This window comes from Siphonobacter sp. BAB-5385 (assembly GCF_002261125.1).
Lineage (GTDB): Bacteria > Bacteroidota > Bacteroidia > Cytophagales > Spirosomataceae > Siphonobacter.
This window is the reverse complement of the sequence record NZ_NMPS01000213.1, coordinates 1-57671: the sequence shown is the minus strand read 5'-3', so window position 1 is coordinate 57671 and position 57671 is coordinate 1. Positions and strand designations below refer to the sequence as shown.

Genomic DNA, 57671 nt, shown 5'->3' with positions numbered 1-57671 from the left:
CGGTTTAGTAAGGTCTGCCCATCGCTTGGATATTTGATAATTAACTTCTTCGTTAAAAAAAAGTAATAGCGATTGTACCGGCTCAGGTGCTGTTGTAAGTGCGGTTGTTCGAAAGAATAGTAACTCAGAAAATTCATTTCCGGGTGTTCAAACCAGAATTTCCTCAGCACGTCATTGCTAACTAATGGGTAGTCCTGAGCACTTAACAAGACAATTCGATGCGTTTCAGGATTTGTCTCAAGCCATTGCTTAATACCAGCCAAATTTGACTTTATAAAGGCATAAGAGCCCCATTGACTGACATAACGCTCCTGAACAAAATTAACATTGGGAAAACTGGATACGGCTTTTTCAAAAGCAGTACGATCAACACTTTTATCAATCGAAATTAAAAAATTACAGTAATCAGCTTGTAATCGTTCAACGAGGCGTTTGAGTTGTTCAGGGTTTTTATGGGCAAATATCAAGTACGTACAGCTAGACGTAGCCATTGCGGAATAAATAGGAAGTGTGGATTCGGGAGCTAAGTTAGGGATAAGTTTAAAAACACCAAGCTCATACATTACATTGACGCTTGGTGTTTAAAATTTGTAAGATTAAAACAGAAATTAAACTAATGTATGATTTATTAATTTATTGTTATTTCTAAAATAGTATTTAAAACTTATATGCTAAATCCAGAAAAAAGCAGTTGCTTTTGATGGACAAATCACGATCCCGATAAAGATTAACCAGTCCTCTTTGATAGCTCAATCCAAATACCAGAGCATCACTGCCACTTAACGCATATTCACCGCCACCAGCCAGCAGTAAATTCACGTCTCCAAAACCAAAAGACCGGCTCCGATCTTTCGAGTCATTATAAAGAAACAACGCATTTAAGGGACGATTGATGGGCTTTTCTGACAGTTTTAGATCCGCTACGCCCCCAAACTGTACAAACAGACGGAGGCGGTCGGCTACTTCATTGGTCAGCAACTTGAACGTAACCGGAAGCTGTAAATACTGGAGGTTAAACTGAGAGGTCGTCGCCGAGCCTGGTGGGGTCAGATTACTTAAGAACGTCGCCGAATTACGTACATTCACCCGTTTCACCGTATACCACAAGCCCGTACTAAAGGCGTATTTATCGGTAAAAAAGAAATCAGCGATGGGTCCTAGACTGAGCCGAACGCCTGCTCCGTTATTATCAAAGGAGCTGTATTCACCGGCACTTTCAATGCGGTGACCACTGATGAATGGGGAAACTTTAAAACCCATTTGTACCCCTGTGGGACGATACCGAACCAGGCCCCGATCTTCGCGATACTTTTCCCGAACCGGGCGGTACTGAGCGGTGGCTGTAAAGGAAAGAGTGAAGAAAAGCCCCAACAGGAGATTTTTTTGCGTAATTTTGCTCGATTTTTTGAAGGTCTTTTTCATGAGAAAAATTTTGATTATCAGCTTCTTGGCTGGAATCTTGGGTACTTTTGCCGCGTGCGAGTCGTCTACAGAGTCAGGTCAGCATACGCTAAAAACGCTGCCCGGAGCCGATACCATCCAGATTCATTTAGCGATCGAACGGCTGGATTCTTCACTTTTTGCCTGCTCTTCCAGGGAAGAGGTCAAGCACTGGCTGGATACGCATCCCGGTTTTGTAAACAACTATTTCCCGAAAAATGAGTTCCAGGATCGTAATCAGCTCGTTACCGAACTGCACCGGAGAGTAAACGAACCAAGCCTACGGGAATTTTATAAACAGGCTCAGGAAAGTTTTCAAAACTTCCAGCCCCTACAGGCCGATCTGCGTACCGCTTTCCGGAACATGAAGGCTTACGATCCCAGGTTCCGAACGCCACGCGTGCAACTGGTTTTTACCGGTTTTATGGGCCCCGATCTGATGGTCAGTGACAGCGTACTGGTCATTGGCATTGATTACTTCATGGGTTCTAAAGCCAAGTATCGGCCTGACGTATACGCTTACCAGCTCTGGCGATACACGCCCCAGGCTCTGGTCCCACAAATGTTGTTTATTGCTTCAGAACCTTACGTAAAGAGTGATCCAAAGGACCGTACGCTGCTCGCAGAAATGATTAACTACGGAAAAGGATACTTGTTTGCTCAAACAATGCTTCCCCAGACGCCCGATAGTTTGCTGATTGGGTATACTGGGAAGCAACTCGCAGAAACTGAAATAGCTCAGGATTTGGTATGGGGACATTTTATCGACGAAAAACTTTTGTACGAGACCAACCCAAATAAGAAAATCCGCTACCTGGGTGATCGCCCGCAAACGCCGGAGATTGGGCCGCGTTGCCCGGGCAGTATCGGGCGTTGGCTGGGCTGGAAAATCGTTCGCTATTATCAGGATAATAACCCGGACGTTTCTCTGAAGGAACTCATGACGAATACAAACGCCCGGCAAATCCTGGAAGCTTCGAAATACCGGGGCCAGACGGAACAATAAATTTTTTTTTACCTTATCCAATAAAGCTATTTATTCCATCAGAAAGGATGAGTAGCCACATGTATGGTTATACTGTTTGTTTTTGCTTTTGTTGTATTATTAGGACTGGGCGGTATTGTCTTCTTTATCGTTACGCTTTCGCAGGGAGAGTCCATGCGGGAAGGTCGCCTGAAAAAGTTAACGGCCGAACGCCCGTCACTAGATGAGGCTTCTTTTATACAGGACCTGGTGAATCGGGGTTACGATGAATCGCTGGTTCGAAAACTGTACTCAGAATTAGGTTGGTATTTATCCGAACACCCTGGCTTTGGACTGAACCCTTCCGACAATGCCGAAAAAGATTACTGGATCCCGAGTGAAAACGTCAAAGATTTGATTGAACGGCTTTTTGCTCAGGTACAGGGCCGGCGTCCGCTCATGGCCGACTGGGCCGCCTGGGAACAGCGTACGGGGAAAGCTCCCGTAGCAGTGCTGGAAAACATGCTCCGCTTTGCGACTAACCGTTAAGAACGATTACCACCGTCTCATTTACACATACTCTATAGATTGCTGAGAGGCTTCGGCTGTTCCTGGCATTTTGCATCACTACTCCTTATGGCTAAACGGCAAAGTTCCTTTGGCGAAGAGCCCGCTGCTGAAGACAAGAAAAAAGTAAACCGGGCGGGTTTAAATAAAACATTACACGTATTCCGTTTTGTCAAGCCCTACAAGGGCCTGTTCATCATTGGATTGATTTTCCTGGCCCTGTCGCAGCTGACAATGATGGCTTTCCCGCTGATGATTCGGGAAATTGTGGCAGTACTGGAGAAGAAATCACAGTTTACGCTCAATCAGGTATTGCTGGCTTTGTTTGCGGTGCTGGTAGGACAGGCGATTTTTTCGTTTGCCCGTATTTACTTCTTTACCCGCGTCAGTGAGCGATCAATGGCTGATGTACGCAAGAATCTGTACTCGAAGGTGGTTACCTTACCCATTCGTTTCTTCGAACAGCGTCGGGTAGGGGAGTTGATGAGTCGCATGACTTCCGATGTTTCGCAGTTGCAGGATGTACTAACCATTACACTGGCTGAATTACTGCGGGGTGTAGCCACGCTGGTGATCGGTATCTTTATTATTGTTACGATTTCCTGGAAGCTTACCTTATTCATGCTGGCGACGTTCCCCATTCTGATTGTAGCGGCGATGGTCTTTGGCAAGTTCATTCGTAAGATGTCCAAGCAGGCTCAGGATCAATTGGCGGCGGCGAATGTAGTGGTTGAGGAAACGTTACAATCCATTAATATCGTAAAAGCCTTTACAAACGAGCCCCTGGAAGTAAAACGGTATACAACGGCTCTGGACCGGGGCGTTGCCATTGCTCTGAAAGCATCCATGTACCGCGGTGGGTTTGTATCCTTTCTGATTTTTACGCTGTTTGGTGGAATCATCGGGGTAGTATGGTACGGAGCAACGCTGGTACTCAACGGTGAGATGATTATGGCCGATCTTTTCGGCTTTGTATTGTATACCGCTTTTATTGGTGGATCGGTGGGTGGACTAGGCGATATGTACGCCCAGGTACAGAAAACGATTGGTGCCTCGGAACGGATTCTGGAAATTCTCGAAGAGAAGTCGGAAGTAGAAACGGAACAGACGGGAGCCCTGACGAAAGTAGATCTGGAAGGTACCATTGAATTCCGGAACGTGGAGTTCAACTATCCGTCCCGCCCCGATATTCAGGTATTGAAGAAGATCAACTTACAGGTACACCGTGGGGAGAAAATTGCTTTGGTAGGCTATTCCGGAGCTGGTAAATCAACGATTGTACAGTTATTGATGCGTTACTACACCCCGCAGAACGGTCAGATCCTGGTGGATGGCCAGCCCATTCAGCAGTATTCCATTCCAGGTTACCGGAGCCACATGGCGGTTGTACCACAGGAAGTGATGCTGTTTGGCGGAACCATTCGGGAAAACATCGAGTACGGTCGTCCCGGAGCTACGGACCAGGAAATTGTGGATGCAGCCCGGAAGGCCAATGCCTATGATTTCATCACCTCATTCCCCGAAGGTTTTAACACCCTCGTTGGGGAGCGGGGCGTGAAGCTTTCGGGTGGACAGCGGCAACGGATCGCCATTGCCCGGGCCATTTTGAAAGATCCGGCCATTCTGATTCTGGATGAAGCGACTTCCTCGCTCGATGCTGAATCAGAAAAACTCGTACAGGATGCGTTGGATCGATTGATGGAAAATCGCACGACCATCATCATTGCTCACCGGTTGGCTACGATTCGCAACGTCGATCAGATTTATGTACTCCAGCAGGGCGAAATCATTGAACAGGGAACGCACGAGGAATTATCGCTGATGGAAGAGGGTTTATACAGCGGACTCGTGAAGTTGCAGTTTGAAAATGCCGTAAATTCGAATTAACGTTTCGGGCTGGAAATCCGGTCTTTGAAACTCTACTAATACATTCGTATGAATAGACTCGTGCCGATTACGCTCAAGCAGCATGGCCTTCGCCATACAGAAGCTCGGGAAGAAGTACTGGATTTGTTTTATACTAAGAATTTTGCCCTTTCGCACGGAGGTCTGGAAAGCGAATTACAGGAACGATTTGATCGGGTAACCATTTACCGAACATTAAAGACATTTCTGGATAAGGGAATCATTCATAAAGTGCTCGATGATGAAGGTACCGTGAAGTACGCCATGTGTCGATCTGACTGTCAGGCGGAAGATCATGAACACCATCATGACCACGTACACTTCAAGTGCCTGGACTGTGGACAAACGACTTGTCTGGATGAAGTCCGAATTCCGAGTTTGGATTTACCCGAAGGATATAAACGTCAGGAAATCAATCTTCTGGTACAGGGTACCTGCCCAGCTTGCAAGTCTTAATTTCTTAAACGGTATGCTCAATACTCCCGGCCAAAAGCCGGGAGTATTTGTTTTATTCGGAGAATAAGTTGGCCATAAGCTAGAAATTGCTTGATTAAAACCTTGCAAGTAATTGATAATCAAATAAGAAGCTAGAATAGTTTTTTGAAGCTGAAGATTGACTGTCAATGGGAAGTGCGGAAAGTATGAAAAGCCACTCACAGGTTTTTCGGGTTATTTAGAAAGAATTTAAATAAATATTTTTCTCCTTGTTTTGACGTTCGGGAAAATTCTTGAGTTTGAAGAACAACGATCCGATTGTAGTTTTGTGAGCCCGGAATGGGTCTATACGGGCATACCGTACTGAAAATAAAAGTTGAAAAGTATTATGATCAAACGAGCACTTAGCTACTTCTTCGGGACCGCAACAGCTATCGTCCTGACGCTGTGGGGTAGCACGTCCGGCTTTGCACAGGATCCCGCAAAAGGCGAACAGCTCTTCACCAACAACTGTGCATCCTGTCACAGTGTGGGAGCGGATAAGCTAATCGGCCCCGGTTTAAAAGGTGTCAACGAACGGCATGACGAAGCCTGGTTGATTAAATGGATTAAGAACCCGGCCGGTATGGTGGCCAGTGGTGATGAACAAGCCACTAAACTTTACGATCAGTACAAGCCTATCATGATGACGGCTTTCGGAAGTCTTTCCGACGACGACATCAAGAGCATTCTGGCCTATGTAGATCAAAAGAACAAAGGTGGTGAAGCAAAAACTGGCGGAACTGGCGATGGTGCTCCGCAACAAGTAGCCCAAAGTGGTGGTGGCGAGCAGTCATCCGGTTTCTTTGGTGTGGTACTGGTTGCTCTGCTGGTAGTCATGATTCTGATGCTGATTGCTCTGTTCGGTATTCTGACCGTACTGAGTCGTCTGGCTACGGTAGATCCTTCTTCACCCGAAGCTCAGAAGATTCCTTTCTTCGCTCGTCTGAAAGAAAGCACGGGTAAACTGGGTAACAGCCCGGCCTTCCGTACAGGAGCTCTGCTTTTATTCGTCCTTTTAGCGGGTAAGGTTAGCATCGATGGTATGTATGGTATTGGTATTCACCAGGGGTATGCTCCTAAGCAGCCGATCGCATTCTCGCACAAGCTACACGCAGGCGAGTATAAGATTGACTGTAACTATTGCCATACCGGCGTTAATAAAGGTAAGCAGGCAAATATTCCTTCCCCGAATATTTGTATGAACTGCCACAACGCTATCAAAACTTCTTCCCCTGAAATTCAAAAAATTTACCGGGCTATCGAGAAAGATCAACCTATCGAGTGGATTCGCGTGCATAACCTGCCTGATCTGGCCTACTTCAATCACTCTCAACACGTAAACGTAGGCGGTCTGCAATGTCAGCAGTGCCACGGTGAAGTGGAAAAAATGGAAGTGATTGAGCAACGCTCTACGCTGACGATGGGCTGGTGTATCGATTGTCACCGGAAAACCAGTGTGAATGCGAAAGACAACCAGTACTACGACAAACTGGTTGAGATTCACAAAAAAGAAGGTGTGAAAGACATGAAAGTGGCTGACATCGGAGGGCTGGAATGCTCGAAGTGCCACTATTAATATAACAGGGCGGCTTTCTTTGGAAGCCGCCTTTCCCAACACGAGTTTTTCTAAGAGAATGGAAAATACTACGAAGCGATACTGGCGAGGAATTGAGGAGTTACGAAACGATCCCGAGTTCGTAAAAAACGCTCATCGCGAATTTGCTGATTCATCAGACATTACCGACGGAGGTGGAACCTACCGTCGTGACTTCCTGAAAATGTTGGGCTTTGGTGTAGCAGCGGTTTCGCTGGCTGCCTGCGAGGCTCCGGTACGGAAAGTCATTCCTTACTTAAATAAACCTTCAGACGTTGAGCCAGGTATTGCAAACTGGTACGCTTCAACGTATGTAGATGGAGGTGATTATAGTGCCATCCTGGTGAAAACCCGCGAAGGACGACCCATCAAGATTGAAGGAAACCCGAATTCAAGTGTATCTCAAGGCGGAACCGGTACGCGTGTGCAGGCTTCCGTATTGAGTTTGTACGACAATGAGAAGCTGAAAGAAGCTCAAAAGGGTGGCAAGAAAATCGAATGGGAAGCTCTGGATAAAGAAGTAGTAGCGGCTCTGGCCTCTGCTCGCAATGTTCGGATTGTATCCAATACGATTTTAAGTCCGACTACGAAAGCCGTTATCGAAACGTTCAAGGCGAAATACCCTTCGACGGTACACGTGTCGTATGATCCGAATTCGGCATATGGACTCACGCAGGTACACGGTGGCCAGTTGCCCGCTTTTGATTTCAGCAAAGCGAAAGTAATCGTAAGTTTAGACGCGGACTTCCTGGGTAGCTGGATTTCTCCGGATGAATTCTCGAAGCAGTGGGCCGTAGGTCGTCGTCTTTCTTCGGCGAAAAATGGCAATAAGCAAATGTCACGTCACTACGATTTCAGTACGTTGATGACGTTGACGGCTTCCAATGCTGATTACCGTGGACGGGTGAAACCTTCTCAATCTGGATTAGTAGCTTCTACGCTGCTGCGTCTGGTGGGCGGTTCTGCCAGCACGGCTGATGTAAAAATCGAATTCCTTGAAAAAGCAGCGAAAGATCTGAAAGCTGCTGCTCCGGGTACGACTCTAGTGGTATCAGGTTCAAATGATCCGAACGTACAAACAGTAGTAGCTGAAATCAACAAGGTTTTAGGTAACTACGGTACGACGATTGCCGGCACGAGCAACTACAAGCAAGGTGACGATGCCGCTTTCAATACGTTCGTTAATGAATTGAAAGGTGGACAGGTTGACGCGGTAATCTTCTACGGTGCTAACCCCGTATACGATAGCCCCCGCGGTAAAGAAATCGCCGATGCTCTTTCACGGGCGAAGGTAAGCGTATCGTTTGCGGATCGGGCTGATGAAACGGCTGCTCTGTGTCAGTACGTGGCTCCTGATTCTCATTTTCTGGAATCATGGGGTGATGCGGAACCCAAACCCGGTTTCTACTCGATCATCCAACCGACGATTTCAACGATCTTCAGTACACGTCAGGCTCAGTCTTCTTTATTAACCTGGGCTGGACAAAACGCTGATTATTACGAGTTTCTGACGAAAAACTGGGCTACTAACATCCTGAAAACGGGAAGTAAAGAAGCCTGGAACAAAGCCTTGTACGAAGGGGTATTCGAACCTGGTAAAGGAACTACCCCTGCGGCTCCGGTTGCAACGACGGATCTGCTGACGGCCCTGGGTAAGATTAGTGGTACGTATAAAGCTTCTTCTACGGTTATTGAATTCATGCCGTACGAAAAAGTTTCCATGGGTACAGGCTCACAAGCGAACAACCCCTGGTTACAGGAATGCCCCGATCCGATTTCGAAAGCCACGTGGGATAACTACGCTGCGATTTCTCAGAAAACGGCGGATAAACTGGGTGTAGCTCAGAATGATATGGTAACGCTGGAAATCGCTGGTAAAGAAGCCATCGAACTTCCAGTATTGATCCAACCCGGTCAGACGGTTGATACGGTCGGTATCGCGATTGGATACGGTCGTCAGAAAGCGGGTAAAGCAGCGGATGGTGTTGGGAAAAACATCTATCCCTGGATCAACTCAGCGGGTGCTGAAATCAAAGTAACGCCAACGGGTAAAACCTATAAGTGGGGTATTGCTCAGACGCAGACGCACAACACCGTCATGGCTCGTGAGTCTGTCGTACAGGAAACAGTACTGGCTCAATACCAGGAGAATGTCAAAGCAGGACGGTTCCAACCGAAAATTGCTACCTCTGAAGGAAGCAAAAGTCCTGGCGACATTTCCCTCTGGAATGGTCACGAAAAACAAAATCACAGTTGGGGAATGGTCATTGACCTGAACCTGTGTACAGGTTGTGGTTCCTGCGTAGTAAGTTGCCAGGCGGAAAACAACGTGCCCGTAGTCGGTCGTAAAGAAGTAGTAATGCGTCGTGAAATGCACTGGATTCGCATTGACCGTTACTATTCATCCGTACAACCCACGGAAGACGAAGGCGTATTCCAGGAATTGAAGACGCTGGAATCAGCGGCTGAGAATCCGGAAGTCGTATTCCAGCCCATGTTGTGCCAGCACTGTTCGAATGCTCCCTGCGAAACGGTATGTCCGGTATTGGCTACCACGCACAGCAACGAGGGTCTGAACCAAATGACTTACAACCGTTGTATCGGTACGCGTTACTGTGCCAACAACTGTCCGTATAAAGTACGCCGGTTTAACTGGTTCAAATATTTTGATGAAGATCGTTTCCCTTACCACTTCAACAATGACCTGGGTAAAATGGTCATCAACCCTGAAGTTACGGTTCGTAGCCGTGGGGTAATGGAAAAATGTTCGTTCTGCGTACAACGTATCCAAGCTACCAAACTGGCAGCAAAGAAAGAGCGTCGCAGACCTTACGCGAATGAAGTACAGGTGGCTTGTTCGCAATCTTGCCCCACAGGAGCGATTGTTTTTGGTGACATGAACAATCCGGAAAGTAACATTTCTCAACTGCTGGCGGTAGAAAAAGAAGGACGTGCCTTTACCATGCTGGAAGAAATCAACGTACTGCCCCAGATCAGCTATCTGACGAAAGTACGTAACAAAGATTTCGCCGATTCCGTAGCTCCCAACAAAAAAGAGCTGGGTCACGGAGAAGGTCACGAGCATAAGCAAGTAAAAGAACACGCGTAACCGATTTCTCATCCCTTCTGACGAGTTTCGGCCCGTCAGAAGGGATCATATTATTCAATAGAAACTCTGAAAATTTAGAAATATGTCACACGTCAGTGCTGTTGTAAGGCCTCCTTTGGTGACAGGTGGAAAATCCTACCACGACATTACCGAGGACGTATGCCGGCAGGTAGAAGGAAAACCGACTACCTCGTGGAAGATCGTTTTCGCTATTTCCTCGCTGGTTCTAGCCGTGGGTACGGTTTCGGTATTCTGGACTTGGTGGGATGGTTTGGGTAACTGGGGTTTGAATAAAACCGTTGGTTGGGCCTGGGACATTACCAACTTCGTATGGTGGGTAGGTATTGGTCACGCAGGTACGCTGATTTCGGCGATTCTTCTGCTGTTCCGTCAAAAGTGGCGGACGTCCGTTAACCGGGCAGCAGAGGCCATGACGATCTTCGCCGTTATTTGTGCCGCTAGCTTCATTTTAATGCACGCCGGTCGGGCTTGGTTAGCTTACTGGTGTATCCCTATCCCTAATACGTACGGTTCGTTGTGGGTAAACTTTAACTCACCCCTGGTTTGGGACGTATTTGCTATTTCAACGTACTTCTCCGTATCCTGCCTGTTCTGGTATGCAGGTTTGATTCCGGACTTAGCAACCATTCGTGACCGTGCCAAAAGCAAAGTTTCCAAATACATTTACGGCTTGCTTTCTATGGGCTGGAATGGAAATACGAAAACTTGGGCTCGTTACGAATATGTATCGCTGATCCTGGCAGGTATCTCTACACCGCTGGTACTTTCGGTACACACGATCGTATCTTTTGACTTTGCTACGTCTGTTATTCCAGGCTGGCACACGACGATTTTCCCTCCGTACTTCGTAGCAGGTGCTATTTTCTCAGGTTTTGCCATGGTAAACAACCTGTTGCTGATTGTACGCTGGACGTTTAAACTGCAGGATTACATTACGATTGAGCACATCGAGACGATGAATAAAATCATCACCGTTACGGGTTCTATCGTAGGTATCGCTTACATCACGGAGTTCTTTATTGCAGCGTATTCAGGGGTTAGTTACGAACAGTATGCGTTCATTAACCGGGCTACCGGACCTTACTGGTGGGCTTACTGGGCGATGATGACCTGTAACGTAGTTACGCCTCAGCTGTTCTGGATTCGTAGCATTCGCCGGAGTATCACCTGGACATTTGCTTTAGCTGTAGTGGTAAACATCGGTATGTGGTTTGAGCGTTTCGTAATTATCGTAACGTCTCTGCACCGTGATTATATCCCTTCCAGCTGGGCTATGTTCTCACCGACGCTGATTGACATCGGGGATTACGTTTTCACCTTCGGTCTGTTCTTCGTCCTGTTCCTGTTGTTTGCCAAATACTTGCCCGTAATCAATATGGCGGAAGTAAAAGCAGTCATGAAGAGTTCTTCCGAGCGTTTCCCTTACAAAGTGAAACCCAGCTCGAAAAAACCTGGTCAACACGTAACCGAATAAGCTTAATTCAAGGAAAAAGCATTCAATCCTCATGGATACCAACAAGAGATTTTTAGTAGGAGTGTACGATGATGATGACGAGGTGATGGCCGCCGTGAAAACGGTACGGGCCAGCGGCATCAAGATTCATGACGTCTATACTCCGTTCCCTGTACACGGTCTGGACAAGGCGATTGGTCACCCACGGACCCGGATTCCGATGGTTGCATTCATGTTCGGTACGCTGGGTTTGATAACGATGTTTGTCTTTACGCTGTATACCATGCGTTTAGATTGGCCTATGAACATTGGGGGTAAAGATTATTATGCTTTGCCGGATTTTATTCCACCCATGTTTGAGTTTACGGTATTGTTTACGGCCTTTGGTATGGTATTTACCTTCTTCATTACCAATGGATTGTGGTGGGGTAACAAGGCGGTAATTTTCGATTTGCGTAGTACTGACGATAAGTTCGTAATGGCGATTGATACGGCTTCCAACCAGAAATCAGAAGCTGAGATTGAGAAGGCTCTTCGGGAAACCGGTGCCATTGAAATCAACGTAAAAGAAATCGTTGAGGAAGAAGACTAAGTGAAAGGATAGGGCACCTGTTTGCAGGTGCCATTCTATCGAGCGTTAATATCAACTTGATTGGACAATGAAAAAATACCTACCGTTTGTGTGGATTGCAGCTTCCCTTGTGGTGGTTCTGCTGGCGTCCCTGAAACGTGATCCTCAACACCAGGCCTGGGAATTTGCTCCTAACATGTACTATCCCGTAGGCTACGAACCCCTGTCACAGATTGATGCGAACCCCATCAATAGTGCAACGGGAAAAGGTAACCTGAACATGCGGGTACCCGTAAAAGGCACTATTCCTCAGCAAAGTTATACGACGACGCTCGGCGATACGACGGTGTCGGCTTTGGAACGGATGGATCTGATCGCACGGAACGTTCCGGCTGATAGTATTGCCATGTCAGAAGCAGTTCTTTCGAACCCGATTCCTACTACTGACAAATCATTGAAGCAGGGCGAGTTGCTCTACGGTCGTTATTGTCTGCACTGCCACGGTGGTACGGGTAAAGGCGATGGTATTGTAGGAAAAAAATACGGCGGGGTACCCGTGTATTCAAGCGACGCCCTGAAAGATCTGAACGACGGACATATCTATCACGTCATTACCTACGGAAAAGGCCGGATGTGGCCTCATGGTTCGCAGGTATCACCTGAAGATCGCTGGAAAATCGTTCAGTACGTGCACAAACTTCAGCAACAACCCTAATCTATTAAAGAGTTAACTGGGAATCGTTAATGGTTTATTGACGATTAGCGAACAACTGATAACGAATAACGAAAGTATAATGGCAGAGCACAATCACCATTTTGATCCAGCGGAGATGGAAGAATGGTATGACTTTACCTCCTCTTCAAAGCGTAAGCTGATTATCGGTATGCTGGCAGGTCTGGCTACTCTTTTGATTGGTGCGTTTTTAGTAGCAAAAGGTTGGGGAATTGGACTTAATCACGTACATGAGCACGCAGAACACGCCGCTCATGGACACGAAGCTCATCACGGCTTGCCCGCCTGGGGTAAACGTGTAGTAGGCAACCTCTGGATGAATGCAGAATTCTTTACTGGTATTTCAGTTATCGGTATGTTTTTTGTGGCTATCCAGTACCTGTCGTGGGCTGGATGGTCTTCGATCATCAAACGTATTCCTGAAGCTTTCCCGGCTTTCATTCCCTTTTCGGGAGCGATCATGCTGGTTCTTTATGTTGCCTTTGGACATGAGATTTTCCACTGGCGTCACGAAGGAATCATGGATCCTGAAAGCGAACATTATGATGCAATCATTGCCGGTAAAAGCTGGTATTTGAATAATGCTTTCTTCTTAATCCGTACCGTTCTTTATTTAGGTTCATGGTATGGATTGTGGGTATACCTGCGTAATCTTTCAAAACAGGAAGATGCTATTGGAGGTACGGAATGGTGGTATAAAATGAAGTATCTATCCCGGATCTTCATCCTTGTTTTTGCCGTAACGTCTTCTACTTGTGCCTGGGATTGGGCGATGTCCATTGATACGCACTGGTTCTCAACTATGTTTGGTTGGTATCACTTTGCTTCCTGGCACGTAACTGGTCTGGCTGTTACGACGTTAAGCGTAATCTTCCTGAAAGAAAAAGGTTACCTGCCCGCTGTAAACGAAAACCATTTACACGATTTAGGTAAATTCATGTTTGCCTTCTCAATTTTCTGGACCTACGTGTGGTTTGCTCAATTCCTGTTGATCTACTATGCTAACCTTCCAGAAGAGACGATCTACTACAAAGAGCGTTTCGGCGGATACGGTGGTATCTACAAAGCTCCTTTCTTCATCAACCTGTTCATGGGCTTCCTGGTACCCTTCCTGTGGTTCATGACGCGTGATGCAAAACGGAACTTCACATTCCTGAAAGTAGGATCCTTTGCCATTATCATTGCTCACTATTTTGATTTCTATCAAATGATGATGCCGGGTCTGGTAGGAGCAAACGGAGGATTTGGACTGATTGAATGGGGTACGACGTTATTCTTTGCCTGTGCCTTTATCTACGTGATCTCGGCTCAGTTGACAAAAGCTTCGTTAGTGGCGAAAAACCACCCCATGCTGGAAGAAGCCGTTCATCACGATATTTAGTAATCGGATCGAACGTTGCATTTGCGATAGGTGTTCTGAAATAGAAAAGTATCAAAAACAAAGATTGTCATGGTTTATATCGTTGGTTTGCTGGCGGCCGTTCTGTTGGTGCTTACGGTGGTAGTACTCAACCGAATGTCCGTATTCACCAAAGGTTTCGCTTCGACTTCGTCAAGCAATGAACCGGGATTAGCAAACAAAATCAATGCGGCTTTACTGCCGATTGTGTTCGTAGTGGGTAGCATTGCAGGGGTATGGTCTTTTATTGAAGCAACTCCTAACTTCCTGCCTGATCCGTCGTCGACTCATGGTAAAGAGATCGATACAATGTTCTGGTGGTTCATGGGAATCGTTACGGTTGCTTTCTTCCTTACGAGCGTTCTCTTGTTTGCGTTCGCTTTTAAGTATCAGTATGATCCGAAACGTCGGGCAACGTTCTATCCGGTTAACCACCGGTTGGAGTTAGCCTGGACGGTAATCCCGGCTATTATCATGGCTATCATGGTATTCATGGGCTGGCGTGTATGGCGTGACATCACTACGGAAGCACCTGCGGATGCTTACGTGATTGAAGTAACGGGAAAGCAATTCAACTGGATTGCCCGCTATCCTGGCGTAGATGATAACAAGTTGGGTAGCTACAACTACAAACTGATTGATGCTACAAACGAAGTAGGTATCGATCTGTCGGATGAAGCTGCATTTGATGATGTAATCAGTAATACCTTGTATCTCCCTAAAGGAGTACCTGTATTATTGAAAATTCGTGCTCGTGACGTATTGCATAGCGTATTCCTTCCTCACTTACGGGTGAAAATGGATGCTGTGCCGGGTATGCCTACTAAATTCTGGTTTACGGCAACGAAAACTACAGATGAGATGAAAGCCGAGACGAACGATCCTAAGTTTGAGTATCGTCTCAATTGTACGGAGATTTGTGGCCAGGGTCACTTCTCTATGAAAATGAACGTAGTAGTATTGGAAGAAGATGATTTCAAAGCTTGGTTGAAAACCCAAAAATCATTCCTGGCTACCAACACTAGTTATCTGGATCGCGTACCGGCTCGGTTGAAAGCGAAAGCTATGAAGTATACGGAGTCAGCTGAAGAAGCTCCTGCGGGTGAGTCTGCCCCTGAAGGTGAAGCTCCGGCTGATAGTACGGCTGCGGCTTCGGGTGCTACCGCTTCCCTACGTTAATTCTGCATCTTAAAAACTAAAAAAGAAGATATGGCACTGACTCACGACGATCATCACGACGTTCATGGCGTTCATGAGCACGAGCATGAGCATCACGAGCAAAATTTCATCCAGAAGTACGTCTTCTCGGAAGACCATAAAATGATTGCTAAGCAGTACCTGGTAACGGGTATTATCTGGGCTTTCATTGGTGGATTGCTTTCTATTTTGTTCCGTCTTCAATTAGGTTTTCCTGATTTGAAACTGGATGGACTGCGTTGGCTTTTAGGCAACTGGATCAATGCAGAAGGTAAGCTGGAAACGGAATTCTATCTGGCTCTGGTTACGATGCACGGTACCATCATGGTATTCTTCGTACTGACGGCAGGTTTGAGCGGTACGTTCTCAAACTTCCTGATTCCCTTACAAATTGGAGCACGTGACATGGCTTCCGGATTCCTGAATATGCTTTCGTTCTGGTTCTTCCTGGTAGCCGGTTTGATTATGTTTGCTTCCCTGTTCATTTCAACGGGACCTGCCGCAGGTGGTTGGGTAATTTATCCGCCTTTATCAGCTATTCCAACGGCTTCTAATGGTTCAGGTATGGGGATGACGCTTTGGTTGATTTCAATGGCGTTGTTCATTGTTTCTCAGTTGATGGGAGGTTTGAATTACATTACGACCATTATCAACCTGCGGACTCGGGGAATGTCTTTTAGTAAGCTTCCTTTGACAATTTGGTCATTCTTCCTGACAGCGGTATTGGGTTTGCTTTCATTCCCAGTATTATTAGCGGCAGCTCTGTTATTGATTTTTGACCGTAGCTTCGGTACGAGCTTCTATATTTCCGAAATCTATATTGGTGGTGAAGCTTTACCACAACAAGGTGGATCGGCGGTTTTATTCCAGCACTTATTCTGGTTCTTAGGTCACCCTGAGGTATACATCGTATTGTTACCAGCTCTTGGTATTACTTCTGAAGTTATTGCTACGAATTCTCGTAAACCTATCTTCGGTTACCGTGCCATGATTGGTTCCATGTTAGGTATTACGTTGCTGGCCTTTATCGTATGGGCTCACCATATGTTCGTATCAGGTATGAACCCGTTCCTTGGTTCGGTCTTTATGTTCCTGACGCTGATCATTGCGGTACCTTCTGCTGTAAAAGCCTTTAATTACATCACTACGCTGTGGAAAGGTAATATCGTCTTTACGCCAGCTATGTTGTTCTCGATCGGTCTGGTATCGCTTTTCGTCGCAGGTGGGGTAACGGGTATTATCCTGGGTAACGCTGCTCTGGATATCCAATTACACGATACGTATTTTGTAGTAGCTCACTTCCACTTAGTAATGGGTTCTGCCTCATTCTTTGGATTGATGGCTGGGGTTTACCACTGGTTCCCTAAAATGTATGGTCGTATGATGAATGATACGCTGGGTTATATTCACTTCTGGCTTTCATTTATTGGGGTATTCTGCGTGTTCTTCCCCATGCACTATATCGGTATTGCTGGATTCCCCCGTCGTTACTACTCGTTCTCAACGTACGATCTAACGAACTCTTTTGCTGATTTGAACATGTTCATCAGTATTGCAGCTATCGTCACGTTCGCTTCGCAAGGTCTGTTTGCCTGGAACTTCTTCTACTCAATGTTCAAGGGTAAGAAATCCGTTCAAAACCCCTGGCGTTCAAATACGATCGAATGGACGGCTCCGGTAGTACCAGGTCACGGAAACTGGGAAGGACCTATTCCTGCGGTCTACCGTTGGCCCTACGATTATTCGAAACCAGGTGCAGTAGAAGATTACATTCCTCAAACGGTACCTTTCTCTTCGACTCCTGAGTCTAACTTACCGGAAGAAACGGAGCAAATTGCTTTAGAGAAAGCTATTGAAGAGTTGCACGTTTTCCAGAAAGAAGTGTCTGCCAAGTCAGGCGGTCATTAATTTTGAGGCTGACCAAATACATTGGAAAGAAAGGGCTCCCCAAAGAGCCCTTTCTTTGTTTTGATAGTTTCTGAAATTCAAGTGAAAGAATGGATTGAAATCTTTTTATCGGGGGAATAATTTCGGTCGTATCTTTGTTACCCAGTAGAAGGAACAGTGCCGCTATGAACTTTAGAAAATTAGGCATTGCTACGATTGTCGTTGTTTACTTAGTCGTCGTAGCAGGTGGCGTGGTGCGAAGTACGGGAGCGGGTATGGGTTGCCCCGACTGGCCCCGATGTTTTGGAACGTGGGTACCACCTACCGATATCTCACAATTACCTGCCAATTATCAGGAAATTTTTGGAGCCAAACTGAAAGGAGAGGTACTATTTAATCCAGTGAAAACCTGGACGGAATACGTGAACCGACTGGTTGGTGTACTAGCCGGCCTGTTCGTGTTTGCCACTTTACTGGCGTCATTCAAGTACTGGAAACAGGATCGTTCCCTAGTCTGGCTTTCGCTTGTAGGGTTCATACTGATGGGTTTCCAGGGCTGGTTAGGCTCCAAAGTTGTTTCCACGGAATTGAAACCTCTGATGGTTACGCTACACATGCTGGTGGCAATTGTTATTATCTTTGTACTGATTTACGCCGTAGCCAAAGCTTATTCGAGAGTAACGGAAGTGGAGAAGGTACGGAATAAACCTTTATTAAACCGATTACTGGGCTGGGCTATTGCTCTTTCGGTAGTTCAGGTGTTAATGGGGACGCAGGTACGCGAAGCAATTGATGAAGTCATCTTCAGGATTGGTTATGAGAATCGTAGCCAATGGATTGAACAGGCTAGTCAATCCGGACTCTGGTTTTATGTACACCGGTCCTTTTCTTTGGTTGTGCTTTTCGTTCATGGCTGGTTTATTAAAGCCCTGTGGCAACACACTCGTCAGGATGGATTGCTAAAATCATACGCTAAAGCGATGCTGGCTTTGGTAGTTATTGAAATTCTGACGGGTATCGGCATGGCGTATTTCTCCATTCCGGCTTACTTACAACCCGTACACCTTACGCTGGCATTGATCATGCTGGGCGTCCAATTTGTAGCTTATTTACTGTTGAATGCCGAACGTGTGTTCGGTACCATTAAAGCGGCATCGACTGATCCCTATTCAGCGGCCTTAGGAACGAGCAATGTCTGAAGTAAAAACGAGTGTATTAGAACTTACCTGGCAGGAAAAAGCGAAAGCATATGTTGAATTACTCAAGCATCGCCTGAGTAGCTTTGTTGCTTTATCCGGAGCCTTTGGTTATTATCTGGCTGTTAAAGAAGTAGACTGGGCGAAACTGATTCTGATTACAATTGCCGGATTTTTCATTACAGCAGCTTCGAACATCATTAATCAGATTTATGAAAAGGATAGCGATGCGTTGATGAAACGTACGCGGAATCGGCCTTTACCTTCAGGACGACTGACGGTACGCGAAGCCACTATCTACTGTTTGTTGCTGACCGTATTCAGCCTTTTTCTGTTTGTCCATTTCTTCAATTTTCGTTCGGCTATCGTAGCCATTCTTTCGGTCATCTTATACGGGTTTGTTTACACGCCGTTAAAACGTTCAGGACCGATTGCCGTATTTGTAGGAGCCATTCCCGGAGCCTTGCCTCCCATGATTGGATGGGTAGCTGCTACGAATCAGTTTGGTTGGGAGCCTGGCGTATTATTTGCCATTCAGTTTTTCTGGCAGTTCCCACATTTCTGGGCATTGGCCTGGATGATCGATGAAGATTACAAACAGGCGGGAATCCAGTTATTACCCTACAAAGGAGACAAAGGAGCAAAAACCGCCCGGGCTATCATTGGTTATACCTTATTCCTGGTACCGTTAGGCTGGATTCCCTATGAGTTAGGCATTACAGGTATGACTTCAGCGATTATCGCTACCATTGGTGGACTTCTTTTCCTGGGTCATGCGTTCTATTTAAAGCGGGAAATCAGTGATGCCGCCGCCCGTCGTTTGTTTTTCGTTTCCATTACCTATCTGCCGATTCTCCAAATCGTATTTTTACTGGATAAAGCTTAACGTAGCTTTTTTAACGTAATCGCAGCATTTACATCGTCATGAATACTGAAATAACATCTGCCCCAAGTTTGATGGAAGAAGCCAAACCCACCTTTTCTTTTCATCCTAAGAAATTCATGCTCTGGCTAACGATTGCCGCCATCACCATGTCCTTTGCGGGCTGGACCAGTGCGTATTTAGTACGCCGGGCTGAAGGGAACTGGCTTGAGTTTGAAATACCAATGATTTTCTGGTATAGTACTGGTGTTCTGTTGATCAGTAGTCTTTTTATGCATTTATCGGTACGAGCTGCAAAAAAAGACCAATTGGCCAACTCAAAACAGCGATTTCGATTACTTTTGCACTCGGCTTGGTATTTCTGTACCTGCAAGTAGAAGGTTTCTACGAGTTAGTTCATCAGAAATTATTCCTGGTTGGTAATCCAGCTGTTTCTTTTTTTGACGTATTGATTTTTATTCACGGCCTGCACATCATTAGTGGTCTGATTGTTTTAATCTTTGCTTTTGTGGCAGCCTGGCGAATGCAAATCCACGCGAAAAAAAGAGACCGTATTGAAATGGCAGCGATGTACTGGCACTTTTTAGATGCTTTGTGGCTCTACCTTTTCATCTTCTTGCTGAATTTCCGCTAGTAAAAAGCCACGATATTACGCCTCTCAACGGAGCGAAAAACGAAATTATTAACTGTAAACTGAATTAGCGTACATGGCAACACATGCTGCTGCTGAACCGAAACAACTATGGCTGGGCGGTGCCGAACCGATGAAAGCCAGCTATGGTAAACTGATGATGTGGTTGTTCCTCTTATCAGATGCCTTTTCTTTCTCCGGCCTGTTAATTGCATATGGCTGGTGCGTTATGCCCACCCAGCATACGACGGAGAAATTGACAAATTCGTTTTTTCGAATCAGTACTGGCCAATTCCAGAACGCGTATTTGAAGCGGTTCCTTTCTTCCACGGGTATCAGTTACCTCTGGTTTTCGTAGGATTGATGACCTTCATTTTGATTTTTAGTTCAGTAACGATGGTATTAGCGGTTGAAGCTGGTCACCGGAAAGACAAAGCTGATGTTGAAAAATGGATGCTGTGGACGATCTTGGGTGGTATCACCTTTTTGGGCTCACAAGCCTGGGAGTGGGGTCACTTCATTACGGGTACTGATACGCCTACTACTTTAACGGACGTAATCAATGGTGTACAGGTAACGAAAGATGTATTCGGAGCTAACCTGCATGTGAACCAGTATGGTCCGCAACCTTTTGCTGATTTCTTCTTCTTTATTACGGGTTTCCACGGTACGCACGTAACCTCTGGCGTTGTTTTGAACATCATCGTATTCTTTAATGTTTGTATGGGGCTTTACGAGCGTCGCGGACATTACGAAATGGTCGAAAAAGTTGGTCTGTACTGGCACTTTGTGGATCTCGTCTGGGTCTTTGTATTTACATTTTTTTACCTGGTATAATCGAAAAGAAATATGGCATCGGAATACAATGAATATGTAGAGAAGGATGGCAAGATGGTAGCCAAGCCGCAAACGAAAAAGATTTGGCGTACTTTTTGGATTCTATTACTCATTACGGTTCTCGAATTCGTCGTAGCGTTTACCTTGCCCCACAACATGCACTTGTTGAAGGTATCCATCTTCGTGATTATGACCATTGTAAAGGCTGCATACATCATGGGTGAATTCATGCACTTGTCGGGTGAAACCAAGAGTTTATTCTGGACCATTATTGTCCCGCTCGTTTTCATTGCGTGGTTAGTACTGGCTTTGTTGCTGGAAGGTGGTTTCATCTCTTCTTACTAAGCGTTTAGTCTGGAACGATTCAGAAGCGTATGTACGCTTCATGAGGAGCAATAGCTATGTGGAATATTAAAAAAGCCGGAATCCTAATCTTGATGTTAGTGATTCCGGTTTTATTCTTTTTGTGGATTCGCTTTGGGGGTGTCAATCACTATTCACTGCCCCGGTATTTTCCGTTACGAGATACACTGACCAACCAGGTGATCATTAAGAAAAATGGCCCAAATAAAGCCTGGTGGGAGCCCGAGCAGGATACACTTTATCATACGATTCCGGCGTTTCATTTGCTTAATCAGGATAGTACTTGGGTAAATCAGGACCTGCTGAAAGGGAAAATCGTAGTAGCTGATTTTTTCTTTAGTCGTTGTCCAACGATTTGTCCGAAGATGGCAACGCAATTAAACCGCATTCAGGATGTGTTTATCAATAATCCAAATGTGTTGATCGTTTCCCATTCGATTGATCCTACGCATGATACTCCATCAGTTCTACGTTCGTACGGCAAACGTTATGATGCTGAACCTGGCAAGTGGGTATTTCTAACGGGTAACAAACCCCAGATCTATCAACTGGCTATCAAAGGGTACAAGCTGGCTGTACAGGATGACAACGCCCAAACTGCAGATGCTTTTACGCATGACAGCAAACTGGTACTAGTAGATAAAGAGGGCGTTATTCGGGGCTACTATGATGGTGAGGATAAAGAAGAAATTGATCGGTTAATCCTTGAGATTAGGGTATTACTGGATATTTATAAAAAACGAGAATCCAAATGAGTCCGTTGACGATACCGCAGGAAAAGCAAAAGAGCTACCTGCGACTCATTCGCATTTTATCTGTTGCTATCCCCCTGGCGGTAGCGGTGCTTCTCAATCCACGGGTACCGAAGTTACAACTCGGTGAATGGACGAAACTTTTGCCCCATCTGAATGCCCTTATCAATACGGCTACTTCTGTTCTGCTGGTTATAGGATATTTGATGATCAAGCGGGGGAACATTACGGCTCACCGACGGGCCATGCAAACGGCTTTTGTACTCGGTTCGTTTTTTCTGGTTTCTTATGTCTTATACCACCTGACCAACGAATCGACTGCTTTTGGTGGAGCGGGCGTAAGCGTACGAACTTTTTATTACGTTATCTTAGTTAGCCATATTGTACTGTCCATCATCGTTGTTCCCTTTGTATTACTGGCGGTATATTATGCCTGGAGTAACCAGATCCCACGGCATAAGCGAATTGTGAAAGTGACGTATCCTTTATGGCTATATGTATCTGTAACAGGTGTGATTGCTTATTTGATGATTAGTCCGTATTACCAATAAAGTTTTCCATAACCAATGAAACGTTTGCTGGCTTCCGGTGTATTGGTACTGCTTTCCTGTACCCTTACGTTCGCCCAATGTGCTATGTGTCGGGCTTCCGTAGAAAGTACGTATAGTGATGGTCATTATCTGAGTGGTTCTGGCCTGAATACGGGAATTTTATATCTGCTAGTCATGCCTTATTTAATTGTGGCTTTGATTGCTTACTTCTGGTACCGTAGCAGCCGTAAGGAATACGCTCAGAAAATAGCTCTTTGGCAACGCATGAAAGGCATTACCCAACAGTAGTTGAATTATAGTGATTGATTTATTGCCGATAGATAGCCTTCCGGTCCCTGACTGGAAGGTTTTTATTTTTCTATTACTTTACAATAAATTTTAAGAAGCCCTGCAACCTTTGTAGATGGCTCAGCATCTACGAGTCAGTAGAACCACCCTTATCCCGTCTTGTGAAACTTTTATCTTTATTTCAAACGGAAGAGCAATTGGTGAAAGCCTGTCAGAAGGCCGACCCTAAAGCCCAGCGACGGGTGTACGAAAAGTACTCGGCCCGGATGCTAGCCGTTTGCCGAAGATATTTCAAAGATGAGTACGAAGCTGAAGAATGCATGGTGGAAGGGTTTGTGAAAGTGTTTGAACGCATCAGTCAGTTTAAGCTGGAGGGAAGTTTTGAGGGTTGGATTCGTCGAATTGTAGTCAATGAATGTCTGATGGCGTTGCGTTCGAAAAAACAGCTGGGCTGGCAAACGAGTTATGATGAAATCCTGTATGAACCCGATCCGCAGCTACCTGAGACATCGCTTGAAGTAGCTGATTTACTCAAGCTGGTAGATCAGCTGCCTACGGGTTACCGAACAGTATTTAACTTATACGCTATTGATGGGTACAGCCATGAAGAAATTGCTCGTACCTTGCAAATAACCGAGAGTACATCCAAATCGCAATTACACCGGGCTAGAGCGTTGTTACAACGGCTCATTACCGAAACCGATGCCCGGTTGTCAATAAATTATTAATCGTATGAAAGAACCGAAAGAAAATCATCCGATTGACCACTTGTTTGCCGGAAAATTAAAGAATCACGAGCAAGTACCCCGATCTGAAGCCTGGAATAAGCTGGAGTCACGGCTGAACAATAGCCATACGCAGCGGAAAGGATTGCCTTTATGGGCTAGGTACTCGGCAGCGGCTTCCGTAGGCGTATTGCTGCTAGCGGGTTGGTGGATGATTCAACCATCTACTACATCCAGGGGTCCGGAGTTAGCAGTAGAAAAACCTCAAGTGGTACAGCCCATCGCTACTCCTCAGCAAGAAGCAAAACCTGAGGTTACGCCCAATGCAGTCGAGACAACTATTGAACGGACACCGCAGGCAGAACTGGCTATCACAAAAAGAAAAGCACAGCCAGCAAAAGTTGTGGAGCCGAAGACACGACCAGTACCGGTTGAAGAACAGCTCGCCGTCGCTACCCCTACAGTGAGTCCTACGCCACAAATGGCAGAGACTAAGCCGTCTGTAAACGTCGCCACAAATGCACCTGAAGAAATGGTTGCTCGGGCAGTTACAAAAACTCAGGAAGCGGTAGAACCCAAAGTTTTTATAGTCAAAGTAACGGAAACCAGTGAAGCTGCTCCAGGTGAAGCCAGAGACGAAGCGATGGGGAAACGTTCGAAGGGTAAATTCTTCTCTCGTCTGGCCAAAGGTATCAAACACATTCAGGAAGGAGAGTGGAAAGAAGTGGGTCTGGACGGAAAAATGATTATGGCCCGGACTGAGGACAATCTTTTTAAAAAGAATTAAGCAACCTTTTGTACGTATTGGACATCTGGAAGTTAAATCGTTAGAAATATCTTATGAAACGCATCTTTACCGCTTTGCTGGCCTTTCTAGGGACGCTGGGCATGGCTTCTGCCAGTGATATTGTTCGGGATTCGATTATTGTAGTGATGGGAGATAAGTCCCGCATTATCATTTACGGAGAGAATAAGGAGGAATTAAAAAAGCTACTCAACTACGACGTAAATCGTTTGCTGAAGGATGTCGGCGGTAAGATTGATTCCACTTCACAGCGGAGTACTACTCGGATCACGTTGGGTGAGATAGACGGAGAGAAGTATCTGGAGAAAGTAGGAATTGAGCTGAATGGTTACCGGATTACTTCGAGCGGAGATACCGTTTACTACAAAGGCAGTAAACGAGTAAAGCGTACGCGTCCGTGGTGGCAAAACGATCAGGATAACTTCGTAATTTCTTTTGGCTTAAACGCTTACGGTAAAAAAGAAGATCTGAATTATAATCCGGAAGACTACGATTTACGTCCGCTGGGATCACGCTTTTTCTCGCTCGGGTTTTACCGGAATCCAACGCTCATCAAAGGTGAAGACGTAGCATTGCGAATGCGACTGGGCTTTGAGTTCACTTGGTATAACTTTATGTTCGAAGGGAATAATGTAGCCAGAAAAGGGCCTGAACGCATTGAATTTACTGAGTTTACGGAACCGCTGAAAAAGAGTAAACTTACCGTGTGTTACGTGACCGTACCCGTAATGCCAACCATTGCCATCCGCAAAGGAGCCGTTTCACATATTGGGGCGGGGGGCTACGTCGGCTATCGGTTGGATAGCTATACGAAAACTAAAACGCAGAATAACAAGAAAGACCATAATCACGCTGGCTACTGGTTGAACGATTTTCGGTACGGACTGATGGCAGAAATTGGATTCCGTAACTCTGTCGATCTGTTTTTCCAATATGACCTTAATGAGTTGTATCAGGAAGCACGTGGTCCCCGCGTACAGGCCGTTAGCTTTGGTGTTCGTCTAAACTAAGGCTCATCAGAATCCAGGAAAAGAGCAGTCGACGAGTCGGCTGCTCTTTTTTCAAAAAGAATAAATTTTTTTTTGAGTGGAATCAAAAGTGTGAAGCGTTTGACAATGAAAGGCTTAGCTTGTAGTAAAGCTGAACACAGAGAGGGGGAGACGAACTTTTTTTAAGCAGGGGCTTGACATGGGCTAAAGAACACTATACTTTTGCAACTCCAAACCGGAAGGTAAAGGGAAAAAGTTCTCTGATACAAGATTAAAAGAATTACCATTTGGGGCGATACCAGAGTGGCCAAATGGGGCAGACTGTAAATCTGCTAGCGTATGCTTACGGTGGTTCGAATCCATCTCGCCCCACAATTGATAAGAACCCGTTGGGTCGGGTTCTTATTTTAGTTTAGTCGTATGCGGGCGTAGCTCAGTTGGTAGAGCGGCAGCCTTCCAAGCTGCAGGTCGCGGGTTCGAGCCTCGTCGCCCGCTCAAACATTTGAGCGTTTAGTTTTTAAAATTCTTTCCATTCGGGAAGAATTTTTGTGTAAAGTTTCAGTTACGCTCGTAAGATTTACCCATTACAACGGAGATTTGCCGCTTACTTGTAAATCTCAAACGTAAGTAAAGATTATTGCCTTTGTAGCTCAGGGGTAGAGCACTTCCTTGGTAAGGAAGAGGTCAGGGGTTCAAATCCCCTCAAAGGCTCTGAAACTTTCTTTCCGTAGTTTAGGTTGAAAGATCAGGCATTGCGAAATCCCTCTCCGCATAGAGAGGGACTTTTTTCGTAAGGAAAGGTGCAAGTGACTCATTTCGCAAGTACACTTTCATCAATATTAAACCCAATCGCGAAACCGATAATTCTCTTAAAAAATGGCAAAGGAGACTTTTGACCGCTCGAAACCGCACGTCAACATTGGTACAATTGGTCACGTTGACCACGGTAAGACGACTTTGACTGCTGCGATCACTAAAGTTCTTTCTGAGAAAGGTCTGGCCGAGAAGAGAGACTTCTCCCAAATTGACAACGCTCCTGAAGAACGTGAACGTGGTATCACGATCAATACGGCACACGTAGAATACCAAACTGAAAATCGTCACTACGCTCACGTTGACTGCCCTGGTCACGCGGATTATGTGAAGAACATGGTAACGGGTGCTGCCCAAATGGATGGTGCAATCATCGTAGTAGCTGCTACGGATGGTCCAATGCCCCAGACTCGTGAGCACATCCTGCTTGCTCGTCAGGTTGGTGTACCCCAGCTGGTTGTATTCATGAACAAGGTTGACATGGTAGACGATCCAGAATTATTGGAACTCGTTGAAATGGAAATCCGTGACCTGCTGAGCTTCTACCAGTTCGACGGTGATAACATTCCTGTAATCCAAGGTTCTGCTCTGGGTGGCTTGAATGGCGAACCCAAATGGGTTGAAACCATCGACCAACTGATGGACGCAGTTGATAGCTGGATCCCAACGCCTGCTCGTGAAACCGACAAACCCTTCTTGATGCCTGTTGAGGACGTATTCTCAATCACGGGTCGTGGAACGGTAGCTACCGGTCGTATCGAAACGGGTGTAATCAACTCTGGTGATCCGGTTGAGATTCTGGGTATGGGTGCTGAAAACCTGAAATCTACGGTAACGGGTGTGGAAATGTTCCGCAAAATCCTTGACCGTGGAGAAGCTGGTGACAACGTAGGTCTGCTCCTCCGTGGTGTTGAGAAAACCGATATCCGTCGTGGTATGGTTATCTGTAAGCCTGGTTCAGTGAAGCCTCACAACCACTTCAAAGCTGAGGTGTATATCCTCTCTAAAGAAGAAGGTGGTCGTCACACGCCGTTCTTTAACAAATACCGTCCTCAGTTCTACTTCCGTACCACGGACGTAACGGGCGAGATCATGTTACCTGAGAACGTAGAAATGGTTATGCCTGGTGATAACATCACGATTGATGTAACCCTGATTAACCCCATCGCTATGGATAAAGGTCTGCGTTTCGCTATCCGCGAAGGTGGCCGTACCGTAGGTGCTGGTCAGGTTACTGAAATTCTGTAATTTTAGTATATTCGTAAAGAAAGCGTCTCGTTTCGGGACGCTTTCTTTATTTATAGAGAAAAAGTTTTCAGTTTACTGGAAAATAATTGTCCAGATAGTTGACGAACTCAAAACAAAACTCTATTTTTGCAGTCCCAAAATAAGAGTACATGCATACACGGGCATAGTATAAGGGTAGTACAGAGGTCTCCAAAACCTTCGGTCTGGGTTCGAATCCTGGTGCCCGTGCAACTAAGTTTCAGGTTTAAAGTTTAAAGTACCCCTTGATGAAAGCTCTTCATCAGACTTTAAACTTTAAACCTGAAAACTTTAAACTAAACACATGGAAAAGGTAACGTCTTTGTTTAAAGCTTCCTGGGACGAAGTGACGCAGCATATCACCTGGCCTCCGTTCAAAGATCTCCAATCAAGCTCCTGGTTAGTACTGATTGCTTCATTGATCTTCGCGATCGTGGTAGGACTGATGGATGCCGGTTTCCAGAATTTGCTGGATCTTTTCTATAGCCTCTCCAAGTAAGTAACGCGTTTACGGTTGGCAGTTTACAGTTTACAGTTGGTACATCCAAGCAGCGTTTACTGAAAACTGAAAATTGGAAACTGAAAACTGAGAAGAATATGAGTAACGTGAATTGGTATGTTTTGCGGGCCGTTTCCGGTCAGGAGAAGAAAGTAAAATCTTATCTGGAGAATGAAGTAGCCAGACAGGAATTACAGGACTCTGTACCGCAAATTCTGATTCCGTCGGAGAAAATTGTGGAAATGCGGAATGGTAAAAAACGCATCCGTGAAAAAGCATTTTTCCCCGGTTATATCATGATTTCAGCGGACTTGTCCAACGGAGAAGTAATGCACTTGATTACCAGTATGCCCGGCGTAATTGGGTTTCTGGGTAGTAATGATAAAGACAAGAATTCCAAAATTCCTGTTCCCCTGCGAGCTTCTGAAGTAAAACGAATGCTGGGTCAGGTGGATGAGGTCGTCGAAGAGACTTCTGCTTCATCGGTCTCCTTCCTGAAAGGCGAATCGGTTAAAGTAATGGATGGTCCTTTCAGCGGCTTTACAGGAACCATTGAAGAGATCTTCGACGATAAGAAGAAACTTCACGTAACGGTTAAAATCTTCGGCCGTAATACCCCCGTCGAGTTAAGTTACGCTCAAGTAGAAAAAGAAAGCTAAGACGAACACGTAGCTTATCCCAGGGTGTTGTGAGCCACCGGGGTAGATGGCAGTTCAAGCTTCCAAAGAGTTGCCCAAGTTTCGTTTCTGCTTCTTTCGATAGATGCAACGTGGGCTGGATACAGCCCAAAATTTTATCCAAACAATGGCTAAGCAAATCACCGGATACGTCAAATTGCAAGTGAAAGGTGGACAGGCTAACCCATCGCCCCCAATCGGGCCGGCACTGGGTTCCAAAGGTCTGAACATCATGGAATTCTGCAAGCAGTTCAATGCTCGTACCCAAGATAAAATGGGTCAGGTATTGCCTGTACTGATTACCTACTATTCAGATAAGTCGTTTGATTTCGTAATCAAAACGCCTCCTGCTGCTAACCTGCTGCTCGAAGCTTCTAAAGTGAAACTGGGTTCTGCTCAGCCTAACTTGAAGAAAGTGGGCTCAGTAAGCTGGGATCAGGTGAAAACGATTGCTGAAACGAAAATGCCCGATTTGAACTGCTTTACGATCGAAGCGGCTATGAAAATGGTTGCTGGAACGGCTCGCAGTATGGGGATCACGGTTTCAGGTACTGCTCCCTGGCAAGAATAATTTTCCCAACGGGGGAGAGCAGACCTACGCGTAGGAAAGCTCGTCATCACCCCAAAATAGTCCATAAACATGGCAAAGTTAACTAAAAAGCAAAAAGAAGCTCGTTCAAAATTCGACCAGGCTCAGGCATATGAACTGGAGAAAGCTGCGGCGATTTTGAAAGAGATTTCTTACACCAAATTCGACGCTTCAATTGACATTGACGTTCGCTTAGGTGTAGATCCCCGTAAAGCGGATCAAATGGTACGTGGCGTGGTTGCCCTTCCCCACGGAACGGGTAAAGACGTTCGGGTACTGGTTCTTTGTACTCCCGACAAAGTGGAAGAAGCGAAGGCTGCCGGTGCTGACTACGTAGGTTTGGACGAGTATATCGAAAAGATCATGGGTGGTTGGACGGACATCGATGTAATCATCACGATGCCTACGGTAATGGCTAAAATCGGTCGTTTAGGTAAAATCCTCGGTCCCCGTGGCTTGATGCCTAACCCTAAATCTGGTACCGTTACGCTGGAAGTAGGTAACGCCGTTCGCGAGGTGAAAGCCGGTAAAATCGACTTCAAAGTAGATAAAACAGGTATCATCCATACTTCGATTGGTAAAGTATCTTTTGATGCGAATAAGTTGGCTGAGAATGCCCAGGAAGTAATCAATACCCTGGTTAAACTGAAGCCTTCTTCGGCCAAAGGTACCTATGTGAAGAGCATCTTCCTGTCTAGTACCATGAGCCCGAGTGTAGAAATCGATAAAAACACTGTAAACGGTCTGTAAGTCATGACGAGAGAAGAAAAAGGTGCGATCATTGAGGAGCTGGCTGAAAAGTTCAAGTCTACTCCTTACTTCTATATCACCGACGCGGCTGGCATGTCTGTAGCTCAGACAAACGACCTTCGTCGGAAATGTTTCCAGGCTGGCGTTGAGTACCGGGTAGTAAAAAATACGCTGATTGCAAAAGCTCTTGAGCAATTAGATACGGACTATTCGGCCTTTAACGAAGGCGTACTGAAAGGTTTCAGTGGAATCATGTTCCACACGGAATCAGGTAAAGTACCTGCGAAACTGATCAAGGATTTCATTAAGGAATCTGGTAAAGCCAACAAACTTAAGTTCAAAGGTGCTTCGGTTGATTACAGCGTATTCGCTGGTGAAGACCAACTCGAAACCCTGATTTCTCTGAAATCGAAACAAGAACTCGTTGGCGAAATCATCGGTCTGTTACAATCACCTGCCAAGAACGTTATCAGCGGTCTGCAGAGTGGCGGCAACAAACTGGCTGGTATCCTCAAAACGCTTTCTGAGCGTCCTGAGTAATTCAGTAAGTCGGCTGAAGAAACCATTTCCGAAGCTGGCCCTGAACATTGATTTGGCTTCCAAGCCTGAATATATATCACTCTGTTTTTAATCATTTCGAAAAAATTTAAAGCATAATAAAATGGCAGATTTAAAAGCATTCGCTGAGCAGCTTGTAAACCTGACGGTTAAAGAAGTTAACGAACTGGCACAAATCCTGAAGGATGAGTATGGCATTGAGCCTGCTGCTGCTGCTCCCGTAATGGTAGCTGGTGGTGCTGCTGGTGGAGACGCTGCTCCAGCAGCTGAAGAAAAAACTTCTTTCGACGTAATCCTGAAGTCAGCTGGTGCTGGTAAACTTCAAGTGGTGAAAGTGGTGAAAGACCTGACCGGTCTGGGCCTGAAAGAAGCGAAAGAACTCGTTGACGGTGCTCCTAAAGCCGTTAAAGAAGGCGTAAGCAAAGACGAAGCTGAAGCTCTGAAGAAATCTTTGGAAGAAGCTGGTGCTGAAGTAGAAGTGAAGTAATTCACGCTACGATAGAAGATTCATTCTATCACAAGATAGACCCGGTCATTTGGCTGGGTCTTTCCTGCGTTAAAAGGTTAAAGTTTTCAGTAACCCGTTCTTTTGTAGCTAATGGACTGATACCCAGTACTAAGCTCATCACCTACAAAAGTCTTTGGCTGGAAACTAACTGCGTACGTATTGCGTTCTATCTTATACAGGCAACACGCCTGATATGATCTAAGGGTCTATCCCAAGCGTTCTTACCCCCGAGAATTACTGCTGAAACACGATTCCATTCGTAGGGGAATCGCAAAGGGAAGTAATTCTGTCAACTACGAGGTACTTATTTGAGAATAAAGCAGCGATCGCTCTTTATTCAGTAACAAATAGTCAGATTCGGACTTTAAAACCGTAGTGCCTTGGCAACAAACAAAACTTCCAGACACAACTTTGCCCGCATCCAGGCCGTCATCGATTATCCTGACTTTCTGGACCTGCAGGTCAAGTCTTTCAAGGAGTTTTTCCAATTGGAAACTCCGGCGGATCGCCGCAAAAACGAAGGACTTTTCAAAGTTTTTGCTGAAAACTTCCCGATTACTGATTCACGGGAAAATTACATTCTCGAATTCGTTGACTTCTCGATTGATCCTCCTAAATACTCCGTTGATGAAAGTATCGACCGGGGTTTAACGTATGCATTGCCCCTGAAGGCGAAGCTGCGTTTACGGAGTGAAGATCCGGACAACGAAGATTTCGAAACGATTGAACAGGAAGTTTTCTTAGGAAATATTCCTTACATGACCGAGCGTGGTTCCTTTGTAATCAATGGAGCCGAGCGGGTTATCGTATCACAATTACACCGTTCACCGGGTGTGTTCTTCTCGATGAGCAAGCACACGAACGGTTCTAAACTGTATTCAGCCCGGATTATTCCTTTCAAAGGATCCTGGATAGAATTCTCAACCGACATCAATAACGTCATGTACGCGTACATTGACCGGAAGAAGAAATTCCCGGTTACGACGCTGTTACGGGCGATTGGTTTCGGTTCTGATAAAGAAATTCTTGACCTCTTCGGCTTATCAGAAGAACTTCCCGCTACGCCTGCTGCTCTGAAAAGAGCGTTGGGTCGTAAGCTGGCCGCTCGTGTGTTGCGTACCTGGCAGGAAGATTTCGTAGATGAAGATACAGGAGAGGTAATGTCGATTGACCGGAACGAAATCCTGATGGAACGGGATTCCGTGGTATCGGCTGAAGACGTAGACATGATCTTGGAAAGCGGCGTAAAATCGATCATCCTGCACAAGGAAGATATGAACATCGCCGATTACAACATCATTTATAACACCTTGCAGAAAGATTCTGCGAACTCCGAAAAAGAAGCCGTTGAGCAGATTTATCGGCAGTTACGGAATACGGAAGCTCCGGATGAACAAACGGCCCGGGATATTATCCAAAGCCTGTTCTTCTCCGATAAACGTTACGATTTAGGTGACGTAGGTCGGTACCGGATCAACAAGAAGCTGCAACTGGACATCTCTATGGATACGAAGGTCCTGACGACCGAAGATATCGTATCCATCGTGAAGTATCTGATCGGACTGATCAACTCCAAAGCGGTAGTCGATGATATTGACCACTTGTCAAACCGTCGGGTACGTACCGTAGGGGAGCAGTTATACGCTCAGTTTGGTGTCGGTCTCTCCCGGATGGCTCGTACCATCAAGGAGCGGATGAACGTACGTGATAACGAAGATTTCAAACCCGTTGACTTGATCAACGCTCGTACGCTGTCTTCGGTCATCAACTCGTTCTTCGGTACCAACCAGCTGTCTCAGTTCATGGACCAGACCAACCCGCTGGCTGAAATCACGCACAAGCGTCGGATGTCAGCTCTGGGACCTGGTGGTCTGTCTCGCGAGCGTGCCGGTTTCGAGGTTCGTGACGTTCACTATACGCACTACGGTCGTTTGTGTACCATCGAGACTCCGGAAGGTCCGAACATTGGTCTGATTTCTTCGTTGTGCGTGCACGCGAAAATCAACTCGATGGGCTTTATTGAAACGCCGTATCGGGTGATCAAGGACGGAAAAGTAACGGACGAGTTACGTTTCCTGACGGCTGAAGAAGAAGATGGCCAGTACATCGCTCAGGCGAATGCCGCGATTGACGACAAGGGTAACTTCAAAGTTGACAAGATTAAAACGCGTTTCGAAGGTGACTTCCCGATGGCAGCCCCTGCTGAAACGCAGTTAATGGATATTGCTTCGAACCAGATTGTATCGGTAGCTGCCTCGTTGATTCCGTTCCTGGAGCACGATGATGCCAACCGGGCTTTGATGGGATCGAACATGCAACGTCAGGCGGTACCGCTGTTGCGTCCGGAAGCTCCTATCGTAGGTACGGGTCTGGAAGCTCGTGTAGCTGAAGATTCACGTGCCATGGTGGCAGCAGAAGGCGACGGGGTGATCGAGTTCGTGGATGCTACGAAAGTAGTGGTTCGCTACGACCTGACGGATGAAGAGAAACTGGTGAGCTTCGACAGCGAAGTACGTACCTATAATCTGGTGAAATTCCGCCGGACCAACCAGGATACCTGTATCAACCTCAAGCCGATTGTATTCAAAGGCGAGCGGGTAGTGAAAGGTCAAATCCTGACGGAAGGTTACGCTACGCAACAAGGTGAACTAGCTCTGGGTCGTAACCTGTTGGTGGCTTTCATGCCCTGGCAAGGATACAACTTTGAGGATGCTATTGTAATCTCGGAGAAAATCGTTCGTGATGACGTATTTACGTCGATCCACATCGAAGAGTTTGACCTGGAAGTTCGTGATACCAAACGGGGTGAAGAAGAATTGACTTCTGAAATTCCGAACGTATCCGAAGACATGGTGAAAAACCTCGATGAAACGGGTATCATCCGCATCGGTTCTGAAGTAAAAGAAGGTGACATCCTGATCGGTAAGATTACGCCCAAAGGAGAAACCGATCCGACTCCGGAAGAAAAACTGCTCCGTGCCATCTTTGGTGACAAAGCTGGTGACGTGAAGGATGCTTCCAAAAAAGCACCCCCATCACTCAAAGGGGTAGTTATTGATACGAAGCTCTTCAAACGTCCAAGCAAAGAGAAAGAAGTACGCGAGAAAGCGAAAGCGGACCTCAAAGTACTGATGAAGCAGTACAGCCGTGACCTGAATAAAATCAAGGACACGATGATTGACAAGCTGGCTACGTTGCTGGAAGGTAAAGCTTCACAAGGGGTGAAACACAAATTCGGTGAAGAAGTAATGCCGAAAACGACTCGTTTCACGCGTGCGAACATCGAAACGTACTTGTTCCCTGAGAAGAACCCGTACCGTGACGAAAGTAACTATGCCGTTCCTGAAGAGGTGAACATGCTGACGGATCTTGACCTGAACGGCTGGACGGATGACGCTCACCTCAATGAATTGCTGGTAACCCTGGTGAAAAACTACATCAAGAATCGTAGTGAAGTAGCGGGTCACTTCAAACGGGAACGTTTCGCTCTGGAAGTAGGCGATGAATTACCTGCCGGTATCGTACAGTTAGCGAAAGTATACATCGCCAAGAAGCGTAAGCTGAAGGTAGGGGATAAAATGGCTGGTCGTCACGGTAACAAAGGGGTAGTAGCCCGGATTGTACGTGAAGAAGATATGCCGTTCCTCGAAGATGGTACGCCCGTTAACATCGTCCTCAACCCACTAGGGGTACCTTCACGGATGAACATCGGTCAGATCTACGAAACCGTATTAGCCTGGGCTGGTTTAAAGCTGGGTAAGAAATACGCAACGCCGATCTTCGATGGTGCTACCGAAGAAGAAGTAGTAACGGAATTGAACGCGGCAGGTCTGCCTCCGTTCGGTCGTACGTACCTCTACGATGGTTTATCAGGGGATCGTTTCGATCAACCCGTAACGGTAGGTCTGATGTACATGCTGAAGCTGGGTCACTTAGTTGATGACAAGATGCACGCCCGTTCGATTGGACCTTACTCGCTCATTACGCAACAGCCGCTGGGTGGTAAAGCTCAGTTTGGGGGTCAGCGTTTTGGAGAGATGGAGGTATGGGCACTTGAAGCCTTCGGAGCCTCGCACATTCTGCAGGAAATCCTGACCGTGAAGTCGGATGACGTGCAGGGTCGTGCGAAAGCGTACGAAGCTATCGTGAAAGGTGAAAATCTGCCCAAGCCGAACATTCCGGAATCATTCAATGTATTGATTCACGAATTACGTGGTCTGGCTTTAGAGATCACACTCGATTAATAAAATGCGGAATTAGTCAGGGAAGAAGCTTCTTCCCTGATTCATTCTTCTCGTGATAATTACCCCAATAAATGGAATTAAAAACCGGGTATTTCAAACAAATAGATTCCCTACGAGCCTACGCAGTATTATCAGTAATTGTTTTTCACTGGTTTTCGAAAGATAGTTGGATTAATGCATTACCGAACGGCACCATTGGAGTTACTCTATTTTTTGTAATTAGCGGTTTTTTGGTTTCTCGTATTTTGATGATGGCGAGAAACCGGATAGAGCGGAATGAACGAAGTTTCAAAACTGAGTACAAGAACTTCTTTGTGCGGAGAGCGTTACGAATTTTCCCCCTGTATTACGGGATCTTATTCGGCGTTTTTGCCTTACGCAAGTTTGCCCATATCACGATTGAAACGGACCTTTTTAAACAGCCGCTGTATTACTTTTTCTATTTATACAATCATTACCTGGACTCCACCGGAAACTGGTCGGACTTACTGTCGCCCTTCTGGAGTTTATCCGTGGAAGAACAGTTTTATATTTTCTGGCCGCTGATGTTGTTGCTGTCTCCGGCCAAACGACAGCCCTATTTCATACTGGCAGCTATCGGTATTGGGCTGGGATCAAGAGTGCTGTTGGCTTTATCCGGAAGTGGTCAGGACGGATTGGCAACCGTGTACTGCTTAGATGCTTTCGGAATTGGAGCCTTGTTTGCCTACTTGTTCACGAATAGTAGTGATTCGCATGAAGCAATTCGAAAAAAGAATAACTGGACGTTAGCCATTGGTCTGGTACTGTTTGCGGCCTGTCTGGCCTTGGATTCAGGCTCCTGGTTCGTGCTGGTATTTAAACGTTTTTCAATTGCGGCTATTTCGATGTATTTGGTTAGCGGGGCTTGTCTGGAATTTAAAGGAATATTCGGCCGGATCTTAAACAGTGAAGTGTTGATTTACATTGGTAAAATAAGTTACGGACTCTACGTGTTTCACATGCTTATTCCCAGTGTATTTGTTCCCAAGTTTTTGACTTACACGCCAGCCAGAATTACGCAACTCATTACCAGTAGTCAGAGTGTTTACGTTACGTTTTGCTTTATTTTCTTACTGGTACTAGCCAGTTTATCCTGGTACCTGTTCGAAAAACGATTTACGGATTTAAAGAAGTACTTTAAAATGTAATCGTTTGAAATCTAAAGCAGTCGGTTCACGTTACCAGTAAAATAGCATTGGAATAAGGGATATCCCTAGCGATTTGAAAGTTGGTAAAACCGCTTTCTGATCCCGATGGTTAAAGGCTGATTGATTCCTTTGAAAAGCCTAATACAGCATCATTTTCATTCCAAAACCATATTTGAAAATGTCATTAAAGAAAAACAAAAAACTAAATAGCGACTTCTCGAAGATCACTATTAGTTTGGCGTCTCCCGAATCGATTCTCGAGAATTCGTTCGGTGAAGTGACCCAGCCCGAAACGATCAACTACCGGACTTACAAACCCGAAATGGGTGGTTTGTTCTGCGAGCGGATCTTCGGTCCCGTAAAAGACTGGGAGTGTCACTGTGGCAAATACAAGCGGATTCGCTACAAAGGCATCATCTGCGACCGTTGCGGAGTGGAAGTAACCGAGAAGAAAGTACGTCGCGAGCGGATGGGTCACATCGAACTGGTGGTTCCCGTTGCTCACATCTGGTACTTCCGCAGCTTGCCTAACAAAATTGGCTACCTGCTCGGTATCTCTTCCAAGAAGCTCGACCAAATTATTTACTACGAACGGTACGTGGTCGTTCAACCGGGTGCTAAAGCCGAAGATGGCGTCCAGACGCTTGACTTCTTAACGGAAGACGAATACCTGGATATCATTGACAAGCTGCCCCGCGAAAACCAGTTGCTGCCCGACACCGACGCGAACAAGTTTATCGCGAAAATGGGTGCCGAAGCCCTGGAAATGTTACTGTCACGTATCCAGTTGGATGAGCTTTCATACGAACTGCGTCACTCCGCTGCTAACGATACGTCACAACAACGGAAACAGGAAGCCCTGAAACGTCTGAAGGTAGTAGAAGCCCTTCGTGACGCGAAGACCCGTATCGAAAACCGTCCCGAGTGGATGGTAATCCGTATGGTTCCGGTAATTCCTCCTGAACTGCGTCCGCTCGTCCCTCTGGACGGAGGTCGTTTTGCTACGTCTGATTTGAACGACTTATACCGTCGGGTAATCATTCGTAACAACCGTCTGAAGCGTCTGATCGAGATCAAGGCTCCCGAAGTAATTCTCCGGAATGAAAAACGGATGTTACAGGAAGCCGTGGATTCGCTCTTCGATAACTCACGGAAAGTAAACGCCGTTCGTTCCGAAGGTAATCGTGCTCTGAAATCACTTTCAGACATGCTGAAAGGGAAGCAGGGTCGTTTCCGTCAGAACTTGTTAGGTAAGCGGGTGGATTACTCCGGTCGTTCGGTAATCGTAGTAGGTCCTGAGCTGAAACTGCACGAATGCGGTCTTCCTAAAGATATGGCGGCTGAGTTATTCAAGCCGTTTATCATCCGGAAACTGATTGAGCGTGGTATCGTGAAAACGGTAAAATCAGCGAAGAAAATCGTAGACCGGAAAGACCCCGTTGTTTGGGACATTCTGGAAAACGTACTGAAAGGTCACCCGGTACTGTTGAACCGTGCTCCAACGCTGCACCGTTTAGGTATTCAGGCCTTCCAGCCCAAGCTGATCGAAGGTAAAGCGATTCAGCTGCACCCGCTGGTTTGTACGGCATTCAACGCTGACTTTGACGGTGACCAGATGGCCGTTCACGTTCCTCTGGGACATGAAGCCGTTCTGGAAGCCTCTCTGTTAATGCTGGCTTCGCACAATATTCTGAACCCGGCTAACGGTGCTCCGATTACGGTACCTTCTCAAGACATGGTTCTTGGTCTGTACTACGTAACTAAAGGCCGTGTGCATACGCCAGAGTATCCAATCGCTGGCGAAGGCATGACGTTCTACGGTGCGGAAGAAGTAATCATCGCCGTGAACGAAGGACGCATTTCGAAACACGCCAATATCAAGTGTAAGGTACGGGTTCGTAATGAAGATGGTACGTTCGAAACCAAAATCATTGAAACCGTAGCGGGTCGTGTACTCTTTAACCAGGCAGTTCCTGAAGAAGTAGGTTACCTGAATGAGTTGTTGACGAAGAAAAAACTGCAACAAATCATTTCACACGTCTTCAAGATTGCTGGTGTAGCCCGTACGGCTCAGTTCCTGGATGACATCAAGGAATTAGGTTTCCGGATGGCATTCAAAGGTGGTCTGTCGATCGGTCTGAATGATATTAAAATCCCGGAAGTAAAAGACGAATTACTCGTTGGTGCGGAAGGTGAAGTTCAGGGCGTGTGGGATAACTACTACATGGGTCTGATCACGGATAACGAGCGTTACAACCAGATCATCGATATCTGGACGCGGGTGAACTCGAAAATCACCGATACGCTGATGAAGCAACTCGAGACCGATCAGGGTGGATTTAACTCCATCTATATGATGATGCACTCCGGTGCCCGTGGTTCTCGCGAGCAGATTCGTCAGTTGGGTGGTATGCGGGGTCTGATGGCAAAACCTCAGAAGAACTTACAGGGTTCGGTTGGGGAAATCATCGAAAACCCGATCCGTTCAAACTTTAAAGAAGGTCTGGACGTACTGGAGTACTTCATCTCTACGCACGGTGCACGGAAAGGTCTGGCGGATACGGCTTTGAAAACGGCCGATGCTGGTTACCTGACCCGTCGTCTCCATGACGTAGCTCAGGATGTGGTTATCAACGAAGAGGATTGCGAGACGCTGCGGGGTATTACGATTTCAGCATTGAAAGAAAATGATGACGTCGTTGAACCGCTGTCGGAACGTATTCTCGGTCGGGTAACTACGTATGATGTAGTCGATCCGTTGACGGGTGAAACCATTGTGCAAGCGGGTGAACTCATCGATGAAGATAAAGCCAAGCATATCGACGAAACGAGCATCGAAAGTGTGGAAATTCGTTCGGTACTGACTTGCGAAACCCGTAATGGTGTTTGTGCCAAGTGTTACGGACGCAACCTGGCAACGGGCCGTCTGGTCAACATTGGTGAAGCCGTTGGGGTTATTGCTTCGCAATCCATTGGGGAACCCGGTACGCAGCTGACGCTTCGTACGTTCCACGTAGGGGGTACTGCTCAAAACATTGCTTTGGATGCCAGCATCCGGGCCAAGTTCGACGGTATCGTACGATTCGAAGAATTGCGGACGCTGGAAACGCAACGTCCGACGGGCGAAGATACCCTGGTAGTAATGGGCCGCTCAGGCGAACTTCAAATCGTTGGAGCTCCCGGAACGACGTATGCGGGTCAGGTATTGATCGCCAATAACGTACCTTACGGTGCATACCTGAGCGTGAAGGATGGCGAAACGGTAACGAAAGGTCAGGAGCTTTGTGCCTGGGATCCGTATAACGCCGTCATCCTGAGTGAAATCAGTGGTAAGGTAGAATACGAAGCCATCGAAGATGGTCTGACGTTCAAAGAAGAATTCGATGAAACGACGGGCTTTAAAGAGAAGGTAATCGTAGAAAGCCGTGACCGTACGAAAAACCCGACGGTTTGGGTGAAAAATGATTCCGAAGATGGCTCACGTGGGTATAACATGCCCGTAGGTGCTCGTCTGGCGGCAGAGGTTGGAGCAGAAATCAAACCAGGTCACATCCTGGCCAAGATTCCTCGTTCGGTAGGTAAAACCCGTGACATTACGGGTGGTCTGCCCCGGGTAACGGAATTGTTCGAAGCTCGTAACCCGTCGAACCCGGCGGTTGTTTCTGAAATCGACGGCGTAGTAACGCTGGGAGCCGTAAAACGCGGTAACCGCGAAATCTTCGTCCGTGGTAAGGATGAAACCGAGAAAAAATACCTCGTATCTACCTCGAAGCACATTCTCGTTCAGAACAATGACTTCATCAAGGCGGGTCTGCCGCTTTCCGATGGAGCCATTACTCCGGCCGACATTCTGTCCATCAAAGGACCGACCGCCGTTCAGGAGTATCTGGTGAATGAGATTCAGGAAGTATACCGTCTGCAAGGGGTAAAAATCAACGATAAGCACATTGAATGTATCGTTCGTCAGATGATGCAGAAAGTGGAGATTATCGACTCTGGTGACACGAACTTCCTGGAAAACCAGGGTGTAGATAAGTGGACGTTCCGTAGCGAAAATGATGCGATCCTGGATCGTAAAGTAGTTATCGACGCGGGTGATTCAGCTAACGTAAAAGTTGGTCAGATCATCACGGCTCGTCAGCTACGCGATGAAAACTCCTCACTGAAACGTCAGGATAAAGCTCTGGTACTCGTTCGCGATGCCATGCCAGCCGTATCCCGTCCGACGTTGATGGGTATCACGCAGGCGTCTTTGGGTACGGAATCCTTCATCTCTGCGGCTTCGTTCCAGGAAACGACGAAAGTACTTTCCGAAGCAGCCGTACGGGCGAAGGCCGACCGACTCGAAGGTCTGAAAGAGAACGTGATCGTAGGTCACCTCATCCCGGCCGGTACGGGTGTACGTCGCTACCAGGATCTGTTAGTAACGAATCCCGAAGAAGGCGAAAAATTCACCGAAACCAAGACGTCTTCCCGCAAGCGGAAAGAACTGGCGTAAGCTGAATAATCGATAAACTAAAAACCCCGATTGGTCTGACCAGTCGGGGTTTTTTAGTTTTTGATTGTCAATTGTTGTTAGTCAAGTTAACAGAAATCTTAAGTAAAAAATATTCGTACAAACAACAAACAACTATTTTTTCTTGGTATGTTTTTCCCGTTCGCGGGCTTCCTCTTCATCCAGAATCTCATCTACTTTTTGCTTTTCCAGCGTAGATGCTTTGGTTTCGTGGGTGGCATCGCCTTCTCCATCGGCAACAGTATCTACAATCGGCATTTCACCCGTACGCTCTACTTCCGTTAATTCGGGCGTTCCTTCGGGCAACTCAGCCGTTGGCACTGATTCTACATTAGGATCTTTCGTATTCGCTGAATGACGGCTCATGGTTTTTCGTGGTTGGTTGAGCCCTCATCCGTAAAAAGGTCGTTCCAAAGTACGCTTTTCCCCAGTAGGAATGAGGCAATCGAGGCGGGATTATGAGTTACAAATAACTCCAGATCGCTTGCGTTTGCCGTTGCTTAAATGCGGCGTAACGCTTACAGAGGGGATAGAAAAAAGCAACCACGCCCAGCCAAACCAGATATACGCCTGCTAACGAAAGTCCAATATTCGGTTCAATACCTGCGGTGCCATTCTGAAAGTTAATCTTCGCCCAGGGTATTCCCTGGTACAGATGCACCAGAATGGCGAGCGAATGAAGAATATAAAAGTGGATGAGGTAATAAAAAAGCGGCACTTTGCCGTAAATGCTCATCCAGCTCCAGCGAGGTTTTCGCTCCAGAAAAGCCAGTAATAATAAAGCCGGCCCTGTCGTCATGAGTGCGTACAGCAGCGAAGGCGGATACTTGGTCGTATTAAGAAACGAAAGCAAGGTAACACTCGGCGAGGTCTGCGGCTGCCAGGGAGCGGGGTCGCCATAGGTATTCACCATACGTAGTAGAATGAAGCTCAAAACCAATCCGAAACCCAGATACAACAGCTTTTTTTGACGTTCTGTCGCGGAAACGTCTCTTCGATACCAGCTCCCCAACGCATACCCGCAAAGCATAATGCCGACCCAGGCCAGAAATGGATACAGATTCAGAATGAGTCGTTCCGACGATAGGGGAATAGGCCCCGGTTGGTGCAGCAGAAAAAGAACGGCTTCCACAGTAGAACCTTTGGGGAAAGTTAAGCCGTCGAGTGCGTTATGCCCTCCAACAATGCCTATCCCCAGGCCCGCTATTGCCCAAAGCGGCAAGCCCAGAAGGGCACTCAGGAGGATAAACCCCATGCCCGTAGCCCAAATCACCTGTAACGTGAGAAACGAAAACTTCACATCGAACCAGAGTCCGAAGGTAATAACCGTCAGTTCCAGAAAAATTAACCACAGCCCGCGACTAAATAAAAACCAGCGTTGCTGAGCCCGCGTTTTCTTCTGTCCGGAAAGGTAGGCGGATAGTCCAGCCAGCAGGATGAAATTGGGAGCACAGAAATGCGTAACCCAGCGGGTAAAGTATAGAAAATAAGAAGGCTGATTTAAATCCAGTGGGTTGGAAAAAAAGGCATTAACATGCAAATATTCCCGCGTATGATCCAGGGCCATGAGTATCATGATCAGGCCCCGAACCACATCAATGCTTTCGATACGAACGCGGGATAAAGGTAAGGCTGACATAGGTAGACGGTCAAGTAACTATTCAGTATAATCCTGATTGTCAAGGTACATCCCTTACACGGGGTCTACATCAATGACAATACTAATCCCTTTAAACTCCTTCGTCGTTATAACCTCCTCAATCGTTTCTTTTACAAATTCCTTAATGGCTTTCAAATTCAGATTTCGCTCGAACTTTAGCAGTACGTCGAACAGAAACTGATTCCGAATTCGCTCAACCAGCGGTGATTCCGGACCTTTCACCCGGTCAGTACCTACTTTTTGCAGTAACAAGGCTGCCAGTTTCTGAGCTGCGGCCTGAGCCGTTTGCTGTTCGAGATGGCGAGTGGTTAGCCGAATAATGCGGGTAAAGGGCGGATAGCCGTAAGCCTGCCGTTCCTCAATTTCTTCGGCGTAAAAACCTTCGTAATCGTTGTGAATGATCTTGGCCAGGATGGGATGCTGGGTATTGTTGGTTTGGATGAGTACTCGCCCGGTTCGTTCTTTACGTCGTCCAGCTCGTCCGGATACCTGAGTAAGCAGCTGAAATGAACGTTCGGTAGAGCGAAAATCAGGGAAATTGATCATCCGGTCCGCGTCAAAAATGGCGACCAGACTAACCTTATCGAAATCCAGACCCTTCGAAACCATCTGCGTACCTACCAGCATATCGGTTTCACCTTGCTCAAAATCGGTAATCATTTGTTGAAAAGCCGTTTTCGAACGCGTCGTATCCAAATCCATGCGTTGAATACGGGCTACCGGGAAATGCAACTGTAAATCTTCTTCCAGCTTTTCAGTACCAAAGCCCTGCGTCCGGATTTTTGTACTGCCGCAAGCCGGACAGGTACGGGGCAAGTGTTCTTTATGGCCGCAGTAGTGGCAGCGAAGTTCGCCGTCGCGTTGGTGGTACGTCAGGCTTACATCGCAGTTATCGCATTTAGAAATCCAACTGCAATCGTCGCAGGTCAGGTAAGGCGAATAGCCGCGTCGGTTCTGAAACAGAATGGTCTGCTCTTTTTTCTCCAGGTTTTGTTCCAGTTGACGTAATAATTCACCCGAAAAATCACCTTTCATTTCCCGGTTTTTGCGGGCCTGTCTGATGTCAATGAGTTCAATGGCGGGCAGAGCCGCATTGCCAAACCGTTCCTTCAACTGTACCAGTCCGTACCGGCCCTGCTGGGCGTGGTAAAAGCTTTCGATGGAAGGCGTGGCCGAGCCCAGCAGTACTTTAGCTCCCTGCATTCGGGCAATAACCAGGGCCGAATCGCGGGCGTGGTAGCGGGGAGCGGGATCGTACTGTTTGTAGCTGGCTTCGTGTTCTTCGTCCACAATGATCAGACCCAGGCTGTCGAAGGGAAGGAAAATGGCCGAACGAACACCAATGACAAACTGAAAACGCCCGGAAAGTACGCCTTTCCAAACTTCCACGCGTTCATTATCCGAAAATTTGGAGTGGTAAATCCCCACTCGTTCTCCAAAAATTTTCTTCAGTCGAATGACAATCTGCGTGGTCAACGCAATTTCGGGCAACAGATATAGCACCTGAGAACCACTCTCCAAAGCCTGTTCGATCAGGTGAATGTATACTTCCGTTTTTCCCGCTCCCGTAACGCCGTGCAGCAACACCGTATCTTTTTCCTGAAAAGCCTGCGTTACCTCCTGTACCGCCCGTTGTTGCGGCTCGGACAGCGTAGGCATGGTGGCGATTGTTCCGGTATCCTCCGCAAAGCGACTGACGACCACATCAAAACTTTCAAAAATGCCCTTTTTGAGTAAGGTTTCCAGGGAAGAATCCGAAAGTTCATCGTTCCGGGAAAACGTGGATTTAGGGGTACCCTCCGTATTCTTTTCCGGCTCGCGTAAGGCCGGTACGTAGCGGAGGTATTCCAGCAGAATATCCAGTTGTTTGGGTGACTTTTCGAGTTGCCCAATGAGTGCTTTCAGGTTTTCCGGATCGGCGTAAAACGACGTCAGCCGGATTTTGCGAACGACCTTGGGCGAATATTTTTCGCGTACTTCTTCAAAGACAATGATGGCCCGTTTGCCAATCAGTGACTTGATGAGGTGATACACGTTTTTAACATCGGCAAAGCGAGCGAGTTCATCGTAGGTCAGCGATTGCTTGGCCTTGATTTCCTCCACGATTTCCTTCTCCCGGGGCGTCAGTAAATCCGGGTGTTCGAAATCCGGGTTATACTGTACTTTCGACTGGCTGGAAATCTTCAATCCCGAAGGCAAAGCTACGTTCATCACTTCGCCAATGTGGCACATGTAGTACTCTGAAATCCAGCTGAATAATTCCAGCTGCCAGCGGGTGACCAGCGGCGTTTCGTCGAGTACTTCCAGAATATATTTAGCCTGATACTGTTTGGGCGGCTGCGTATGCACCCGGGCAACCAGGGCGGTAACAATTTTCGTTTTACCAAACTGAACAATGACGCGGGCACCAATCTGAATTTGTCCGGCAAATTCGCGGGGAACGCGGTACGTAAATAAGCGGGGGACAGGAATCGGCAGAATGACGTCGGCGAACTGGGTGACTTCTTCCTGAAAATCGAGTTGATTCATACTACCAAGTTAAGACGAATGCCGGTGGAGGCATGCGGATTGCCGAATTTTAATTCCCGCTCCGCGAAAACCGCTTCGGCCATTCGTCGCATATCGTATCATTTCTACCTGAGAATGTGTAACTTTGTTCTTTTCCCAAGTACACTCCATGGCAAAACCATTTAATGTCGTCTACGAAGACAACCACCTGATTATCGTCAACAAAGCCGCCGGCGTGTTGGTGCAGGGGGATCAAACGGGTGACAAGACTCTTTCCGATTACGTTAAAGACTACATCAGCGTAAAATACAATAAACCCGGAGCCGTATTTCTGGGCACGGTACACCGTCTGGACCGCCCAGTGAGTGGTCTGGTCGTGTTTGCCCGTACCTCGAAAGGACTCGAACGGATGAACGAACTCTTCCGTCGTCGGGATATTCAGAAAACCTACTGGGCGGTAGTGGGCAAACGCCCCGAGCAGAAAAGCGGTAAACTAACGCACTGGCTCGTAAAAGACGAAGCCCGAAACGTTGTAACGGCGTATGATTACGAACGGCCCGGTTCGCAGAAAGCCGAGCTAACGTACAAGCTGATTGGCGAGATGAACCACCACTTTTTACTGGAAGTGAATCCGGTTACGGGTCGTCCGCATCAGATTCGCGTACAATTGGCTTCCATGGGTTGCCCCATTCGCGGGGACCTGAAATACGGGTACCCCCGGCCGAACCCCGATGCCAGTATTAACCTGCACGCTCGCCGCCTGTACTTCATTCATCCCATCAAGAATGAACCGATTATCTGCAAAGCGGCCGTACCCCAAAATTCGTTCTGGGAAGAATTCCTGGAATTTGATGAAGAAGTAAACGAAGCTATTTTTCACGGATAACCAGTCAGTACCGTATCTACCCCTATGAATATTCTTGAAAAGATCGTTCTGCACAAACGAAAAGAAATTTCCCAGGCCAAAGCCAACATTGCAGCCCGCGAACTGGAGTTGTTTCCCGCTTTTAGCCGTACCGGAAATTCGCTGAGCGGTCAGTTACGGAAAGAAAACTCCACGGGAATCATCGCCGAGTTTAAACGTAAATCACCCTCGAAAGGTACGATCAACGATCGGGTACAGGTAGAAGAAGTGACCCTGGCCTACGCTCAGGCCGGAGCCGCGGGATTATCGGTATTGACGGACGAAGAGTTTTTCGGCGGAGATGCTGACGATTTAAAGCTGGCCCGTAAATCGAACCCTAAAACGCCGATCCTACGCAAGGATTTCATCGTGGATGAGTACCAGATTCTGGAAGCCAAAGCCTGGGGTGCCGACGTTATTCTGTTGATTGCCGCCTGCCTCAGTCCCGAAGAAATCAAGCACTTAGGACAGTTTGCTCAATCCCTGAATCTGGAAGTACTGCTGGAAGTACACGATCAGGAAGAACTCGAACGCAGCCTGAACCCGCATCTGAACCTGGTGGGCGTCAATAACCGGGATCTGAAAACGTTCCAGGTTTCAGTTGATACCTCGCTGCAACTGGTTGAACAAATCCCCCATGAGTTTGTTAAAGTGTCAGAAAGCGGCCTGAGCAGTGTGGAGACGATTCATCAGTTATACGCAGCCGGATACCGGGGCTTTTTGATTGGAGAAAACTTCATGAAAACGCCCGTTCCCGGAAATGCTCTCGCTGACTTGGTGGGAGGCTTGCAATACGTAACCTTATAGCGTACTTACAGTTTTTCCCCTTTGTTGAACCTATAAATCCGAGACACCTATGCGAATTAAAGTATGCGGAATGAAAGATGAGGAAAACCTTCGGGACGTACTCGAGTTACAACCGGATTACGTAGGGTTCATTTTTTACGAAAAGTCGCCCCGTTTTATGGGAGAGACGCTTGACGCCGAGGTGGTCAAAGATCTGCCGAAGTCCAGTCGAAAAGTGGGTGTATTTGTCAACGCCAGTATCGATCAGATTCTGCGTACGGTGAAAAAATACGGATTGGATTTTGTGCAGTTACACGGTGAGGAAACACCGGATTTTTGCCGGAGTCTTCAATTTAAAGGGATTAACATTATTAAAGCTTTTCGGGTAGATGAGACATTCAATTTTACACAACTGAACAATTATAAACCCGTTTGTGATTACTTTTTATTCGATACCAAAGCGGCCGAGTATGGAGGCACCGGTCTTTCCTTCGATTGGCGTTTGCTGGAGCGATACGATAACGAAAAGCCTTTTTTCCTGTCGGGCGGTATTGGCCTGGAAGATGCCGAAACGATTCTGGAACTGAAAGAACGTAGTAACCTCCGGATTCACGCCGTTGATGTCAATAGCAAATTCGAGACGCAGCCCGGTATTAAAAATATCGAAGCACTGCGGGCATTCATCGAACGACTGAAAGTGGAAGCGATTGAAGCATAAGCGTGATTAGTCATTACTAGAAAACCGCCTTTTCGTATATTCGGGAAGGCGGTTTTTTGTGAAAAGTCAAAATGTTTCGTACAATTCGTAGGTGAAATAGTTATATTTAATGTCTTTTTAGCAACTGCATTAGCTACCCATCGGCTATTACTACCCGGCTCTACCCATGAAAAAGAAAGTGGAATTATCTGAACAGGAGCAGAACGAGCTTTGGCTACGTTTTAAAACCGGGGATGCCGAGGCATTAGGGGTGTTGGCACGTTCGCACTTCAGGCTACTTTTTAACTATGGTCTTCAGTTTACAAAAGACCGGGAATTCATCAAAGATGGGATTCAGGATTTATTCTTAGAATTATGGAGCCGACGGGAAGGCCTCCGCGAATCACCCTTCGTGACCATTTACTTACTGAAAGCCCTTCGTAATAATTTACTGCGAAAACTTCGGCAGGATAAATGGCTCCTGGAGGCTGAATCTGTGGAAAGCCAGGATGTACCCGACTGGCTGACGCCCGAAAGTCAGACGATTCAGTGGGAGATTTCCCAGGAAAATCAGGATCGGCTTAAAGTAGCATTGGCTCAATTATCGCCCCGTCAGCAGGAAATTATTTTTCTACGCTTTTACGAAGGCTTGAGTGCGGAGGAAATTACGGAGGTCATGAAAATCAATCCGCAGTCGGTTTATAATCTGCTGCATTCGGCTCTCAAACAATTAAAGACTTCCTGGATACCCGAGTCTAATCTCTTCTTTCTGGCCCTGTACCAGCTTTTGTCAGCGGATTGACAGCTGCCAACTAGTAGCTCTTCTTCCTAACAGACCGGGTTTTTACCGAGGACTAATGGAGCGTCCGTGAAGACTTTGCGGGCATTTCACTATTTTTTATAAAATTTTTACAAAAACATCAGTAGAACTAGGAGAGAAGGTACTGTTTCATACAGTAACGCCTCAACTATGGATTATTCTTCATACGGAGCAAACGCGTTTGCCCAGGATTATTCCTTTCAGCAGTGGATACTGAAGAAGGCCCAGCCGGAAGAGCAAGCCTTCTGGGAAACGTATTATGCCACGCACCCCCAGCAGCAGGCGGCCATGACGCAAGCCCGTAACTGGATTCTTTCGTTGCACGAAGCGTATGAAGACGTGGCGGAAGAAGAGGTGGACGAAGAAATGAATCGATTAGTCGAAACCGCTCGACAGCGTACGCCGCGTCGCTTGATCAACTGGCCGCGTATAGTCTCCAGGGTAGCGGCGGTACTGGTGCTGGGTTTAGGGGTGGCAGGCTGGCTGTTTTATCAATATGGACGAGAAGAAACGGTATCGCTGGTCAGTCAACGGTTCGAGGAGGTTCCTTTCTGGGAAAAGGAAAATACCGGATCAAGGCCCTTATTACTTTCGCTCGACGATGGCAGTACCGTACTTCTACAATCCCAGAGCCGGATTCGGGTACCTAAATCGTTTGATCCGGCCCGCCGGGAAGTTATACTGGAAGGGGAGGCTTTCTTTGAAGTCGCTAAAAACCCGAAGCAACCCTTTTTTGTATACGCACAGGGACTGGTAGCCAAGGTACTTGGGACGAGTTTCAACATCATTGCTCGAAACCGCAATGTGACGGTGATTGTAAAAACAGGCCGCGTAGCCTTGTTCCCGGATCGGGATAAAGAAGCCGCCCAGGCGAGTACGGAGCTAACCGGCCTAATACTGACACCCAATCAGCAATTGACGTATCAATCCGATCAACTAAAGTTTACGAATGTTCAAACGCCCGAGTATTTACCCTTGCCCATTCAGAAACTGAATTTTGATTTCAAGCGAACGCCCTTATCGGAGGTGTTTGCCACCTTGGAAAAGGCCTACGGCGTTACCATTCGCTACGATAAAGAAACACTGGGTAACTGCCAACTAACGGCTTTGCTCGGGGATGAGCCGCTTTCAGAAAAAATGAATTTAATCTGCCGTACCGTAGAAGCTAGTTATACCCTGACCGATAGTCTGATTACCGTGAAAGGCCAGGGCTGTCGTTGAAGAAACTTTTCTGCTTAATCTCTAAACCTATATACGCTAAACCTCTTGCTTGATCTATGAAGTAGTGCTGCTTGCCTGACCAAAAAATCGGCGAATGCTGGAACATTCGCCGATGGTCTTTTCCCCTTCATTTTTTCGGTCGACCGGAACATCCGCTGGAACGGATGGAAGGGATTGTATTTGCTAATTCTGGAGAACCAACAAACCCGTTCAAATTTATGGTAAAACGTAGACATTCCTGTCGGATTCTGCTGAAAATCATGCGAATCGCTCTACCACAATTCATTCTGGCCACCGTTTTTGCTACGCTTTCGCTGGCGAAAGATGGCCGTGCCCAGGAAGTACTTAATCAGAAGATTACCGTGCATGTTTCCAATCTGAATATGGAAAAAGCACTCGAAAAGATTGAACAGACGGCCGGTATACGGTTCATGTACAGTCCCCAGCTCATTCAGGCCAATCGACTTATTTCTCTGAATGCCAACGAAGAAGTTTTGCTGACGGTACTCGAACGATTGCTGCGTCCGAATAATCTTACCTACGAACTGATCGATCATCAGGTGATTCTCCGGCGGGTCAACACCACGGAAGAGCTGGTTGACGTAGCCCCGAAAGATCGGATCATCAGCGGTACCGTCGTTGATGAGAAAGGGCAGGCCATTCCCGGCGTAAACGTTCAGATCAAAGATCGGAACCGCGGTACGACGACCGATAGCAAAGGGCAATACAAGCTTTCCGTACCCGAATCGGGTGCTGTTCTGGTGTTTTCGTCCATTGGGTATCAGGGTGGAGAAGTGGAAGTCGGCAGCCGATCCGTAGTCGATTTTACGATCAAGGAAACGACGCAGGCCCTTACGGAAGTAGTGGTCATCGGTTACGGAACCCAGCAAAAGCGGGATCTAACCGGGGCTGTATCCCAAATCAAGGCGGCTCAGATTGAAAACGAAAATCCGAATACCGTACAGGACATGCTCCGGGGCAATGCGGCCGGTTTGAACGTAGGGTACGATGCTTCGGCGAAGGGTGGAGGTGATTTACAGGTACGCGGCCGGACTTCGCTTAATGCCAGTTCTTCGCCCTTGTTAGTCGTCGATGGCGTCATTTATTACGGAGCCCTGTCGGACATCAACCCGAATGACATTGAAACCCTCGACGTACTGAAAGATGCCAGTTCGGCCGCCGTATTCGGAGCAAAAGCGGCCAGCGGCGTTATTCTGATAACGACCAAACGGGGCAAAAGTGAAAAGCCGACCATCAGTGTAGATGGAAATGTGGGCATCAGTACAGTTGCTCGCAATCAGCCCGTGTACGGTCCGGAAGGCTACGTACGCTGGCGGGAAGATGTGCTGAGAAGTCAGAACGTAAATGCCAAGCCGTACCAGTTTTCCAATCCGGATAACCTGCCTTCGGACGTGCCTTTACAGCAATGGCTGGGTTACGACGGATCAACGGGTAACCCAACGGACGTCTGGCTGAACCGCCTGAAATTTCAACCGATTGAGATTGAAAACTACAAGGCCGGACGGTCGGTCAACTGGTACGATAAAGTATTCCAGGCGGCCCGGCGGCAGGATTACAACGTCAGCATTTCCGGAAAGAAAAACGACATTTCGTACTACTATTCGTTGGGGTATCTCAACAACGAAGGGATCATCACCGGCGATAAGTTTTCGACCATTCGTTCCCGTTTCAATTTAGAGGGTAAAATCGCTTCCTTCCTTTCTGCCGGGATCAACGCCCAGTTCTCCGACCGCGATGAAAGTCAGGTAGCCGCCGACTGGACGCAGATTACCAAAGCCTCGCCCTACGGTTCCGAATATGACGCTCAGGGCAATTACCGCTGGAGCCCGCAGGACGATCCCGGCGGCGGTAGTCGCCACCCCTTTCTGTCCATGAAATACACCGATCGGCTTCGCAAATACAATACGCTGATCTCTACGCTGTTTGCTAAGGTGACCTTGCCGCTGGGAATTACGTATCAGGTCAATTTCACGCCCCGGTTTGAGTGGTACCGGAACTTCAACCACGAATCGTCCAAACACCCCGAATGGGCTAATGTGGGCGGACGGGCTTCGCGGGAGCAGAATATGGTGTACAACTGGCAGGTTGATAACTTGTTCAAGTGGAATAAAACGGTTGCCGACATCCACAACTTCGATGTGACGATGCTGATCAACGCGGAGAAATTTCAGAGCTGGAACAACAGTATCCGCAATAATGGTTTTGAACCCAGCGATAACCTGGGCTATCACCGCGTGGAGGCGGGTATTAACCCCATCGTGAGTAGTAATGACGAGTATAGCACCGCCGACGCCTGATGGGACGGCTCTTCTATTCGCTCAAGCAAAAATACCTGTTGACTTTATCCGTACGCCGGGATGGCTATTCGGCGTTCGGACAGGCCAATCCACGGGCCTGGTTCCCTTCGATTGCGGGCGGCTGGGTATTTAGCGATGAAAATTTCGCCAAAAGCTCCTGGCTCAATTATGGGAAGCTGCGACTGTCCTGGGGAATCAACGGGAACCGGGATATTGGTCGGTACGTCGCCCTTTCCGATCTGACGACGGGGAAATACCTCATGGTTCGCAACGACGGAACGGTGTATCAGGTATCCCAGCTCTACGTAAACCGGATGAACAACAAAAACCTGAAATGGGAAAAAACCACAGCCTATAACTTTGGTCTGGATTTCTCGCTCTTCAACGGAAAGCTGGACGGTTCGCTGGAAATGTACCGCATGTCTACGCAAGATTTGCTGGTGCAACGGACGCTGCCCGATATTCTGGGTTTTAGTTACGTCTGGGATAACCTGGGTGAAGTACAGAACAAAGGGATGGAAGTGAACCTGAACGGTCGTATTCTTCAGCAGCAAAATTTCTCCTGGCGGGCTAGTGTCAACTTCTCGCTCAACCGCAACAAGGTAGTACATCTCTACGGCGATAAAATCAACGTAACGGATGCGAACGGCAATATAACCGGGCAGCGGGAGGCCGATGATATTTCGAACCGCTGGTTTATTGGCCAGGCTCTGGACCGCGTCTGGGATCAGAAAGTGGTTGGCGTCTGGCAAACCTACGAATCCGAGGAAGCAGCGAAGTACGGCGTACGACCCGGCGATTTCAAAGTACAGGATGTCAACGGCGATTATAAATACACCGATGCCGACCGTCAGTTCCTGGGGTATACGGCACCCCGCTTCCGCTGGACCTTACGTAATGAATTTACGCTGTTCAAAAACTTCGACATCTCCTTTATGATGTACTCGTACTGGGGACACGTGAGTTCGTACAATCTGGCGAAAAACCAGGGCTTAGCCGATCGAACGTCTTCGTACGTGTTTCCGTACTGGACCGCGGAGAACCCTACCAACGACTACGCCCGGCTGGCCTCCAGCAATGGAAGTGCCAACTTCAGCGTCTACCGCAAGAAGTCATTCGTTCGACTGGACAATATTTCCATGTCCTACAACCTCCCGAAAGCACTGATTCAGAAAGTGAATATGCAACGGGTACGGGCTTATTTCTCGGTTCGAAACGTAGGATTCTACGCTCCCGAATGGAATTACTGGGATCCGGAAAACGGCTTACGGGATTCGGATAACAACGCCATCACCGGACCTACCCCACGAACCTATACGCTGGGATTAAATCTGACTTTGTAAAAGCCTTTAGACGAAACACGTATGAAAAAATATACCAATGGCGTATTGCTGGCGGCTTTGCTGGCCCTGGGTAGTGGGTGTGCCAAAGACTGGCTAACCCCCAAACCGCTCTCTTTTTACGCTCCCGAAAACACGTTCATCGATGCCAATGGCATGGAAGGAGCCCTGGTGGCTTGCCTTCGGAACATGCGGTATGAATGGTACGGCGACGGAGCCCCGATCATCACGGAAACCATATTTTCGGAAGTAGCCATCGAAGGAACGACCGATAAATCAGGTCCGGCTCAGGACCTGAACCTGATGATTACGCCCGATGCGAACCTGAATTCGACGGATTACAATAAGATTGGCTGGTACTGGTATGAAGGATTTAAGGGCATAAAGTACGCCAACGTAGTCATTTCCCGGATTGATGATGCCAAGTATGCCTCGGAAGCGGAACGCAATGCGGTACTTGGGAAGGCTTACTTTCACCGGGCCTACCGGTACTACAAACTGACTCAGCAATTCGGGGATGTCCCGTTAATCCTGAAAGAAATTACCGAACCCAAGCTGGATTTTTATTCCACCAAACGCGAGGTCATCTTACAGCAAATGAAAGAAGACCTGGAGTTTGCCGAGCAATGGGTACCTGATAATGTGGACAAGGGCGAAGTAACGAAAGGGGCGGTCAGTCATTTGCTGACGAAAGTAAATCTGGCTCTCGGCAAATTCGACGACGCCATCAAGTCGGCTAGTAACGTGATTGACGGGGGCGTGTACACGTTGATGAAAAACCGTTTTGGCGTGGACCGGAATAATGTCTCCCGCAATGTGATCTGGGATTTGCACCGTCCGGAAAACAAATCACTGGCCGAAAACCGCGAAGCCCTGATGCTAGTCATTGACCGCATCAATATGGATGGAAACTTTGAAGGCGGTATGCAGATTATGCGGCAAACCGTACCGCAGTGGTACAATACCATCAATACGCCCAGTGGTCGGAAAGGTACCAGCGACGCCGCCGACATTGAACTGGATCAATCGACCATCTACGGTCGCGGCCTGGGCCGTTGCCGGGGTACCCGCTACAGTACGCAAAACATCTGGACGGACCCCAAGGACTTACGCCACGTGAAGGGCAACTGGATGACGATGGAAGATCTGGTGTACAACCATCCAGACCTGAAAAAAAACAACGATCCGTATTACGGAAAACCCCTGCAACTCTACAACGCCACCGGCGTACGCCTGAGTACGGACACGATTCGGAGTTGGTTTGGCTGGCCGCATTATAAACTATACGTGCCCGATCCGCAAACCAAACCCGCTCGTGGCGGTAACTCGGATTGGTACGTATTCCGCTTGGCCGAAACGTATCTGTTGCGAGCCGAAGCCTATTACTGGAAAGGGAATCTCGCTAGTGCCGCAATGGACCTGAATGCCGTACGGACGCGGGCGGGAGCGAAAGAAATGGCTCCGGCGGATGTCAACATCGGTACTATTCTCGATGAGCGGGCTCGGGAGCTGTACTACGAAGAAGGTCGTAAAACGGAGCTAACCCGTATGGCGTATCTCTTTGCCCTGACCGGAAAGGCGGCCTACAATGGGAAAACGTACAATCTGGAGAACTTTTCGGAAAACAATTTTTTCTACGATCGGATCATGGAGAAGAATGAGTTTTACAACAAAGGCGTCGTAACCAACCACGGCGATCGCTATACCATGAGCCCATATCATGTGCTCTGGCCGATTCCCCGTAACGCCATTCGCTCCAATACACAGGGACGAATCAATCAGAACAAAGGGTACTCGGGTTACGAGGAAAACGTTCCGGCTTTGACGAAGATTGAATAGGAAGGCGGCGAATGGGATTTCTAAACTACTCCTATGAAAATTATGAAGTAAGTAATAGGGTAGAAAACAAAAAACTTTTAAGTTTGCCTTATCAATGTATTTCAAACGAAACATGAACAATTCATTCGCAAAAGCATGGTGGTGGCAGCTGAGAAATCTCGGTTGAGCAGCCCTCTTTTGCGTACATGGACTAGTCCTTATATACACGCCCGCTGTTCAGCCGAACAGCGGGTTTTTTATTAGCCAATGCATTCGAATCGTATGAAAATTGCAGACCAGGTTACCAGTGCTTTTCAGGTGAACGAGCGGGGATATTACGGACCTTACGGTGGAGCCTTCATTCCTGAAATGTTGTACCCGAACGTAGAAGAGTTACGGGAGAACTATTTAACGATCATGGCTGATCCTTCGTTTCAGGCTGAATTTGAATACCTGTTACGGGATTACGTCGGTCGCCCAACGCCCTTGTACTTTGCCGAACGTCTTTCGGAAGTGTACAACACGAAAATCTATCTCAAGCGGGAAGACCTCTGTCATACCGGTGCTCACAAAGTCAACAATACCATCGGTCAGATTCTGCTGGCAAAGCGTTTGGGTAAAAACAAAATCGTAGCCGAAACCGGAGCTGGTCAGCACGGCGTAGCAACGGCGACGGTTTGTGCTTTGATGGGTATCGAATGTATTGTATACATGGGCGAAATCGACATCGAACGGCAGGCTCCCAATGTAGCCCGGATGAAAATGCTGGGTGCGGAAGTACGACCCGCCACGAGCGGTTCGCGTACGCTGAAAGATGCGACCAACGAAGCCATGCGTCACTGGATTAATAATCCCGTCGATACGCATTATATAATAGGTAGTGTCGTAGGTCCGCACCCGTATCCGGATATGGTAGCCCGCTTCCAGTCGGTCATCTCGGAAGAGGTACGCAATCAGCTCGCCGAAAAAACGGGTTCTGAGTTGCCCGATTATGTAATTGCCTGCGTTGGCGGCGGTTCCAATGCGGCAGGTGCTTTCTATCACTTCCTGAACGATGCATCGGTGAAATTAGTAGTGGCAGAGGCAGCGGGTAAGGGCGTGGAATCGGGCCATTCGGCAGCGACTACTTTCCTAGGGAAACCCGGTGTTTTACACGGAAGTCGCAGTATCCTCATGCAAACGGAAGATGGCCAGGTCGTAGAACCCTTCTCGATTTCGGCGGGTCTGGATTATCCGGGAATCGGTCCCATGCACGCCAACCTGGCGACGAGCGGTCGCGGCATCTTCAAGGCCATTACGGATGAAGAAGCCCTGGCGTCCGGCTTTCAGCTGGCTAAACTGGAGGGAATCATTCCGGCGTTGGAATCCGCCCATGCTCTGGCGTGCCTGAAAACCCTGAATGCTTCGCCCGATGAAGTAGTCGTAGTGAATCTGTCCGGTCGCGGTGATAAGGATTTAGCTACCTATATGAAATACCTGTAAGCCCCAACCATCAAACCGAAGCAATCGATGAATCGCATTACTCAACTTTTTCAGCAGCAATCGCAAAAGTTGCTCAATGTCTATTTTACGGCGGGTTACCCCCAGCTCAACGATACGCGTACCATTTTAAAGAATCTGCAGGAAGCAGGGGCCGACTTAGTTGAAATCGGAATGCCGTACTCAGATCCGGTAGCGGATGGGGAAACCATTCAGGCTTCCAATCAACGGGCTCTGGAAAATGGCATGTCGCTGAAAGTCTTGTTTAGTCAGCTGGAAGGCATGCGGGACGAGATCCACGTTCCTGTATTATTGATGGGCTATATCAATCCTGTACTTCAGTTCGGTGTGGAGGCCTTTTGCCAGAAGTGTCAGGAGGTAGGTGTAGATGGGCTAATCCTACCCGATATTCCGGCGGATGTCTATGAAGAAGAATTCAAACCTACGTTTGAAAAATACGGTCTGCTCAACATCTTCCTGATTACGCCGCAAACCACGGAAAAACGAATCCAGTATATCGATGAGGTATCGCAGGGCTTTATTTATATGGTATCGTCGGCCAGTATTACCGGAGCCAAGACGGGCATCAGTGCCGAACAGGAAGCCTACTTCGACCGCATTGCCAGCCTGAACCTGAAAAATCCGCGTCTGATCGGATTCGGTATCTCCGATAATCAGTCTTTCGAGCAGGCCAGCAAAAATGCTAACGGAGCTATTATCGGAAGTGCCTTTATCAAAGCCATTAGTCAAAGCAGCGACTTACCCAGTACCATTCAAACGTTCGTACAGGGAATCAAAGGTCCTGTTACTATTATATAGATAGAGGATAATACTATATATATAGAAGAGAGAATGGATCTAGTAAACGAATTCAAGGACCGAAAGGATTTTTAAGACCTGAGTCACCTGATTCAGAAGCCAGATTAGGATTATAGAACTTAAATAGAACTTAAAAGGAGCGACTGTTCACTGAACATTCGCTCCTTTCGTAAAAGCCCAAACCGTAGAAACTAGCTATCCACAAAGAATGTTTTGACAAAGATTCCGAAGCAAAAGGGGTCGGGAATGGGTGTTTTTTGAATCATATTGCAACTTTTTTTGGACTTAAAATTCTGATAATCAGGAATTAGTTAAATAGCTTCAAAAAAACTTTGACTTCATGCTTGACAAGGGGGATTTTCTTGTCTTATCTTT

48 protein-coding genes, 4 tRNA genes and 1 pseudogene (1 of these 53 running past the window's edge) are annotated in these 57671 nt (G+C 47.1%); 48 read left to right on the top strand and 5 right to left on the bottom strand.

What is annotated here, in order from left to right; genetic code table 11:
• Positions 1 to 563, bottom strand: partial view of a beta-1,6-N-acetylglucosaminyltransferase gene (locus BWI93_RS21595; protein WP_094815131.1) — the 5' portion only. 211 nt of this gene lie to the left of the window's left edge; only the first 563 of its 774 coding nucleotides appear in the window; it begins with the start codon at positions 561 to 563; the stop codon falls past the left edge of the window.
• A gap of 94 nt (positions 564 to 657) precedes the next feature.
• Positions 658 to 1422 (bottom strand): porin family protein, encoded by a 765-nt coding sequence (locus BWI93_RS21590; RefSeq protein ID WP_094815130.1) that lies wholly within the window; start codon positions 1420 to 1422, stop codon positions 658 to 660.
• Between BWI93_RS21590 and BWI93_RS21585 the strand changes: the two genes are divergently transcribed.
• From BWI93_RS21585 to rpoC, 38 genes and pseudogenes are all read left to right on the top strand, one after another.
• Positions 1421 to 2446: a hypothetical protein gene (locus BWI93_RS21585; RefSeq protein ID WP_094815129.1), complete on the top strand. Its 1026-nt coding sequence runs from the start codon at positions 1421 to 1423 to the stop codon at positions 2444 to 2446. The two genes, BWI93_RS21590 and BWI93_RS21585, sit on opposite strands and share 2 nt — an antisense overlap.
• A gap of 63 nt (positions 2447 to 2509) precedes the next feature.
• Positions 2510 to 2953: a hypothetical protein gene (locus tag BWI93_RS21580; RefSeq protein ID WP_094815128.1), complete on the top strand. Its 444-nt coding sequence runs from the start codon at positions 2510 to 2512 to the stop codon at positions 2951 to 2953.
• 87 nt (positions 2954 to 3040) lie between these two features.
• A complete protein-coding gene (locus BWI93_RS21575; protein ID WP_094815127.1) occupies positions 3041 to 4858 on the top strand; it encodes an ABC transporter ATP-binding protein in 1818 nt (605 codons plus the stop codon).
• 48 nt (positions 4859 to 4906) lie between these two features.
• Entirely contained in the window at positions 4907 to 5332 is a 426-nt protein-coding gene (locus BWI93_RS21570) for a Fur family transcriptional regulator (RefSeq protein WP_094815126.1), read from the top strand.
• Between the two features lie 367 nt (positions 5333 to 5699).
• A complete protein-coding gene (locus tag BWI93_RS21565; protein WP_094815125.1) occupies positions 5700 to 6929 on the top strand; it encodes a cytochrome c3 family protein in 1230 nt (409 codons plus the stop codon).
• Between the two features lie 58 nt (positions 6930 to 6987).
• The gene (locus BWI93_RS21560) at positions 6988 to 10056 is read left to right on the top strand and encodes a TAT-variant-translocated molybdopterin oxidoreductase (RefSeq protein WP_094815124.1); all 3069 of its coding nucleotides are present in this window, start codon (positions 6988 to 6990) and stop codon (positions 10054 to 10056) included.
• A gap of 82 nt (positions 10057 to 10138) precedes the next feature.
• A complete protein-coding gene (gene nrfD / locus BWI93_RS21555) occupies positions 10139 to 11551 on the top strand; it encodes an NrfD/PsrC family molybdoenzyme membrane anchor subunit (protein WP_094815123.1) in 1413 nt (470 codons plus the stop codon).
• 31 nt (positions 11552 to 11582) lie between these two features.
• Positions 11583 to 12122: a DUF3341 domain-containing protein gene (locus BWI93_RS21550; RefSeq protein ID WP_094815122.1), complete on the top strand. Its 540-nt coding sequence runs from the start codon at positions 11583 to 11585 to the stop codon at positions 12120 to 12122.
• A gap of 67 nt (positions 12123 to 12189) precedes the next feature.
• Positions 12190 to 12816, top strand: a complete 627-nt coding sequence (locus tag BWI93_RS21545; RefSeq protein ID WP_094815121.1) for a cytochrome c — start codon at positions 12190 to 12192, stop codon at positions 12814 to 12816.
• 79 nt (positions 12817 to 12895) lie between these two features.
• A complete protein-coding gene (locus BWI93_RS21540) occupies positions 12896 to 14215 on the top strand; it encodes a quinol:cytochrome C oxidoreductase (RefSeq protein ID WP_094815120.1) in 1320 nt (439 codons plus the stop codon).
• A 69-nt stretch (positions 14216 to 14284) separates the two neighbouring features.
• Positions 14285 to 15412, top strand: a complete 1128-nt coding sequence (locus tag BWI93_RS21535) for a cytochrome c oxidase subunit II (protein ID WP_094815119.1) — start codon at positions 14285 to 14287, stop codon at positions 15410 to 15412.
• 30 nt (positions 15413 to 15442) lie between these two features.
• Positions 15443 to 17338: a cbb3-type cytochrome c oxidase subunit I gene (locus BWI93_RS21530; RefSeq protein ID WP_094815118.1), complete on the top strand. Its 1896-nt coding sequence runs from the start codon at positions 15443 to 15445 to the stop codon at positions 17336 to 17338.
• 164 nt (positions 17339 to 17502) lie between these two features.
• Positions 17503 to 18516 (top strand): heme A synthase, encoded by a 1014-nt coding sequence (locus tag BWI93_RS21525; RefSeq protein WP_094815117.1) that lies wholly within the window; start codon positions 17503 to 17505, stop codon positions 18514 to 18516.
• On the top strand, positions 18509 to 19399 hold the full coding sequence (gene cyoE / locus BWI93_RS21520; RefSeq protein ID WP_094815116.1) for a heme o synthase: 891 nt from the start codon (positions 18509 to 18511) through the stop codon (positions 19397 to 19399). The genes BWI93_RS21525 and cyoE overlap by 8 nt, the downstream gene beginning before the upstream one ends.
• A 38-nt stretch (positions 19400 to 19437) precedes the next feature.
• Positions 19438 to 19773 carry a hypothetical protein gene (locus tag BWI93_RS29765; RefSeq protein WP_369679199.1) on the top strand — a complete coding sequence of 112 codons (336 nt, stop codon included), beginning with the start codon at positions 19438 to 19440 and terminating at the stop codon, positions 19771 to 19773.
• On the top strand, positions 19749 to 20030 hold the full coding sequence (locus tag BWI93_RS29760; RefSeq protein WP_369679198.1) for a heme-copper oxidase subunit III: 282 nt from the start codon (positions 19749 to 19751) through the stop codon (positions 20028 to 20030). The genes BWI93_RS29765 and BWI93_RS29760 overlap by 25 nt, the downstream gene beginning before the upstream one ends.
• A gap of 73 nt (positions 20031 to 20103) precedes the next feature.
• Positions 20104 to 20864 (top strand): annotated as a pseudogene (locus tag BWI93_RS21510) (cytochrome c oxidase subunit 3).
• 12 nt (positions 20865 to 20876) lie between these two features.
• Positions 20877 to 21209 carry a cytochrome C oxidase subunit IV family protein gene (locus BWI93_RS21505; RefSeq protein WP_094815115.1) on the top strand — a complete coding sequence of 111 codons (333 nt, stop codon included), beginning with the start codon at positions 20877 to 20879 and terminating at the stop codon, positions 21207 to 21209.
• A 56-nt stretch (positions 21210 to 21265) separates the two neighbouring features.
• A complete protein-coding gene (locus tag BWI93_RS21500) occupies positions 21266 to 21982 on the top strand; it encodes an SCO family protein (protein WP_094815114.1) in 717 nt (238 codons plus the stop codon).
• Positions 21979 to 22530: a DUF420 domain-containing protein gene (locus tag BWI93_RS21495; RefSeq protein ID WP_094815113.1), complete on the top strand. Its 552-nt coding sequence runs from the start codon at positions 21979 to 21981 to the stop codon at positions 22528 to 22530. Before BWI93_RS21500 ends, BWI93_RS21495 begins: the two co-directional genes overlap by 4 nt.
• A 15-nt stretch (positions 22531 to 22545) precedes the next feature.
• Positions 22546 to 22818, top strand: a complete 273-nt coding sequence (locus BWI93_RS21490; protein ID WP_094815112.1) for a hypothetical protein — start codon at positions 22546 to 22548, stop codon at positions 22816 to 22818.
• Positions 22819 to 22979: 161 nt separating this feature from the next.
• Positions 22980 to 23546, top strand: a complete 567-nt coding sequence (locus BWI93_RS21485) for an RNA polymerase sigma factor (RefSeq protein ID WP_233207865.1) — start codon at positions 22980 to 22982, stop codon at positions 23544 to 23546.
• Between the two features lie 4 nt (positions 23547 to 23550).
• The gene (locus BWI93_RS21480) at positions 23551 to 24330 is read left to right on the top strand and encodes a hypothetical protein (RefSeq protein WP_094815110.1); all 780 of its coding nucleotides are present in this window, start codon (positions 23551 to 23553) and stop codon (positions 24328 to 24330) included.
• A gap of 53 nt (positions 24331 to 24383) precedes the next feature.
• Positions 24384 to 25358: an outer membrane beta-barrel protein gene (locus tag BWI93_RS21475; protein WP_094815109.1), complete on the top strand. Its 975-nt coding sequence runs from the start codon at positions 24384 to 24386 to the stop codon at positions 25356 to 25358.
• Positions 25359 to 25626: 268 nt separating this feature from the next.
• Positions 25627 to 25709: transfer RNA gene (locus tag BWI93_RS21470), tRNA-Tyr, on the top strand.
• A gap of 50 nt (positions 25710 to 25759) precedes the next feature.
• Positions 25760 to 25832, top strand: a tRNA-Gly gene (locus tag BWI93_RS21465).
• A 144-nt stretch (positions 25833 to 25976) separates the two neighbouring features.
• Positions 25977 to 26048 (top strand) — tRNA-Thr (locus BWI93_RS21460).
• A 165-nt stretch (positions 26049 to 26213) separates the two neighbouring features.
• Positions 26214 to 27398: an elongation factor Tu gene (gene tuf, locus BWI93_RS21455; protein WP_094815108.1), complete on the top strand. Its 1185-nt coding sequence runs from the start codon at positions 26214 to 26216 to the stop codon at positions 27396 to 27398.
• A 157-nt stretch (positions 27399 to 27555) separates the two neighbouring features.
• Positions 27556 to 27626: transfer RNA gene (locus BWI93_RS21450), tRNA-Trp, on the top strand.
• Between the two features lie 94 nt (positions 27627 to 27720).
• Complete coding sequence (secE, locus tag BWI93_RS21445; protein ID WP_094815107.1) at positions 27721 to 27915, top strand: preprotein translocase subunit SecE; 195 nt, start codon at positions 27721 to 27723, stop codon at positions 27913 to 27915.
• Between the two features lie 98 nt (positions 27916 to 28013).
• Entirely contained in the window at positions 28014 to 28574 is a 561-nt protein-coding gene (gene nusG, locus BWI93_RS21440; RefSeq protein WP_094815105.1) for a transcription termination/antitermination protein NusG, read from the top strand.
• Between the two features lie 145 nt (positions 28575 to 28719).
• Complete coding sequence (gene rplK, locus BWI93_RS21435; RefSeq protein WP_094815103.1) at positions 28720 to 29163, top strand: 50S ribosomal protein L11; 444 nt, start codon at positions 28720 to 28722, stop codon at positions 29161 to 29163.
• Positions 29164 to 29232: 69 nt separating this feature from the next.
• Complete coding sequence (rplA, locus tag BWI93_RS21430; RefSeq protein ID WP_094815101.1) at positions 29233 to 29931, top strand: 50S ribosomal protein L1; 699 nt, start codon at positions 29233 to 29235, stop codon at positions 29929 to 29931.
• A 3-nt stretch (positions 29932 to 29934) separates the two neighbouring features.
• The gene (rplJ, locus tag BWI93_RS21425; RefSeq protein WP_094815099.1) at positions 29935 to 30471 is read left to right on the top strand and encodes a 50S ribosomal protein L10; all 537 of its coding nucleotides are present in this window, start codon (positions 29935 to 29937) and stop codon (positions 30469 to 30471) included.
• A 121-nt stretch (positions 30472 to 30592) separates the two neighbouring features.
• Positions 30593 to 30976: a 50S ribosomal protein L7/L12 gene (gene rplL / locus BWI93_RS21420; RefSeq protein WP_094815097.1), complete on the top strand. Its 384-nt coding sequence runs from the start codon at positions 30593 to 30595 to the stop codon at positions 30974 to 30976.
• Positions 30977 to 31377: 401 nt separating this feature from the next.
• Positions 31378 to 35241 (top strand): DNA-directed RNA polymerase subunit beta, encoded by a 3864-nt coding sequence (rpoB, locus tag BWI93_RS21415; protein WP_094815095.1) that lies wholly within the window; start codon positions 31378 to 31380, stop codon positions 35239 to 35241.
• A 71-nt stretch (positions 35242 to 35312) separates the two neighbouring features.
• Positions 35313 to 36410, top strand: a complete 1098-nt coding sequence (locus BWI93_RS21410; RefSeq protein ID WP_094815093.1) for an acyltransferase — start codon at positions 35313 to 35315, stop codon at positions 36408 to 36410.
• A gap of 178 nt (positions 36411 to 36588) precedes the next feature.
• Positions 36589 to 40908 (top strand): DNA-directed RNA polymerase subunit beta', encoded by a 4320-nt coding sequence (gene rpoC / locus BWI93_RS21405; RefSeq protein ID WP_094815091.1) that lies wholly within the window; start codon positions 36589 to 36591, stop codon positions 40906 to 40908.
• A 132-nt stretch (positions 40909 to 41040) separates the two neighbouring features.
• Here rpoC and BWI93_RS21400 read toward each other — a convergent pair whose 3' ends face one another.
• The 3 genes from BWI93_RS21400 to priA all read right to left on the bottom strand — a co-directional run bounded on the left by BWI93_RS21400 (position 41041) and on the right by priA (position 45115).
• Positions 41041 to 41292: a hypothetical protein gene (locus tag BWI93_RS21400; RefSeq protein ID WP_094815089.1), complete on the bottom strand. Its 252-nt coding sequence runs from the start codon at positions 41290 to 41292 to the stop codon at positions 41041 to 41043.
• A gap of 97 nt (positions 41293 to 41389) precedes the next feature.
• Positions 41390 to 42565 (bottom strand): DUF1624 domain-containing protein, encoded by a 1176-nt coding sequence (locus BWI93_RS21395; RefSeq protein ID WP_094815087.1) that lies wholly within the window; start codon positions 42563 to 42565, stop codon positions 41390 to 41392.
• A gap of 54 nt (positions 42566 to 42619) precedes the next feature.
• Complete coding sequence (gene priA, locus BWI93_RS21390) at positions 42620 to 45115, bottom strand: primosomal protein N' (RefSeq protein ID WP_094815085.1); 2496 nt, start codon at positions 45113 to 45115, stop codon at positions 42620 to 42622.
• A 148-nt stretch (positions 45116 to 45263) separates the two neighbouring features.
• On the opposite strand from priA, the gene BWI93_RS21385 reads away from it, so the two are divergent.
• The 10 genes from BWI93_RS21385 to trpA all read left to right on the top strand — a co-directional run bounded on the left by BWI93_RS21385 (position 45264) and on the right by trpA (position 57296).
• Positions 45264 to 45980 carry an RluA family pseudouridine synthase gene (locus BWI93_RS21385; RefSeq protein WP_094815083.1) on the top strand — a complete coding sequence of 239 codons (717 nt, stop codon included), beginning with the start codon at positions 45264 to 45266 and terminating at the stop codon, positions 45978 to 45980.
• Positions 45981 to 46004: 24 nt separating this feature from the next.
• A complete protein-coding gene (trpC, locus tag BWI93_RS21380; RefSeq protein WP_094815081.1) occupies positions 46005 to 46805 on the top strand; it encodes an indole-3-glycerol phosphate synthase TrpC in 801 nt (266 codons plus the stop codon).
• A 49-nt stretch (positions 46806 to 46854) separates the two neighbouring features.
• Complete coding sequence (locus BWI93_RS21375) at positions 46855 to 47502, top strand: phosphoribosylanthranilate isomerase (protein ID WP_094815079.1); 648 nt, start codon at positions 46855 to 46857, stop codon at positions 47500 to 47502.
• A 166-nt stretch (positions 47503 to 47668) separates the two neighbouring features.
• Positions 47669 to 48283: an RNA polymerase sigma factor gene (locus tag BWI93_RS21370; RefSeq protein ID WP_094815077.1), complete on the top strand. Its 615-nt coding sequence runs from the start codon at positions 47669 to 47671 to the stop codon at positions 48281 to 48283.
• 168 nt (positions 48284 to 48451) lie between these two features.
• On the top strand, positions 48452 to 49522 hold the full coding sequence (locus BWI93_RS21365; RefSeq protein WP_094815075.1) for a FecR family protein: 1071 nt from the start codon (positions 48452 to 48454) through the stop codon (positions 49520 to 49522).
• A gap of 218 nt (positions 49523 to 49740) precedes the next feature.
• Positions 49741 to 51840, top strand: coding sequence for a SusC/RagA family TonB-linked outer membrane protein (locus BWI93_RS29065; RefSeq protein ID WP_255157987.1), 2100 nt, complete (start codon positions 49741 to 49743; stop codon positions 51838 to 51840).
• A complete protein-coding gene (locus BWI93_RS29060; RefSeq protein WP_255157986.1) occupies positions 51840 to 53183 on the top strand; it encodes a TonB-dependent receptor in 1344 nt (447 codons plus the stop codon). Before BWI93_RS29065 ends, BWI93_RS29060 begins: the two co-directional genes overlap by 1 nt.
• Before the next feature lie 21 nt (positions 53184 to 53204).
• On the top strand, positions 53205 to 55019 hold the full coding sequence (locus BWI93_RS21355) for a RagB/SusD family nutrient uptake outer membrane protein (RefSeq protein WP_094815073.1): 1815 nt from the start codon (positions 53205 to 53207) through the stop codon (positions 55017 to 55019).
• A gap of 261 nt (positions 55020 to 55280) precedes the next feature.
• Positions 55281 to 56480, top strand: coding sequence for a tryptophan synthase subunit beta (gene trpB, locus BWI93_RS21350; protein WP_094815282.1), 1200 nt, complete (start codon positions 55281 to 55283; stop codon positions 56478 to 56480).
• Between the two features lie 27 nt (positions 56481 to 56507).
• Complete coding sequence (gene trpA / locus BWI93_RS21345; protein ID WP_094815070.1) at positions 56508 to 57296, top strand: tryptophan synthase subunit alpha; 789 nt, start codon at positions 56508 to 56510, stop codon at positions 57294 to 57296.
• Positions 57297 to 57671: the final 375 nt, after the last annotated feature.

Excerpts from the sequence above, each read along its gene's own strand:
- BWI93_RS21585 (WP_094815129.1), top strand. The coding sequence starts at position 1,421 with ATGAGAAAAATTTTGATTATCAGCTTCTTGGCTGGAATCTTGGGTACT.
- BWI93_RS21590 (WP_094815130.1), bottom strand. The coding sequence starts at position 1,422 with ATGAAAAAGACCTTCAAAAAATCGAGCAAAATTACGCAAAAAAATCTC.
- BWI93_RS21580 (WP_094815128.1), top strand. The coding sequence starts at position 2,510 with ATGGTTATACTGTTTGTTTTTGCTTTTGTTGTATTATTAGGACTGGGC.
- BWI93_RS21575 (WP_094815127.1), top strand. The coding sequence starts at position 3,041 with ATGGCTAAACGGCAAAGTTCCTTTGGCGAAGAGCCCGCTGCTGAAGAC.
- BWI93_RS21570 (WP_094815126.1), top strand. The coding sequence starts at position 4,907 with ATGAATAGACTCGTGCCGATTACGCTCAAGCAGCATGGCCTTCGCCAT.
- BWI93_RS21565 (WP_094815125.1), top strand. The coding sequence starts at position 5,700 with ATGATCAAACGAGCACTTAGCTACTTCTTCGGGACCGCAACAGCTATC.
- BWI93_RS21560 (WP_094815124.1), top strand. The coding sequence starts at position 6,988 with ATGGAAAATACTACGAAGCGATACTGGCGAGGAATTGAGGAGTTACGA.
- nrfD (WP_094815123.1), top strand. The coding sequence starts at position 10,139 with ATGTCACACGTCAGTGCTGTTGTAAGGCCTCCTTTGGTGACAGGTGGA.
- BWI93_RS21550 (WP_094815122.1), top strand. The coding sequence starts at position 11,583 with ATGGATACCAACAAGAGATTTTTAGTAGGAGTGTACGATGATGATGAC.
- BWI93_RS21545 (WP_094815121.1), top strand. The coding sequence starts at position 12,190 with ATGAAAAAATACCTACCGTTTGTGTGGATTGCAGCTTCCCTTGTGGTG.
- BWI93_RS21540 (WP_094815120.1), top strand. The coding sequence starts at position 12,896 with ATGGCAGAGCACAATCACCATTTTGATCCAGCGGAGATGGAAGAATGG.
- BWI93_RS21535 (WP_094815119.1), top strand. The coding sequence starts at position 14,285 with ATGGTTTATATCGTTGGTTTGCTGGCGGCCGTTCTGTTGGTGCTTACG.
- BWI93_RS21530 (WP_094815118.1), top strand. The coding sequence starts at position 15,443 with ATGGCACTGACTCACGACGATCATCACGACGTTCATGGCGTTCATGAG.
- BWI93_RS21525 (WP_094815117.1), top strand. The coding sequence starts at position 17,503 with ATGAACTTTAGAAAATTAGGCATTGCTACGATTGTCGTTGTTTACTTA.
- cyoE (WP_094815116.1), top strand. The coding sequence starts at position 18,509 with ATGTCTGAAGTAAAAACGAGTGTATTAGAACTTACCTGGCAGGAAAAA.
- BWI93_RS29765 (WP_369679199.1), top strand. The coding sequence starts at position 19,438 with ATGAATACTGAAATAACATCTGCCCCAAGTTTGATGGAAGAAGCCAAA.
- BWI93_RS21505 (WP_094815115.1), top strand. The coding sequence starts at position 20,877 with ATGGCATCGGAATACAATGAATATGTAGAGAAGGATGGCAAGATGGTA.
- BWI93_RS21500 (WP_094815114.1), top strand. The coding sequence starts at position 21,266 with ATGTGGAATATTAAAAAAGCCGGAATCCTAATCTTGATGTTAGTGATT.
- BWI93_RS21495 (WP_094815113.1), top strand. The coding sequence starts at position 21,979 with ATGAGTCCGTTGACGATACCGCAGGAAAAGCAAAAGAGCTACCTGCGA.
- BWI93_RS21490 (WP_094815112.1), top strand. The coding sequence starts at position 22,546 with ATGAAACGTTTGCTGGCTTCCGGTGTATTGGTACTGCTTTCCTGTACC.
- BWI93_RS21480 (WP_094815110.1), top strand. The coding sequence starts at position 23,551 with ATGAAAGAACCGAAAGAAAATCATCCGATTGACCACTTGTTTGCCGGA.
- BWI93_RS21475 (WP_094815109.1), top strand. The coding sequence starts at position 24,384 with ATGAAACGCATCTTTACCGCTTTGCTGGCCTTTCTAGGGACGCTGGGC.
- tuf (WP_094815108.1), top strand. The coding sequence starts at position 26,214 with ATGGCAAAGGAGACTTTTGACCGCTCGAAACCGCACGTCAACATTGGT.
- secE (WP_094815107.1), top strand. The coding sequence starts at position 27,721 with ATGGAAAAGGTAACGTCTTTGTTTAAAGCTTCCTGGGACGAAGTGACG.
- nusG (WP_094815105.1), top strand. The coding sequence starts at position 28,014 with ATGAGTAACGTGAATTGGTATGTTTTGCGGGCCGTTTCCGGTCAGGAG.
- rplK (WP_094815103.1), top strand. The coding sequence starts at position 28,720 with ATGGCTAAGCAAATCACCGGATACGTCAAATTGCAAGTGAAAGGTGGA.
- rplA (WP_094815101.1), top strand. The coding sequence starts at position 29,233 with ATGGCAAAGTTAACTAAAAAGCAAAAAGAAGCTCGTTCAAAATTCGAC.
- rplJ (WP_094815099.1), top strand. The coding sequence starts at position 29,935 with ATGACGAGAGAAGAAAAAGGTGCGATCATTGAGGAGCTGGCTGAAAAG.
- rplL (WP_094815097.1), top strand. The coding sequence starts at position 30,593 with ATGGCAGATTTAAAAGCATTCGCTGAGCAGCTTGTAAACCTGACGGTT.
- BWI93_RS21410 (WP_094815093.1), top strand. The coding sequence starts at position 35,313 with ATGGAATTAAAAACCGGGTATTTCAAACAAATAGATTCCCTACGAGCC.
- rpoC (WP_094815091.1), top strand. The coding sequence starts at position 36,589 with ATGTCATTAAAGAAAAACAAAAAACTAAATAGCGACTTCTCGAAGATC.
- BWI93_RS21400 (WP_094815089.1), bottom strand. The coding sequence starts at position 41,292 with ATGAGCCGTCATTCAGCGAATACGAAAGATCCTAATGTAGAATCAGTG.
- BWI93_RS21395 (WP_094815087.1), bottom strand. The coding sequence starts at position 42,565 with ATGTCAGCCTTACCTTTATCCCGCGTTCGTATCGAAAGCATTGATGTG.
- priA (WP_094815085.1), bottom strand. The coding sequence starts at position 45,115 with ATGAATCAACTCGATTTTCAGGAAGAAGTCACCCAGTTCGCCGACGTC.
- BWI93_RS21385 (WP_094815083.1), top strand. The coding sequence starts at position 45,264 with ATGGCAAAACCATTTAATGTCGTCTACGAAGACAACCACCTGATTATC.
- trpC (WP_094815081.1), top strand. The coding sequence starts at position 46,005 with ATGAATATTCTTGAAAAGATCGTTCTGCACAAACGAAAAGAAATTTCC.
- BWI93_RS21375 (WP_094815079.1), top strand. The coding sequence starts at position 46,855 with ATGCGAATTAAAGTATGCGGAATGAAAGATGAGGAAAACCTTCGGGAC.
- BWI93_RS21370 (WP_094815077.1), top strand. The coding sequence starts at position 47,669 with ATGAAAAAGAAAGTGGAATTATCTGAACAGGAGCAGAACGAGCTTTGG.
- BWI93_RS21365 (WP_094815075.1), top strand. The coding sequence starts at position 48,452 with ATGGATTATTCTTCATACGGAGCAAACGCGTTTGCCCAGGATTATTCC.
- BWI93_RS29065 (WP_255157987.1), top strand. The coding sequence starts at position 49,741 with ATGGTAAAACGTAGACATTCCTGTCGGATTCTGCTGAAAATCATGCGA.
- BWI93_RS29060 (WP_255157986.1), top strand. The coding sequence starts at position 51,840 with ATGGGACGGCTCTTCTATTCGCTCAAGCAAAAATACCTGTTGACTTTA.
- BWI93_RS21355 (WP_094815073.1), top strand. The coding sequence starts at position 53,205 with ATGAAAAAATATACCAATGGCGTATTGCTGGCGGCTTTGCTGGCCCTG.
- trpB (WP_094815282.1), top strand. The coding sequence starts at position 55,281 with ATGAAAATTGCAGACCAGGTTACCAGTGCTTTTCAGGTGAACGAGCGG.
- trpA (WP_094815070.1), top strand. The coding sequence starts at position 56,508 with ATGAATCGCATTACTCAACTTTTTCAGCAGCAATCGCAAAAGTTGCTC.